Origin of the sequence: Thauera sp. SDU_THAU2, assembly GCF_038260575.1 — a bacterium.
Classification (GTDB): Bacteria; Pseudomonadota; Gammaproteobacteria; order Burkholderiales; family Rhodocyclaceae; genus Thauera.
The window spans coordinates 1704560-1762104 of record NZ_JBBWUN010000003.1 but is presented as its reverse complement, the minus strand read 5'-3'; the positions used below and the strand labels follow the sequence as shown (position 1 = coordinate 1762104).

Here is a 57545-nt window from a genome sequence, read left to right as displayed (position 1 = left end):
TGGTGTTGCGGTCGCCGATCTCGAGCCGGGTGGGCTCGTCGTCGTACTTCTTGTCCTGCGGCTTGGCGCCGAGCGAGCAGAACTGGAAGATTTCGTTGTCGCGGCCGATGCGGGTATGGCCTTCGACGACGACGTGCGGCCCGATCCGGCTGCCGTCGCCGATCTCGACGTGCTCGCCGATGATCGAATAGGCTCCGATCGAGACCTTCTCACCGAGCCTGGCGCCCGGATGGACGATGGCAGTCGGATGGATCATAGGGTCTTCAGCGCGCACATCAGATCGGCTTCGGTCGCCACTTCGCCGTCGACGCGGGCGACCCCCTTGTACTTGTAGATGTTGCGCTTGTTCTGGGTGATCTCGACTTCGAAGATCAACTGGTCGCCCGGCACCACCGGGCGCTTGAAGCGCACGTTGTCGATGCCGGCGAAATACACCACCGAGTTCTCGTCCGGCTTGACGCCCATGCTCTTGAACGACAGCACAGCCGCCGCCTGGGCCATCGCCTCGACGATCAGCACGCCGGGCATCACCGGATGGTGCGGGAAATGGCCGGGAAAGAAAGGCTCGTTCATCGTCACGTTCTTCAGCGCGACGATGCGCTTGCCCTCCTCCATCTCGAGCACGCGGTCGATCAGCAGGAAGGGATAACGATGCGGCAGGTATTCGACGATTTCGCTGATGTTCATCATGGGGATTGTCCGGCCGTCGCGGCCGCCTTCATTGGTTTTCGAGTGAGCGGACGCGCCCGGCCAGCGCATCGAGGTGGCGCAGGTGGGAAAAATTGCGCACCCAGTCGGCATGCGGCTGCACCGGCAGGCTGGCGGTGTGGACGCCGGGCCGGGTGATCGACTTGCTGACCAGCGTACCGGCGGAAACGACGACGTCGTCGCAGATCGTCAGATGGCCGATGATGCCTGCCTGGCCGCCGATCATGCAGCGCGCGCCGATGCTGGTGCTGCCGGCGATGCCGACGCAGCCCGCGATCGCGGTGTTCTCGCCGATGCGCACGTTGTGCGCGATCTGGATCTGGTTGTCGAGCTTGCAGCCGTCGCCGATCACGGTGTCGTCGAGCGCACCGCGATCGATCGTGGTGTTGGCGCCGATCTCGACGTCGTTGCCGATGACGACCCGGCCGACCTGCGGGATCTTGACCCAGCGCCCATCCTTTTCACGGGCGAAGCCGAAGCCGTCGCTGCCGACGACCACGCCGGAATGGAGGATGCAGTTCTCCCCGACCACGCAGCCATGCTGGATCGTGACCCGCGCGGCAAGCCGGGAGCCGCGGCCGATGCGTGCGCCGCGGCCGATGTGGCAGCCTGCGCCGACGACGACGTCCTCGCCGATTTCGACGTCCTCCTCGATCGACGCGCCCGGCCCGATCTCGGCCGACAAGGGCACGCTGGAAGCCAGCGCGGCAAGCGCATGGACGCCGGGGCGCACCGACGGCAGCGGGTTGAAGAGCTGGGCGACGCGCGCGAAGTACAGATAAGGGTCGGCCGTGACGATGGCGCTGCGGCCGTTCAGCAAGGCCTTCGCATCCGGCGCGACGATGAGCGCCGACGCCGCACTTTCGCGCAGCTTCGGCAGGTACTTGCGGTTGGCCAGAAAGGCGAGATCGCCTTCCCCGGCCTGATCGAGCGTGGCCACCCGGCGGACGGCCACGCCGGCGTCGCCGGACACTTCTCCTCCGAGCCGCGCGACCAGTTCGTCGAGACGGAACATGCGGGCGGAAGGCTTATTTGGCGTCGGACAGGGCCTTGATGACCTTGTCGGTGATGTCGATGCGCGGGTTCGCGTACACCGCTTCCTGGAAGATGATGTCGAAGTTTTCCTTCTCGGCGATGTCCTTGACCGAGCGGTTGGCCTTGTCGAGCACCGAAGCCAGTTCCTCGTTGCGGCGCTGGTTCGGATCCTCGCGGAACTCGCGCTGCTTGCGCTGGAAGTCGCGGTTGAGATCGTTCAGCGCGCGCTCCTTGTTGCGGCGGTCGTTCTCGTTCATCGTCGCGCCGTCGCGCTCGAGTTCGTCCTGCATGGCCTTCAGGTCGCGGGCCATGCGCTGGAGTTCCTGGTCGCGCTTCTCGAACTCCTTCTCGAGGCGCTGCTGAGCCCGCACCGCGGGCGTCGCCTCGCGCATCACGCGGTCGGAGTTGACGAAACCGATCTTGGTGTCGGCCACGGCGGCCTGCGACAAGCCGATCAGTGCAGCGCCCACCAGGGACAGGGTACTAACTTTCACTTATGCCTCCGAATGAAACTTGTTTGGCGCAGCGCTCAGAACACGCTGCCGAGCTGGAATTGGAAACGCTGGATCTCGTCGTCCTTCTCTTTCTTCAGCGGATGGCCGAAGCTGAACTTCAGCGGGCCGATCGGCGAACTCCAGGAGAAAGCCAGGCCGGTACTGTAGCGCAGGTCGTCGAACTTCATCTTCTGCTCCTTGCCGGTATCGGGGTCTTCGCCCCAGACATAGCCGGCATCGAAGAAGGCGGAGATGCGGAACGAGCGGTCGGTGCCCGAACCCGGCATCGGGAAGAAGAACTCGGCATTCGTCACCAGCTTGCGGGTACCGCCGGTCGAGGTGATGTCGCCATCGGTATCCCTGAACTTCGGCCCCAGCGTGCCCTGGTCGAAGCCGCGCACCGAGCCGATGCCGCCGACGTAGTAGTTCTTGTAGAAAGGCACTTCCTTGCCGCCGAAACCCTTGGCATAGCCGAGGTCGGCATTGAGCATCAGCGCGTAGTCGCGCCCGATCGGGAACCAGTGCTGATACTGGTAACCCAGCTTGCCGTAGCGCAGGTCGCCCACCGGCACGGTGATTTCGCCATACACGCGCTGGTAGACGCCCTTGCGCGGGTAGATGAAGCTGTCGCGGCTGTCGCGAGACCAGCCGACGGACAGCAGCAAGCTGCTGACGCTGACTTCGCCGACGCCATCGGCCGCCCCGGAGCCGCTGCAGCCGAAATCCTTGCAGAAGTCCTTGTACAGGCGCGGGCTGTCCGAGTAAGTGGTGATCTTGGTGTGGTCCGCCGTCAGGCCGAAGTTGATCTGGTCGTCCTCGGCGATCGGCCAGCCCAGGCGCAGGCCCGCGCCGGTCGACACCGTCTTGTACGGCGACAAGGTGTCGTAGTCGGTCGGGTCGTAGGTGCGGTGGTACAGGTCCCAGCCGAGGCTGACGCCATCCACGGTGTAATAAGGATTGGTGAAGGACAGCGACAGCGTGCGGCTCGACTTGCTGGTGTTCAGGCCCAGGCTCAGCGCGTTGCCGCTGCCGAACAGGTTCTGCTGCGAGATCGAGGCCGACAGCACGATGCTTTCGGAGCTCGAGAAACCCGCCCCCAGCATCAGGTTGCCGGTCGGTCGCTCCTTGACCGCGAAGTTGACGTCCACCTGGTCGGTCGTGCCCGGTACCGGCGGTGTCTCGACGTTGACCTCGTCGAAGTAGCCGAGCCGGTCGATGCGCGTCTTCGAGCGGTTGATCGCCGCGGCGTCGTACCAGCCGCCTTCCATCTGGCGCATCTCGCGACGAACCACTTCGTCGCGCGTCTTGGTGTTGCCGCCGACGTTGATGCGGCGCACGTACACGCGGCGGCCCGGATCGACGAAGATCAGGAACGCGACTTCGCGCTTCTCCTTGTCGACCTCGGGTGCGGCATTGACGTTGGCGAAGGCGTAGCCTTCGTTGCCCAGGCGGTCGGTGATCGCCTTGGTCGTCTCGGTGAGGCGTTCGCGCGAGAAGGTCTCGCCCGGCTTCAGCGTGGTCAGCGCAAGGTACTCGGATTCCGGGATGATGAGGTCGCCGGTGTAGCGCACGCCGGTCACCTTGTACTGCTCGCCCTCGGTGATGTTCACCGTGATGTAGATGTCCTTCTTGTCGGGCGTGATCGACACCTGGGTGGAGTCGATGTTGAAGTCGAGATAGCCCTGGTTCAGGTAGAAGGAGCGCAGGGTCTCGAGGTCGGCCGACAGCTTCTGGCGCGAATACTGGTCGTTCTTGGTGTACCAGGTCAGCCAGCCCGGCGTGGTCAGCTGCATCTGCTCGAGCAGGTCGTCCTCGTCGAAGGCCTGGGCGCCGATGATGCTGATCTGGCGGATCTTGGCGACGTCGCCTTCATCGACGTTGAAGTTGATGCCGACGCGGTTGCGTTCGAGCGGCGTCACCGTGGTCGTGACCTGGGCCGAATACTTGCCGCGCGACAGGTACTGGCGCTTCAGTTCCTGTTCGGCACGCTCGAGCAGCGAGCGGTCGAAGATGCGCGACTCGGCCAGCCCCACTTCGCGCAGGCCGGCCTTCAGTGCGTCCTTGTCGAATTCCTTGACGCCGACGAAGTCGATCTGCGCGATCGCCGGGCGCTCATCGACGGCGACGACGATCACGTCGCCTTCGGTCTCGATGCGGACATCGCTGAAGAAGCCGGTGGCGAACAGCGCGCGGATGGCTTCGGCGGCCTGGGCTTCGTCGAAGCGCTCGCCGACGCGCACGGGCAGGTAGTTGAACACCGTACCGGCTTCGGTACGCTGGATGCCCTCGACCCGGATGTCCTTGACCACGAAAGGTTCGAATGCGAACGCCGGCGCAGCGGCGAATAGGGCCATGATGAGCCCGGGCAGGAGCTTGCGATTCATGCAGGAGTTCAGCCGGAAATGAGTCGGTTGATGTCGTTGTAGAAGGCGAAGGCCATGAGCATCGCCAGGAGAACGAGACCGATCTGCTGACCGATCTCCATGACGCGTTCCGGAATCGGACCGCCCTTGATGATTTCGACCGTATAGTACAACAAGTGCCCGCCATCAAGCACCGGGATCGGCAGCAGGTTCAGCACCCCGAGGCTGATGCTGATCAGCGCCACGAACTTGAGATAGTGGTCCAGCCCGAGCTGCGCGGTCTGGCCCGCGTAGTCGGCGATCGTGACCGGACCGGACAGGTTCTTCCACGACACTTCGCCGGTGAGCATACGGCCGATCATCTTCAGGCTCAGCACGCTGGTTTCCCAGGTCTGGCGCACCGCCTTGACCAGCCCTTCGCCGATGCCGTAGCGCACTTCGGCGAACATCGACAGCCCGTCCTGCAGCGGTTCGGCCACACCCACGCCGATCCGTCCGATGCGCGCTCCGCCCTCGGCCAGTTCGTCCGGCACGATGTCCAGCACGAATCGCTCGCCGCCACGTTGCACTTCGAAACGCAAATCCTGCCCGGCCGCGTCCCTGACTTTGGCAACCAGCTCACCCCAGGAAGCGATCGGCGTGTCGTCGATGGCGAGGACCTCGTCGCCGCTTCGCATGCCGGCACGGGCTGCCGCGCCGTCATCGGCGACCCGCCCGATGACCGCGGGAATCAGCGGGCGCCAGGGCTGCAGGCCGAGGCGAACGATCAGGTCCTGCCGTTCGTCGTCGATCGGCACGCCTCTGAGATCCAGCCGGCGGACGGCCTCCCTGTCATCCAGCGTGCGCACGTGAAGCAGCACCTCGCGGCTGTCGAGCGCATGGCGCAGCAGGACCCAGCGCAAGTCCTGCCACGAGCGCACGGCTTCGTCGTCCACCGCGAGCACGAGGTCGCCGTCCTGCACGCCGGCCGCCTGGGCGATGGCCGGCGTATCCGACAAGGCCAGGCGCGGCCGCAGCTCGTTGCTGCCGGTGACGAACAAGCCCCAGTACAGCGCCACCGCCAGCAGCAGATTCGCCAGCGGACCGGCGGCGACGATCGCGAAGCGGCGCCAGACGCTCTGGCGGTTGAAAGCCCGGTGCAGTTCCTCCGGCGCGACGGGGCCTTCGCGCTCGTCGAGCATCTTGACGTAGCCGCCCAGCGGAAAGGCCGCAAGCGCCCATTCGGTGCGGTCGCGACCGGCCTTGCACGACAGCAGCGGCTTGCCGAAACCGATCGAGAAACGCAGCACCTTGACGCCGCACCAGCGCGCGACGAGGTAGTGGCCCAGCTCGTGGATCAGGATCAGCAGGCCCAGCGCAAGCGCGAAAGGCACGAGGTAGTCGAACAGATTCATCAGGCTGCCGCCAGCTTGTTTATTTCCAGCCGTGCCCGCTCCCTCGCCTGTGCGTCGGCGGCCAGCACGGCCTCCAGCGAATCGACAGCGAAGTCGCCGGCGCGTTCCAGGCAGGGTTCGATGACGCGGGCGATGTCGAGAAAGCCGATGCGACGGCCGAGGAAGGCCTCGACCGCCTCCTCGTTGGCCGCGTTGAGCATCGCCGGCGCCGCGCCGCCGGCCCGCAGTGCCGCGAATGCCAGCGCCAGACAAGGGAAGCGGGCCAGATCCGGGCGCTCGAAATCGAGCCGGGCGACGTCGAACAGGTCGAGCGCACGCACGCCGGCATCGATGCGCTCGGGCCAGGCCATGGCATGGGCGATCGGCGTGCGCATGTCGGGGTTGCCGAGCTGGGCGATCACCGAACCGTCGACGTACTCCACCATCGAATGGATCACGCTCTGGCGATGGACGACGACTTCGATGATGTCGGCGGACGCGCCGAACAGCCAGTGCGCCTCGATGACCTCGAGGCCCTTGTTCATCATCGTTGCCGAATCCACCGAGATCTTGCGGCCCATCACCCAGTTGGGGTGGGCACAGGCCTGCTCCGGCGTGACGCCGGCCAGCATCTCCAGCGGACTGGCGCGGAAAGGCCCGCCCGAAGCGGTCAGCAGCACCCTGCGCACGCCGGCGCGCCGCGGGTCGCGCGCATAGCCGGCGGGCAAGGCCTGGAAGACGGCGTTGTGTTCGCTGTCGATCGGCAGCAGGGTGGCGCCGTTCGCGGCCACCGCATCCATGAACAACTGCCCCGACAGCACCAGCGCCTCCTTGTTGGCCAGCAGCACCTTCTTGCCGGCGCGCACGGCGGCAAGCGCGGGACGCAGCCCGGCGGCGCCGACGATCGCCGCCATGACCATGTCGGCTTCGGGCGCGGCGGCGATTTCGGCCAGCGCCTCGCTGCCGCACAGCACTTCGGTGCGGCTGCCCGCCGCACGCAGCGCCGTCCGCAGGCGTTCCGCGGCATCGGCATCGACCAGCACGGCGAATTGCGGCGAGAAGCGCAGCACCTGTTCGAACAGCTTGTCGTCCTGGCGGTGCGCACTCAGCGCAAAGACCGAGAATCTGTCCGGGTGGCGGGCAACCACGTCGAGCGTGCTCCGGCCGATCGAACCGGTCGCACCCAGGACGGTGATGCGCTGGATGGCGTATTGGGACATTGAGTGATTCAGCAATGGGACGAGGATGCTGCGGCTGCGCTTCAGCGCGCGAGCAGCACTGCGCCGAGGGCGACCATCGGCAGCGTCGAGGTGAGGCTGTCGATGCGATCGAGGATGCCGCCGTGCCCCGGCAGAATGCTGCCGCTGTCCTTCAGGCCGGCCTGGCGCTTGAGCAGGATTCGTACAGATCGCCGACGATGCTGATCGCCGTCCACAGCACCAGCGCGATCACGACGGCAGGCACATCCCCGGGGAGGCCGCTCTGCCGAAACGCCAGCACGATGAAACCGAAGCACAGTACGGCAAGGACCGCACCTGCCGCGCCCTCCCAGGTCTTGCCCGGGCTGATCGACGGGGCGAGCTTGTGCCGCCCGAAAGCGCGGCCGGAGAAGTAAGCCGCGATGTCCGCGACCCACACCACGGCCATCGTCGCCAGCATGGTCCAGGGGCCGATCGCCCTCAACTGGGCGAGCGCAAGCGCGGTGGGCACCAGCACGACGAAACCGGTGAGCACGGCCAGCACCGGGTCCGACAACTGCCACTTGCGCACCAGCCACGACGGCGCCAGCACCAGCCAGAAGGCCGCGCTGACGACGTAGAGCGGCGTCAGCCCGAGCTCGTATCCGCTCGGGAAAGGCGAGCTCAGGCCGGCGAGATGGCCGAGCAGCAGGCAGACCGCGCCGAAGCCCAGCGTCGTCGCGACCCGCAGCGTGCGCGCGAACCCGGCCAGCGCGCCCCACTCCCAGGCCGCAGCACTGCACAGCAGCGCGCAGAACACCAGCCAGCCCGCCGGGGGAAGGAGGAGGATGGCCGCGAGCAGGCCGACAAGAAGCGCGATCGCGGTGATGATCCGCGCCTTAAGCATGAGGACGCTCGCTCTGCGGAACGCCACGGACGACGAGTTGTTCGCTGGTCCGGCCGAAACGGCGCTCGCGCCCCTGGTAGGAATCGATCGCCTCGTCGAGCGCGGCGGCATCGAAATCCGGCCACAGCGTGTCGGTGAAATACAGTTCGGTATAAGCGAGCTGCCAGAGCATGAAATTGCTGATGCGCTTCTCGCCGCCGGTGCGGATGAAGAGGTCGGGCTCGGGCGCGAAGCTCATCGACAGGGCGCCCGTCAGTTCGTCCTCGCTGAAGCCGTCGCGGCGTTCGGGATGCGCGCGCATCAGCTGCGCCACCGCATTGGCGATATCCCAGCGGCCGCCGTAGTTCGCCGCCACGCACAGATTGAGCTTGGCATTGCCGGCGGTCTTCGCCTCGGATTCGCGGATGACGCGCACCAGCTCCGGGTCGAAGCGGGACATGTCGCCGATGACCCGCAGGCGGATGCCGTTGTGATCGAGGCGCGCCACTTCCTTGTGCAGCGCGCGCATGAAGAGCTGCATCAGGAAGGAAACCTCGTCCGCCGGCCGGCGCCAGTTCTCGGAACTGAAGGCGAACAGGGTCAGGTATTCGACCCCGCGCTCGACGCAGGCCTTGACCACCGTGCGAACGGCTTCGAGCCCCCGCGCATGCCCGGCGACGCGCGGCATGAAGCGCTTGCGCGCCCAGCGCCCGTTGCCGTCCATGATGATCGCGATGTGCCGCGGCACCGCGGGCACCTCGGGGATGTCCCGCGTGGAGCTCGTGAATCGTCTGTCCGTCATTGTCCGCCTCCTGTCCTGCCCATGAGGGAAGAGCCGATCCGGCGGATCAGATCTGCATCAGTTCCTGTTCTTTCGCGGCAAGCAGCTTGTCGACCTCGGCGACGTACTTGTCGGTCAGCTTCTGGACGTCCTCCTCGGCACGGCGCTCGTCGTCCTCGGAGATTTCCTTGTCCTTGACCGCATCCTTGAGCTGCTGGTTGGCGTCGCGGCGCAGGTTGCGGATCGCGATCTTGGCACCCTCGCCTTCCTGCCTGACGATCTTGGTCAGGTCGCGGCGGCGCTCTTCGGTCAGCGCGGGCATCGGCACGCGCAGCATTTCGCCCATGTTCGCCGGGTTCAGGCCGAGGTCGCTGTCGCGGATGGCGCGCTCGACCTTCGGCAACATCGGCTTTTCCCAGGTCTGCACGCCGATCGTGCGGGCATCGATCAGGGTGATGTTGGCCACCTGGTTCACCGGCACCATCGAGCCGTAGTACTCGACCATGACGTGGTCGAGCAGGCCGACGTGGGCGCGGCCGGTACGAATCTTGGCCAGATCGGTCTTCAGCGCCTCGACCGATTTCTGCATCTTCTGTTCAGCGGTCTTCTTCAGTTCGGAAATCATCAGCGCATTCTCCAAGGGCGTCAGGAATGAACCAGCGTGCCTTCGTCCTCGCCCATGACGACGCGCCTGAGCGCACCCGGCTTGAAGATCGAAAACACGTTGATGGGCAGCTTCTGGTCGCGGCACAGCGCGAACGCGGTCGCATCGAGCACCGCCAGGTTGCGGCCGATCGCCTCGTCGAAGCTGATGCGATGGTAGCGCTGGGCATCCGGGTCCTTCTTCGGGTCGGCGGTATAGACGCCGTCCACCTTGGTCGCCTTCAGCACGATCTGGGCACCGATCTCGAGCCGCGCAGCGCCGCTGCGGTGTCGGTGGTGAAGAAGGGGTTGCCGGTACCGGCGGCGAAGATCACCACGCGCCCCTCTTCCAGGTGGCGAATCGCCCGGCCGCGGATGTAGGGTTCGACGACCTGGTCGATGCGCAGCGCCGACTGCACGCGCGCCTCGACGTCGATGCGGCGCATCGCGTCGGCGAGCGCCATCGCGTTCATCACCGTCGCCAGCATGCCCATGTAGTCGGCCGTGGCGCGGTCCATGCCGGATGCCGCGCCTTTCATGCCGCGGAAGATGTTGCCGCCGCCGATCACCACACCCACCTGGACGCCCAGGCGCGAGATCTCGGCGATCTCGGAGACGATGCGGGTCACCACGTCCTCGTTGATGCCATAGGCGTCGTCCCCCATCAGGGCTTCGCCGGACAGTTTCAGCAGGATGCGCTTGTAGGCGGCGGACATGTGCTTCTCCCTTACTGCTTGGCTGCGGCGGCAGCCGCTGCGGCAGCCTGTTGCTCGGCCACTTCGGCGGCGAAGTCGGTCACCTTCTTCTCGATGCCTTCACCGACGATGTACAGCGTGAAGCTGCCGACCGAAGCGCCTCTGGCCTTCAGCAGTTGCTCGATGGTCTGCTTGCCGTCCTCGGCCTTGACGAAGACCTGGGCCAGCAGCGTGACTTCCTTCAGGAACTTCTGCACCGTGCCGTCGGCGATCTTCTCCAGCATCGCTTCGGGCTTGTTGTCGGCGCGCGCCTTTTCGATGGCGATGCGGCGCTCGGCGTCGATCAGCTCCTGCGCGACCCCCGAGGCATCCAGCGCCTTCGGCTTGGACGCGGCGATGTGCATCGCGATGTCGCGGCCCAGTTGCTCGTCGCCGCCGACCAGATCCAGCAGCACGCCGATCTTGGCGCCGCCGTGGATGTAGCTGAACAGCTGGCCCTTGGCTTCGGCGCGGACGAAGCGGCGGATCGACATGTTCTCGCCGATCTTGCCGACCAGCGCGGCGCGCACGGATTCGACCGTGCCGTCGGCCAGCGGCAGCGCCGACAGCGCGGCGACGTCGGCCGGGTTCTTGTCGGCGACCAGCTTGGCGCTGTTCTGCACCAGGGCGAGGAATTCGTCGTTCTTGGCGACGAAGTCGGTTTCGCAGTTGACTTCGACGATGGCGCCCAGCTTGCCGTCGGCCGAGATCTCGATGCCGACCACGCCTTCGGCCGCCACGCGGGTTGCCGCCTTGGTTGCCTTGTTGCCGAGCTTGACGCGCAGGATCTCTTCGGCCTTGCCCATGTCGCCGGCCGCTTCGGTCAGCGCCTTCTTGCACTCCATCATCGGCGCGTCGGTCTTCTCGCGCAGTTCCTTGACCATGCTCGCGGTGATTTCCGCCATGCTAACTCCTCGAATTTCGGCTATCGCCCGCATCGGCCCCGGCCAATGCGGAACGGGTATTCATGATGACAAAAAAGGGCCCCTCGAGGCCCTCGCAAGCCGCAGATCAGGCCTGCTCTTGGGTGTTCTCTTCCTCGACCTCGACGAACTCGTCGCCGCCGGCATCGACGATTTCCTGCAGCACCTGGCTGCGGCCCTGCAGCACGGCATCGGCCACGCCGCGGGCGTACAGGCGGATCGCGCGCGAGGAGTCGTCGTTGCCCGGGATCACGTAATCCACGCCTTCGGGCGAGTGGTTGGTATCGACCACGGCGACGACCGGGATGCCCAGCTTCTGGGCTTCGGTGATGGCGATCTTGTGGTAGCCGACGTCGATGACGAACAGCGCATCGGGCAGGCCGCCCATGTCCTTGATGCCGCCGATCGACTTCTGCAGCTTCTCCATTTCGCGGCGCACGGTCAGCGCTTCACGCTTCGACAGGCGCTCGATCGAGCCGTCTTCGACCATCGCTTCGACTTCCTTCAGACGCTTGATCGACTGCTTGACGGTCTTGAAGTTGGTCAGCATGCCACCGAGCCAGCGCTCATCGACGAAAGGCATGCCTGCGCGGGTCGCTTCCTCGGCGATGATCTCGCGCGCCTGGCGCTTGGTGCTGACGAACAGGATGTTGCCGCGGTTGGCCGCCAGCTTGCGCACGAAGTCCATCGCTTCGTTGTACTTCACCATCGTCTTCTCGAGGTTGACGATGTGGATCTTGTTGCGCTGGCCGAAGATGTAGGGGGCCATGCGCGGATTCCAGAAACGGGTCTGGTGGCCAAAGTGGACGCCCGCTTCGAGCATCTGACGCATCGTGACTGACATGTGAAACTCCAGATTTGAAAGGGTTGGACCTCCGCCCCGGGAGTGCTCCGCCACGCGCACCGGCCATCACCATGGCCCGCACGCGCCCTTTGCACCTTGCCGGCCTGCGCACCTTCGGTACGCGCGCCGGACCCCATTCCGCAGGACGTGTGGATTTTTGCCTGCCCAGGCAGACAAGCCTGCGATCTTAGCATGCGGGCGTTACCCTGCTCAAGGGTGAGCACGCTTCACGTTTGCCCGCCGCCGCCCGCTTGCGATACCTTTAAGCCCTTTCCAGCCCCAGCAGACAGAAACCGACATGAGCATCGTCCTCAAGACCCCGGAAGAGATCGAAAAGATGCGCGTGGCCTGCCGCCTCGCCGCCGAGGTTCTCGACTACATCGCCCCCTTCGTCAAGCCGGGGGTCACCACCGGCGAACTCGACCGCCTGTGCCACGATTACATGGTCGATGTGCAGCAGACGATTCCGGCGCCGCTGAACTACGCGCCGCCGGGCTACACGCCCTTCCCCAAGTCGATCTGTACCTCGATCAACCACCAGGTCTGCCACGGCATCCCGGGTGACAAGGCGCTGAAGAAAGGCGACAGCCTCAACATCGACATCACCGTGATCAAGGACGGCTTCCACGGCGACACCAGCCGCATGTTCCTGGTCGGCGGCGAGGCCGCGGCCAGCATCGCTTCGCGCCGGCTGACCCAGATCACTTATGAATGCATGTGGCTGGGCATCGCCGCGGTGAAGCCGGGCGGCCACCTGGGCGACATCGGCGCGGTGATCCAGAAGCACGCCGAAGGCAGCGGCTACTCGGTGGTGCGCGAATTCTGCGGCCACGGCATCGGCCGCAAGTTCCACGAGGAGCCGCAGGTGCTGCACTACGGCAAGGCCGGCACCGGGCCGGAATTCCTGCCGGGCATGATCTTCACCGTCGAGCCGATGATCAACGCCGGCAAGGCCGCCATTTCCGAACTGCCCGACGGCTGGACCATCGTCACCAAGGATCGCAGCCTGTCGGCGCAGTGGGAGCACACCGTGCTGGTCACCGAGACCGGCGTCGAAGTCCTGACCCTGTCCGAGCACTGCCCGCCCCCGCCGGCCATCGTCGCCTCGCGCTTCGCCTGAACCCGCTTTTCGCACAAGGCCCGGACCATCATGCAAGACGCCCTCAACGCCCGCCTTCAACCCCTGATCGCGGAAGCCCGGCAGCGGCTGGCCGATGGTTCGGCCGGACTGCGTGCCGCCTATGAAACCCATCCCCGCACCTCGACGGTGCTGAAGGGGCGCACGCGGCTCGTCGACGCCGAGGTCATCGGCCTCTGGCAGGCTTGCGGCATGCCGGCCAACGCGGCGCTGGTGGCGGTCGGCGGCTACGGGCGCGGCGAGCTGTTTCCCGCTTCGGACGTCGATCTGCTAGTCCTTTTACCGGGCGCGGCGGACGTGGAGACAGGCATCCGGCTGTGCGCGATGGTCGGCGCGCTGTGGGACGTCGGGCTCGAAATCGGCCATGCCGCGCGCACCGTCGATGAATGCATCGAAGCCGCGGACGACGACATCACCGTGCAGACCAGCCTGCTCGAAGCCCGTTTCCTCGCCGGCGATACGCGGCTCTTCGCCGAGCTGGAACAGCGCTACCGGGCGGCGCTGGACGTCAGCGCCTTCTACAAGGCCAAGCTGCTCGAACAGGAGCAGCGCTATGCGCGCTTCGACGACAGCCCCTATTCGCTCGAGCCGAACTGCAAGGACAGCCCCGGCGGCCTGCGCGACCTGCAGATGCTCGGCTGGATCGCGCAGGCCACCGGGCTCGGCCGCAACTGGCGCGACCTGGCCCGCCGCCGCCTGATCACCGGCGGCGAAGCCAGCGAATTGCGCAGCGTGGAGCGCTTCCTGCAGCACCTGCGGATCCGCCTGCATTACCTGGCCGGACGCGCCGAGGACCGCCTGCTGTTCGACCACCAGGAAAAGCTGGCGCGCATCATGGGCATCGAGGCCAGTGCCAATCGGCGCGCTTCCGAAGTGCTGATGCAGCGCTACTACGTCAATGCCAAGATGGTCACGCAGCTCAACACCATCCTGCTGCAGAACTACGGCACGGTGATCTTCCCCGGGCGCGGCGCGGCCATCGTCATCAACCCGCGCTTCCAGGCCGTGCGCGAACTGCTCGACGTCCGCCACGAGGACCTCTTCGAGCGCCAGCCCTCGGCGCTGCTGGAATGCTTCCTGCTGCTGCAGCAGCGCTCGGAACTCAAGGGCATGACCGCGCGCACGCTACGGGCGCTGTGGATCAACCGCAACCGCATCAACGCCGCCTTCCGCGCCGACCCCGCGCACCGCGCCCTGTTCCTGCAGATCCTGCAGCAGAAGCGCGGCATCGTCCATGCGTTCCGGCGCCTGAACGAATACGGGATCCTGTCGCGCTACCTGCCGGCCTGGCGGCGGATCGTCGGCCAGATGCAGCACGACCTGTTCCATGCCTACACGGTCGACCAGCACACCCTGACGGTGCTGCGCAACATCCGGCGCTTCACGATGGGCGAGCACGCACACGAATATCCGCTGATGACGCGCCTGATCCAGGTCTTCGACCGCCATTGGCTGCTCTACGTCGCGGCGCTGTTCCACGACATCGCCAAGGGCCGCGGCGGCGACCACTCCAGGCTGGGCATGATCGACGCACGCGATTTCTGCGTGCTGCACGGCCTGGACGACGAGGACACCGAACTCGTCGTCTGGCTGGTCGGACAGCACCTGACCATGTCCCACTTCGCCCAGAAGGAGGACATCTCCGACCCCGAGGTGATCCAGCGCTTCACCGCCATCGTCGGCAGCGAGCGCCGCCTCGTCGCCCTCTACCTGCTCACCCATGCCGACATCCGCGGCACCGGCCCCAAGGTCTGGAACGGCTGGAAAGGCAGGCTGCTCGAGGATCTCTTCTTCGCCGCCCAGCGCCTGCTGCGCGGCGCCACCCCCCAGCAGGCGCTGGGCATGGACGACCGTCTCGAGGATGCGCGCCGGCTGCTGCGCTACCACGGCCTGCGTCCCGGCATCGAGGAGCGGCTGTGGTCCGAGCTGGACGCGGTGTATTTCATGCGCCATTCGGCCGAGGAGATCGCCTGGCACACGCGCGTGCTGTATTTCCGCCCGGATTCCGATGAACCGGTGGTCAAGGCACGGGTGACCGAGGACGAGGACGGCGTGCAGGTGATGGTGTTCACCCCCGACCAGCGGGAGCTTTTCGTCCGCCTGACCGGCTTCTTCAGCCGCCTCGGCTTCACCATCCTCGACGCCAAGGTGCACACCACCCGCCACGGCCATGCGCTCGACAGCTTCATCCTGCAGGATCCGGGCGGCGAAGCCCGCTACCGCGACGTGATCACGCTGATCGAGCACGAGCTCACCGCCTACCTGGCCCGCCCGGATGCGCTCGACCGCCCGTCGCGCGGCCGCATGTCGCGCCACGTCAAGCACTTCCCGATCACGCCGCAGGTCAGCATCCGCGCCGACGAGGCGGGCCGGCACTACATCCTGTCGCTGACCGCGGCCGACCGGCCGGGACTGCTGTTCGACGTCGCCGAAACACTCGCCAACCACGGCATCCGCCTGCTCACGGCGAAGATCGCCACGCTCGGCGAACGCGTCGAGGATACTTTCCTGCTCAGCGGCGCCGCGCTTGCACAGGACGCCCAGTTGCTGCGCATCGAGCGCGAGCTGCTGCAGCGCCTGCAGGTCTGAGGCGCGCCACCGACGGCCAGGCTCCCGGTCCGGCCGTCAATGGCCCTTGCCGCCGAGGCGGTCCATCAGCGCATAGAGCACGCCGGAACACAGGAAGGTGATGTGGATGCCGACCATCCAGGCCAGATGGCGGTCGCTGAGGTTGTCCACGTTCATGAAGGCCTTCAGCAGCTCGATACCCGAGATCGCCACGATCGAGCCGATCAGCTTGATCTTGAGGTCGGAGAAGCCGATGTGCCCCATCCACTCCGGCCGATCCTGGTGGCTGTGCAGGTCGTCCATCTTGGAGACGAAGTTCTCGTAGCCGCTGAACATGATGATGATCAGCAGGTTCATGATCAGCGCGATGTCGACCAGCGACAGCACGCCGATGATCAGTTCGCCGCCGGTCGCGGTCATGATGTGGGCGAACAGGCCCCACACCTCCTTGGCGAACTTGACCAGCAGCACCACCATCGCCAGCACCAGGCCGAAATAGACCGGCGCCATCAGCCAGCGGCTGGAGAACAGCAGGTGCTCGAAATTGTTTTCCAGGCGTTTCATGTCGCGTGCTTCCTGTTTCATCATACTTGGCAGATCATTTCGAGAATGGCGCGCACCCGGGCCATCGCCGTCTGCAGCGTGGCCTCGATGTCGTCGAAGACGATGCCCTGGGCGCTGTCCGAGCGCCCCGCGGCGTGGTTGACGACGACGTTGAGCGCCGCGTACGGCAGCTCCAGTTCGCGCGCCAGCACCGCTTCGGGCATGCCGGTCATGCCGACGACGTCGGCGCCGTCGCGCTCCAGCCGGTCGACTTCCGCCGCCGTCTCCAGCCGCGGCCCCTGGGTGGCGGCATAGACGCCGCCGTCCACCGCGCGCTCGCCGGCCGCCGCCGTCGCCGCCAGCAGCCGCCGGCGCAGCGCCGCGTCGTAGGGATGGGTGAAATCGACGTGCTTGACCGGCAGCTCGCCGCCTTCGAAGAAGCTGCCGTCGCGCCCCCAGGTGTAGTCGATGATCTGGTCCGGCACGACCAGCGTGCCCGGCCCGAGATCGGCACGGATGCCGCCCACCGAGGCCACCGAGATGATGCCCTTGACCTTCGCCTGCTTCAGCGCCCAGATGTTGGCGCGGTAATTGACCCGGTGCGGCGGAATGGTATGGCCATAGCCGTGGCGGGCGAGGAACACCACCGGCTCCGAGCACAGGCTGCCGTAGGTCAGCGCGCCGGACGGCTCGCCGTAGGGGGTGCGCACGACCTCGCGCCGCACGATGGCGAGGGAGGAAAGCTGGGTCAGGCCGCTGCCGCCGATGATCGCGAGCATCCGCTTGCTCCGCTGAAAAAATGGGCGCGGATTTTAGCACGCAGCCTCGACAAAGGATGCTGCGCTGCCGCAACGCATGTTAGAATCCTCGCCCTTTCAAAGACTTCCCGCCTCCATGTCCCGCGCCATCCGCAACATCGCCATCATTGCCCACGTCGACCACGGCAAGACCACCCTCGTCGACCAACTGCTGCGCCAGTCCGGCACCTTCCGTGAAAACCAGCAGGTCGCCGAACGCGTCATGGACTCGGGAGACATCGAGAAGGAACGCGGCATCACCATCCTCGCCAAGAACTGTGCGATCCAGTACGGCGACACCCACATCAACATCGTCGACACCCCGGGCCACGCCGACTTCGGCGGCGAGGTCGAGCGTGTGCTGTCGATGGTCGACAGCGTGCTGCTGCTGGTCGATGCCCAGGAAGGCCCGATGCCGCAGACCCGCTTCGTCACCCGCAAGGCACTGGCGCTGGGGCTGAAGCCGATCGTCGTCATCAACAAGATCGACCGCCCGGGCGCCCGTCCGGACTGGGTCATCAACCACACTTTCGACCTGTTCGACAAGCTCGGCGCCACCGAGGAACAGCTCGACTTCCCGGTCATCTACGCTTCCGGCCTCAACGGCTTCGCGGTCGAGAGTCTCGACGACGAGCGCAAGGACATGCGGCCGCTGTTCGAGGCCATCCTCAAGTACGTGCCCTCGCCCGACATCGACGTCGACGGCCCGCTGCGCATGCAGGTCTGCTCGCTCGACTACTCCACCTACATGGGCCAGCTCGGCATCGGCCGCATCCAGCGCGGCCGCATCCGCCCCAACCAGGAACTGGTCGTGATGTATGGCGACGAGAACCGCGGCAAGGGCAAGGTCAGCCAGGTACTGACCTTCAAGGGCCTGGAGCGCTCGCCCGCCGATGTCGCCGAAGCCGGCGACATCGTGCTGATCGCCGGCATCGACCAGGTCAACATCGGCGTCACGCTGTGCGACCCCGACAAGCTCGACCCGCTGCCGCCGATCGCCGTCGATGAGCCGACGCTGACGATGAACTTCATGGTCAACACCTCGCCGCTGGCCGGCCGCGAAGGCAAGTTCGTCACCAGCCGCCAGATCCGCGAGCGCCTGGAGAAGGAACTGCTGAAGAACGTCGCCCTGCGCGTCAACTACACCCAGGATGCCGACGTGTTCGAGGTCTCGGGCCGCGGCGAACTGCACCTGACCATCCTGCTGGAAAACATGCGCCGCGAAGGCTACGAGCTGGCCGTCGGCCGCCCGCGCGTGGTGTTCAAGGAAATCGACGGCGTCAAGTGCGAGCCCTACGAACTGCTGACCGTCGACGTCGAGGAAGAGCACCAGGGCGGCGTCATGGAAGAACTCGGCCGCCGCCGCGGCGAGCTGCAGGACATGCAGCCGGACGGCAAGGGCCGCGTGCGCCTCGAATACCGCATCCCGGCCCGCGGCCTGATCGGCTTCCAGGGCGAATTCCTGACCCTGACCCGCGGCACCGGCTTGGCCAGCCACGTCTTCGACGACTACGGCCCGCTGGCCGGTGCCATGGCCGAACGCCGCAACGGCGTGCTGATCTCGCAGAACAACGGCGACGCCGTCGCCTACGCGCTGTGGAACCTGCAGGACCGCGGCCGCATGTTCGTCAGCCCCGGCGATGCGCTGTACGAAGGCATGATCATCGGCGTGCATTCGCGCGACAACGACCTCGTCGTCAACCCGATCAAGGGCAAGCAGCTCACCAACGTGCGCGCCTCGGGCAAGGACGAAGCGGTCAACCTGACGCCGCCGATCCAGCTCACGCTCGAATCGGCGATCGAGTTCATCGCCGACGACGAACTGGTCGAGATCACGCCGAAGTCGATCCGCCTGCGCAAGCGCCACCTGCAGGAACACGAGCGCAAGCGCGCGGCGAAAGCCGCCGACGCCTGAGCCGCCACCGTCACATGAACGCCCTTCCCGATCGCCGCGAAGGGCGTTTTTCCTTTTTCGGCATGAACTACGGCAATCCTGCCGTTGTCAGGAAGAGTCGAACATCGCCTGTCAGAATATGTAACAAGCGACCGGACATCGAGACCCGCCCATGACGAAAGACTCCCGCCCCGCGCATCCCGGCGACCTCTCTCCTTCCCTGCTCCAGTCATCCACCGACTGGCACACGCTGAGCCGCACGCAGGTGGAAGAGGTCCTGGACACCGGAAAGCATGGACTGAGCGAAGCCGAAGCCGCCAGGCGCCTGGATGTCTACGGCCCGAACCGCCTGGCGCCGCCCAAGCGGCGCGGCCCGCTGCTGCGCCTGCTGATGCAGTTCCACAACATCCTGCTGTACGTGATGATGGGCGCCGCCCTGATCACCGCCTTGCTCGGCCACTGGGTCGACACCGGCGTGCTGATGGCGGCGGTGATCATCAACGCCATCATCGGCTTCATCCAGGAAGGCAAGGCCGAATCCGCGCTCGACGCCATCCGCGGCATGCTCTCGCCCCATGCGATGGTCGTGCGCGACGGCGTGCGGCGGGAAATCGACGCCGGCGAGCTGGTGCCCGGCGATCTCGTCGTGCTGGCCTCCGGCGACCGCGTGCCGGCCGATCTGCGCCTGGTCGCGGTAAAGGAGCTGCGGATCGAGGAAGCCGCGCTGACCGGCGAATCCCTGCCGGTGGAAAAGAGCAGCGCCACCGTCGCCGCCGATGCGCCGCTGGGCGACCGCCACGGCATGGCCTACTCCGGCACCCTGGTGGTATACGGCCAGGCCAGCGGCGTCGTGGTCAGGACCGGCGCGGCCACCGAACTCGGCAAGATCAACCAGATGCTGGCCGACATCCGCAGCCTGACGACGCCGCTGCTGCGCCAGGTCGACCGCTTCGGCCATGCCCTTGCGCTGACCATCCTGGCGCTGTCGGCAGCGACCTTCGTGCTCGGCACGCTGTGGCGCGGCCACGCGCCGGCGGACATGTTCATGATGGTGGTGGCGCTGGCCGCTTCCGCGATTCCCGAAGGCCTGCCGGCGATCATGACCGTCACGCTGGCCCTCGGCGTGCAGCGCATGGCGCGGCGCAACGCGATCATCCGCCGCCTGCCGGCGGTCGAGACGCTGGGCTCGGTGACGGTGATCTGCTCCGACAAGACCGGCACGCTGACGCGCAACGAAATGACGGTGCAGAAAGTGGTCTGCGCCGGCCACGTCTTCGACGTCGGCGGCGTCGGCTACGCACCGGTGGGCGACCTGAGCCTGGACGGCCGCATCATCGACCCCGAGCACTACCCCGCACTGGCGATGGCAATCCGCGCCGGCGTGCTGTGCAACGACGCCCGCCTGTGCGAGGAGGACGATCTGTGGCGGGTCGAAGGCGACCCCACCGAAGGCGCGCTGCTGGTGCTGGGCGGCAAGACCGGCTTCTCGCAGCACCTCGGCGACGAAGCCTGGCCCCGCCTCGATTCGATCCCCTTCGAGTCCCAGCACCGCTTCATGGCCACCTGGCATCGCGACAGCGACGACATGCCGTGGATCTTCACCAAGGGCGCGCCGGAGCGCATCTTCGACATGTGCAGCGCGCAATGGGGTGCCGACGGCGAGGAGCCGCTGGACATCGACACCTGGCGGCGCATGGCGACCAATGTCGCCGCGCAGGGGCTGCGGCTGCTGGCGCTGGCCTGCAAGCGCGCCGCGCCGCAGGGCGAGTCGCTGGATTTCGCCGACGTGGACGCCGGCTTCGTGCTGCTGGCCCTGGTCGGCATCATCGATCCGCCGCGCGAGGAAGCCATCCGCGCGGTGGGCGAATGCCACCATGCCGGCATCCGCGTCAAGATGATCACCGGCGACCATGCCGAGACGGCGCGCGCGATCGGCGCCCAGCTCGCCATCGGCGTCGGCAAGCCGGCCGTGACCGGTGCCGAGGTGGCACTGATGGACGACGCCACGCTGCGCGAGGTGGCGATGGACGTGGACGTCTTCGCCCGCGCCAGCCCCGAGCACAAGCTGCGCCTCGTGCAGGCACTGCAGGAGCACGGCCAGGTGGTGGCGATGACCGGCGACGGCGTCAATGACGCCCCGGCGCTGAAGCGCGCCGACGTCGGCGTGGCGATGGGCATGAAAGGCACCGAAGCCGCCAAGGAGGCGAGCGACATGGTGCTGGCCGACGACAACTTCGCCACCATCGCCACCGCTGTGCGCGAAGGCCGGGCGGTCTACGACAACCTCAAGAAGTTCATCCTGTTCATGCTGCCGACCAACGGCGGCGAGGCGCTGGTGGTGATCGCCGCGATCCTGTTCGAGCTGATCCTGCCGCTGACGGCGGCCCAGGTGCTGTGGATCAACATGGTGACTTCGAGCACGCTGGGCCTCGCGCTGGCCTTCGAGCCGGCCGAGCGAGGCATCATGAACCGGCCGCCGCGGCCGCCCGGCGAAGCGCTGCTGTCGGGCTTCTTCGTCTGGCGCGTGCTGATGGTGTCGGTGCTGATGATGACCGGGGCGCTCGGCCTGTTCCTGTACGAACTGGACCAGGGCACCAGCATCGAGACCGCACGCACGATGGCGGTGAACGCAGTGGTCGCGGCGGAAATGTTCTACCTGGTCAACAGCCGCTTCATCTTCGCCCCCGCTCGCCTGAGCGGCAACCGCTACGTACTGCTGGCGATCGCCGCCTGCATTCCGCTGCAACTGGCCTTCACCCATCTGCCGGTGATGCAGGGCATCTTCGGCTCGGACGACCTGACGCTGCTGGAGTGGGCCAAGGTGCTGGCTGCCGGCCTGCTGGTGTTCTGCGTCGCGGAGATCGAGAAGTTCATCATCCGCCGCACGCCGCTGGCAAAGCGGCTGCACCACGCCTGAAATACGACGCGGGGCGGAGAGGAAGCCTGCCGGCTTCTCTCCGCCCCGCACCGGATCGACGGCTTCCTACTTGGCGGCCTTGGTGCTCTTCTGCTGCGCACCGAAGCGCTCGCCGAGATAGTCGGCGAATTCGGCGCCGGTTTCCGGGTGGCGCAGGCCGAACTCGATGGTGGCCTTCAGATAGCCGAGCTTGGAGCCGCAGTCGTAGCGCACGCCGTCGAACTGGTAGGCCAGCACCGCCTCTTCCTTCAGCAGCGAGGCAATGGCGTCGGTGAGCTGGTATTCGCCGCCGGCGCCGGGTTTGAGGGCGCGGATGTGGTCGAAGATGCGCGGCGTCAGGATGTAGCGGCCGACGACCGCCTGGGTGGTGGGCGCTTCCTCGGGCTTGGGCTTTTCGACGATGCCGGTCATGCGCTGCACCTTGCCCGACTCGCTTTCGGTGCTGACGATGCCGTAGCTGCGCGTTTCCGAGCGCGGCACGTTCATCGTGCCCAGCACCGAACAGCGGTGATAGCTGAAGACGTCGACCATCTGCTTGAGCACCGGCGTGCCATCCTTGTTGTCGAGCAGGTCGTCGGCGAGGATCACCGCGAAAGCTTCGTCATTGATAATGTTGTCGGCGCACAGCACGGCATGGCCCAGGCCCAGCGCTTCGGACTGGCGGGTGTAGATGCAGTTGACGCCCTTCGGCACCGTCTTGCGCACGATCTCGAGCAGTTCCTTCTTGCCGCGGGCTTCCAGCTCGGTCTCGAGTTCGTAGGCCTTGTCGAAGTGATCCTCGATCGAACGCTTGGTGCGGCCGGTGATGAAGATCATGTCGGTGATGCCCGCCGCCACCGCTTCTTCGACTGCGTACTGGATCAGGGGCTTGTCGACGATCGGCAGCATTTCCTTGGGACTGGCCTTGGTCGCCGGCAGGAAGCGCGTACCCATGCCTGCGACCGGAAATATTGCCTTGGTGATCTTCTTCATGCCTGCTTCACTCCTTGTTCGATCGTTCGAGAAAACCGTCCATGCCCGGCCCGGACGGCGCGCCCGGCATGATGCGCGAAGCCGCAGCCGCCTGCATCAGGCATTTGTATCCGTTTTGCGCAGCAGTTCACGCAAGCCCTCCTCGTCGAGGATGTCCACACCCAGCTCCTGCGCCTTGACCAGCTTGGAGCCGGCTTCGGCGCCGGCGACCAGCCAGGTGGTCTTCTTCGACACCGAGCCCGCGACCTTGCCGCCCCGAGCCTCGATCAGCGCCTTGGCCTCGTCGCGCGTCAGCGTGGGCAGGGTGCCGGTGAGCACGAAGGTCTGCCCTGCCAGCCCGCCCAGGGGCGTTCGCAGCGGTTCGCTCTCCGGCCAATGCACGCCGGCGGCACGCAGTTGCTCGATGACTTCGCGGTTGTGGGGTTCGCCGAAGAATTCGACGATGGAGCGGGCGACGATCGGGCCGACGTCCGGCACCAGTTGCAAGGCCTCGGCGTCGGCGTCCATCAGCGCATCGAGCTTGCCGAAATGGCGCGCGAGATCGCGCGCGGTGGCTTCGCCGACGTTGCGGATGCCGAGTCCGAAGACGAAGCGCGCCAGCGTCGTCGACCGGCTCTTCTCGATCGCGGCGAGCAGGTTCTGCGCCGACTTCTCGCCCATGCGCTCGAGGTTCGCCAGCGCGAGGATGCCGAGCCGGTAGATGTCGACCGGCGTCTTGACGATGGCGGCATCGACCAGTTGCTCGACCAGCTTGTCGCCCAGGCCTTCGATGTCCATCGCTCGCCGGCCGGCGAAATGCAGCAGCGCCTGCTTGCGCTGGGCCGGGCAGAACAGGCCGCCGGTGCAGCGCGCCACCGCTTCGTCCTCGCCGCGCACAACATGCGAGCCGCACACCGGACAGGCGGGGAAACGTTCGAGCAGATTGAAACGCGGCAGCTCGCCCTGGCGCCGTTCGGCGACCGGCGCGACGACTTCGGGAATGACGTCGCCGGCGCGGCGCACGATCACCCAGTCGCCGATGCGCACGTCCTTGCGGTCGATCTCGTCCTGGTTGTGCAGCGTGGCATTGGTGACGGTGACGCCGCCGACGAACACCGGCTCCAGCCGTGCCACCGGCGTCAGCGCGCCGGTGCGGCCGACCTGCACTTCGATGCCGCGCAGCAGCGTCACCGCCTCCTGCGCCGGGTACTTGTGCGCCACCGCCCAACGCGGCTCGCGTGTGACGAAGCCGAGCTGGCGCTGCAGTTCGAGCGAATTGACCTTGTACACCACGCCGTCGATGTCGAAGGGCAGCGTCTCGCGCAGGCCGGCGATGCGCGCGTGGAAAGCCGCCAGCCCGGCCGCGCCCTGCACCACCGCGCGGTGCTGACACACCGGCAGGCCGAAGGCGGCGATGGCATCGAGCACCTCGGCGTGGGTCGCCGGCAGCGCCCAGCCTTCGGTTTCGCCCAGGCCATAGGCGAAGAAAGACAGCGGCCGGCGCGCGGCAATCGCCGGGTCGAGCTGGCGGATGCTGCCGGCCGCGGCGTTGCGCGGATTGACGAAGCTCTTTTCGCCGGCCTCGGCCTGGCGCAGGTTCAGCGCCTCGAAGTCGTCGCGGCGCATATAGACTTCGCCGCGGATCTCCAGCACCGCGGGCGCCTCGCCGCGCAGGCGCAGCGGTACCGCGCGCATCGTGCGGATATTGCTGCTGACGTCCTCGCCGGTCTCGCCGTCGCCGCGGGTGGCGGCCTGCACCAGCAGACCATGCTCGTAGCGCAGGCTGATGGCGAGGCCGTCGAACTTCAGCTCGGCAAGGTACTCGACTTCGGCATCGCCTTCGCCCAGCCCGAGCTCGCGCCGCACGCGGGCATCGAAGGTGTGGGCGCCGCTGGCCTCGGTGTCGGTCTCGGTGCGGATCGACAGCATCGGCACCCGGTGGCGCACCGGCGGGAACTGCTCGAGCGGCCTGCCGCCGACGCGCCGGGTCGGCGAATCGGGGGTGCAGAGCTCGGGATGCGCCTCTTCCAGCGCCTGCAGTTCACGGAACAGGCGGTCGTATTCGGCGTCCGGCACCGTCGGCGCGTCGAGGACGTAGTAGGCGTGGTCGTGGCGAGCGATCTCGTCGCGCAGCGCCTGCGCGCGCTGCGCCGCAAAAACGGGCGAATCCATCACAGCGCGAACAGGCGTCTTGCCAGCGGGCCGCCCGCGGGGATGCCGCTTTCGGCCATGCGATCCTGGAACTGGCGGATCTGGCCGCGGATCATCCCGGCCGCCTCGGCGCCGAAAGGCGCACGATTGTCATCCACCACCGTGCCCCTGCTCTGCTGCGCCAGCGCGTTGGCGAGCTCCATCATGCGATCGAAGGCCGCAACGCCGTCGCGTACGCAGGGAACGTCGATGACCAGCGTGACCCCCATGGTCGCCAGCGAAGCCATGTCGTCGGAAAACGCACCCGCTTCCAGGTTGGCCAGCGTGAACAGCGTGCTGCCGTCGTCGGCCAACGCATGAAAGCTGCCGTCCCCCGCCAGGCTCAGATCGTAGCGCCCGGCGAACTGGGCGATTTCCCTGCCGTCGAGGGGGCGCTCGCCGGCGATCACGTTGACGCCGATCTGCACATCCACATCGGCGCAGAAGCCGTCGAGCTGGGCCGCGCCGTGCAAGGTCTCGGCCCGCGCCGGCAGGCCCGGCGGCAAGGCCATGACGAGGTCGGCGACGCGCTGCACGCCGCCCGAAAAACGCATGAAGTCCGACTCGCCGATCGAACCGCGGCGATCGACCAGCTGCAGCGCGGCGCAGAACCAGTGGCAGGCACCGCCGACTTCGGGACCGAGCGGGAACCACAGGTTCTCGGCATCGTTGAAGCCGAACCAGCGGACAGGCTTGGACAGGCCTTCCAGCTGCCCCAGCTGCGCCTGCCAGACACGCTGCACGTCGAGCGGCTCGATCGCCTCGAGACGGATCACGCAGTCGGTGCGGACATCGAGCAGCGCCGGCAGCTCGGGTGCCGAACGCTTGAGCGACGCTTCACTCACCGGGCGCGGCCCGGCTTCGTCATCGCCGTTGCCGAAGCCCGGTTCGCGCCGCTCGAAACGTTCGCCGGCCTCCTCGTTCTGCCCGCCGCCGCGCGGCTCGAGCAGCACGTCGCGGTGCTCGGATTTGAAAACCTTTTCGGCCTTGCTGCGGTGCTTGCGTTCCTGCCACTTGTTGTAGGCAAAAATCAGTACCACGACGCCGAGACCCGCACCGATGAGGGCGATCTGAAGTTCGCTGTCCATATATAAGAGAGGTTCCCGAATTCCTTGCTGTTCTTCAGGCTGCCGCCGGCTCGGCCAGGCGCAGCGCTTCTTCCATGTCCACTTCCACCACGCGCGACACGCCCTGCTCCTGCATCGTCACCCCCACCAGCTGCTGCGCGAACTCCATCGTGATCTTGCTGTGGCTGATGAAGATGAACTGGGTTTGCGAGGACATGCGCTTGACCATGTTGGCGTAGCGTTCGGTGTTCGTATCGTCCAGCGGTGCATCCACCTCGTCAAGCATGCAGAACGGCGCCGGATTGAGCTGGAACATCGAAAAGACCAGCGCAATCGCGGTTAGTGCCTTCTCGCCGCCGGACAGCAGGTGGATGGAGGTGTTCTTCTTGCCCGGCGGCTGGGCGACGATCTGGACGCCGGCATCCAGGATCTCCTCGCCGGTCAGCACCAGTTCCGCCCGGCCGCCGCCGAACAACTGCGGGAACAGGCTGCCGAACTGGCGGTTGACGGTGTCGTAGGTCTCCTGCAACTGCTCGCGCGTCTCGCGGTCGATGCGGCGGATCGCGTCTTCCAGCGTGTCGATCGCCTGCAGCAGGTCCTCGGTCTGGGCATCGAGATAACCCTTGCGCTCGGACGCGCTGCGCAGCTCGTCGAGCGCGGCGAGGTTGACCGCGCCCAGTTCGGCGATCTCCCGCGCCAGCCGGGAAACTTCGCGCTGCAAGGTGCTTTCCTTGACGTCGGCGCCCAGCAAAGGCTGCAGCGTGGCTTCGTCGGCCTCGACTTCGAGCAGGCGCTCGGCGAACTGGTTGACCGCCAGTTCGCTGGCCTGCACCGCCAGCCGCAGCTCGGCGACGCGGTTGCGCATCGGCGCGGCTTCCTGTTCGGTGCGCAGCCGCGTTTCCTCGGCCTGGCGAAGCCGGGCCGCGGCATCTTCGAGCGCATCGCGGCAGGCGGCCAGCGCAGCCTCGCGGCTGGAACGCAAGGTCAGCGCGGACTGCAAGGCATCGAAGCTGCGGCTGTCGTCGGTCGCCTCCAGCTCGGCCGCCCGCGTCTGCGTCTCGGCGACGGCGCGCTCGAACTGCTCGGCGGCCAGCTGCAGGTTGCGGCCGATGTCGTCGAGCTTGCCCGCGCATTCGCGCTCGGAGAACTTCGCTTCCTGCAGTTCGCGCACCGCCGCCTGTTCCAGCGCCCGCGCTTCCTGCAAGGCCTGCTCGCGCTCGCGCAGCACGTCCATGCCGGCATCGAGGCGCTCGCGCTGCAGCTCGGCAAGCTCTTCCGCCCGTGCCAGGTCGCGCTCGGCGCGGGCCAGATGCTCGTGCTCGGTCTGTTCGAGATGGACCAGGTCTTCCAGATCGCGCGCCAGTTGGCCATGGCGCTCTTCCGCGCGGCTGCGCGCCTGCGCGAGCTTGAGCACTTCGACCTGCTCGGCATGAACCTGCGCCTGCATGCCCTGGCCGTCGCGCCGCAGGCCGTTGATCCGCTCCTGCAAGGCCGTCGCCGCCGCTTCGGCGGCCTGTAAGGCCTCGTGGGCGATGGCGGCTTCGTCCTCAAGCACACCCTGCTCGTCGGCGAGATGGTCGATTTCGCGCTGGCGCTCGATGACGCCATGGGTGCGGCTGTCGGGCACCGCGTGCGACAGCAGCCCCCTGCCCAGCATCTGGCCATGGGCGCCGACCAGCAGCACCTCCGCCGGCAGCTCGCGGTGGCGCGGCAGCCAGTCGTCGAGGCGCTCGACGCAATGGACCCCGCGCAGGAAGCCGGCCAGCAGCGGACGCAGGCCGGCGTCGAGCACTTCGATTTTCGCCAGCAGTGGTTCCAGCCCGGCATAGCCATCCCCGGCGGCAGCCGCCGCTGGCGCAGCGTGCTCGGTGCCGAGCACGACCGCGAGCGATTCCGGCGGCGCTTCATCCAGCAAGGCGCACGCGGACGCTGCGTCGGGCGCCAGCAGCGCGGCAAGGCGCTCGCGCAGCACCGCCTGCACCGCCGCATCCCAGCCTTCGGCGACGCGCAGGCTGCGCCACAGCGGCGGCAGGCTGTCCAGTCCGTGGCGCTTGAGCCAGTCGCCGAGCTTGCCCTGCGACTGCACCTTGGCCTGCAACTGCACCAGCGCGTCGCGGCGCGCACGCAGTTCGGTCAGGCGGCGCTGTACCGCGCGTTCGTGCTCCAGTGCCGCCTTCAGCGCCGCCTGCGCGTCCGGCATCCCCTGCTGCAACTCGGCCAGGGTCTGCTGCTGTTCGTCGAGCGAAGCCTGCAGGGCTTCGAGACGGGCTTCGCGTTCGGCCAGCTCGCGCTCGTCGGGGCCGACGATCGCGGCGCGTTCACCGTCGATGCGGCCGCGGCGCTGCTGCAAGGCATCGAGCGCCCGCATCGCGCTGGCGCGGTTGGCCTCCTCGACCCGTAACTGCTGTTCGGTCTGCGCCAGTTCGCGCCGCGCCGATACGACGGTGGTGTCCGCCGCCTGGCGGTCCGCTTCCAGCTCCGGCACGCGCCCGGCGATCTCGCTGTGCCGCGCCTCGGCCTGCTCGGCACGCATCGCGGCGTTGTCCGCCAGCCCCAGCCAGCGCTCGCAGTCTTCGACCAGCGCCTCGCGCCGCGCCTGCCAGTGGCCGCGGTCGAGATCGAGCTGTGCCAGGCGGGCCTCCAGGCGCTTGCGCGCTTCGCCGAGGTGCTGCAGCTCGGTTTCCAGCCGGGCCACTTCGGCACTGGCGGCGAACAGGTCGCTCTGCGCCACGTGCACCGATTCGGACGCTTCGAAATGCGCTTCGCGCGCGGTCTCGACGGCGGCTTCGAGCTCCTGCAGGCGCGCGCTGTCGGACTCGATGCGCAAGGTGGCGGCGTTCAGCTCCTCGCTCAGGCGAGCCTGCTCGGCCTGGGCCTCGTTGCGCTTGAGCAGCCACAGCAGTTGCTGCTTCTGCACATGGGCCGCGCTCAGGCTGTTGAAGCGCGCCGCGACTTCGGCCTGGGCTTCGAGATGGCCGATGCGCTCGCCCAGCTCCATGCGGATGTCGTCGAGACGGGCGAGGTTGTCGCGCGCGTCGCGCAGCCGGCCTTCGGTCTCCTTGCGCCGCTCGCGATACTTGGTGACGCCGGCGGCTTCTTCGAGAAAGCCGCGGATCTCTTCGGGCCTGGCCTCGATGATGCGCGAGATCATGCCCTGCTCGATGATCGCGTAGGCGCGCGGCCCCAGCCCGGTGCCGAGGAACAGGTCGATGACGTCCTTGCGCCGGACGTGCACGTTGTTGATGTAGTAGGTGGACTCGCCCGAACGGTCGAGCACGCGCTTGACCGAGATCTCGTTGTAGCGCGACCACTGCCCGGCAGCACGGCCTTCGGCGTTGTCGAAGACCAGTTCGACGCTGGCGCGCGACACCGGCTTGCGCGTGGTCGAACCGTTGAAGATCACGTCCTGCATCGACTCGCCGCGCAAGGCCGAGGCGCGCGTCTCGCCCAGCACCCAGCGCACGGCGTCGATGATGTTGGACTTGCCGCAGCCGTTGGGGCCGACCACACCGACCAGATTGCCCGGTGTCTGTACCGTGGTCGGATCGACGAAAGTCTTGAAACCGGCAAGTTTGAGCTTGGACAGACGCACGTCGGAAGGAGAGGATCGATGCCTGGGAGCAGGAAGCCGGGCCGCAGCCGTCGCCAGCATGGCGGCAAGCGGTACGAGGCGGCGGATTGAACGGAACGAAAACGGCTACGGAGCCGGGATGGACCATCCCGGCGAAGTGCCGGAAAGGCCCGCCATGATACCATTTCCGGCCTTTCCGACTCAGTTGCGGCAAGCTGCTGCCGCGTGGATTTTGTGCCAAAGTGAATCCTTACCTCACCCGCCTGCAGACCTATCCTTTCGAGAAGCTGCGCACGCTGTTCGCCGGCATCACGCCGCCTGCGGACTTGAACCCGATCCGCCTGTCGATCGGCGAACCCCAGCATCCGACGCCTGATTTCATCCGCCGGACTCTGGCCGACAGCCTGGACGGCCTGTCCAGCTATCCGCTGACGCTGGGCAGCGATGCGCTGCGCGGCGCCATCGCCCACTGGCTCGAGCGTCGCTACGGCTTGCCGAAGATCGACCCCGCCACCCAGGTGGTGCCGGTCAATGGCACGCGTGAAGCCCTGTTCGCCTTCGGCCAGTGCGTGGTCGACGGCACCCGGCCGGGCGCCAAGGTGCTGTGCCCGAATCCCTTCTACCAGATCTACGAAGGCGCGGCCTACCTGGCCGGCGCCGAACCGGTGTTCCTGAATCACCTGCCGGAGAACGGCTTCGGCTCCGATTTCGATGCGATCGAAGAGGCCGTCTGGCGCGACGTGCAACTGGTCTATGTCTGCTCGCCGGGCAACCCGACCGGCCGCGTGCTGTCGCTGGACGAATGGAAGCAGCTGTTCGAGCTGTCCGACCGCCACGGCTTCGTCATCGCCGCCGACGAATGCTATTCCGAAATCTACTTCGACGACGAAGCCAAGCCGATCGGCGGGCTGGAAGCCGCCTGGCAGTTGGGGCGCACCGATTTCCGCAACATCGTGATGTTCTCCAGCCTGTCCAAGCGCTCCAACGTGCCGGGCCTGCGCTCGGGTTTCGTCGCCGGCGACGCGAGGATCCTGAAGGACTTCGTGCTCTACCGCACCTATCACGGCTGCCAGATGAGCCCGGCGGTGCAGGCGGCCTCGGTCGTGGCCTGGAACGACGAGCAGCACGTCGCCGAGAACCGCCGCCTGTACCGCGACAAGTTCGCCCGCATCACGCCGATGCTGGCGCCCTGGCTGCCCGTGCGGCTGCCGGATGCGGGCTTCTACTACTGGGTGCGCACGCCGCTGCCGGACACCGAGTTCGCCCGCCGTCTGCAGGCTGAATATAATGTGACGGTTCTGCCGGGCAGCTATCTCGCCCGGGAGTCGGGCGGCGTCAACCCGGGCGCCGGATTCATCCGCATCGCGCTGGTTGCCGACACTCACGAGTGTGTCGAAGCGGCCGAGCGCATCATCGACTTCTGCCGAAGTCTCTGAAACTCCAAGAGAGAAAACCACATATGCAAGCACTGCAAAAGATCATCGACGACGCCTTCGAGAACCGCGCCAGCCTGTCGCCCAGCTCCGCACCCGCCGAAATCCGCGATGCGGTCGAGGCCGTCATCGCCGGGCTGGACGCCGGCACGCTGCGCGTGGCCGAGAAGAAGGACGGCCAGTGGGTGGTCAACCAGTGGATCAAGAAGGCCGTGCTGATCTCCTTCCGCCTGCGCGACAACGAAATCGTGTCGGCCGGCGGCCTCAACTTCTACGACAAGGTCGACACCAAGTTCGGCGACTACACGCCCGAGCAGTTCCGCGAAGGCGGCTTCCGCGTCGTGCCGCCGGCGGTTGCCCGCAAGGGCAGTTTCATCGGCAGGAACGTGGTGCTGATGCCGTCCTATGTGAACATCGGCGCCTACGTCGATGAAGGCTCGATGGTGGACACCTGGGCCACGGTTGGCTCCTGCGCCCAGATCGGCAAGAACGTGCATCTGTCCGGCGGCGTCGGCATCGGCGGCGTGCTCGAGCCAGTGCAGGCCGGTCCGGTGATCATCGAGGACAACGTCTTCGTCGGCGCCCGCTCCGAAGTCGTCGAAGGCGTCGTCATCGAGGAGAACGCCGTGCTGTCGATGGGCGTGTATATCGGCCAGAGCACCAAGATCTACGACCGCGAGACCGGCGAGGTCACCTACGGCCGCGTGCCTGCCGGCGCCGTCGTGGTGCCGGGCAGCCTGCCCTCGGCCTGCGGCAAGTACAGCCTGTACTGCGCGGTGATCGTGAAGAAGGTCGATGCGCAGACCCGCGCCAAGACCGGCATCAACGAGCTGCTGCGCGGCGCCTGAGCCGATGGACCGAAACCCTAGTTGATGGAGCATGACCGAGGCATGATTTTCGACAGCCTTTTTCAGTTGATGGCAGACAAGAAAGCCTCGGACATCTTCATCACCGCCGGCGCCCCGATCCACATCAAGATCCAGGGCAACACGATGCCGATCAACCAGCAGGTCATGGAGCCGGCCATGATCCGCAGGATCGTCGAGGAAGCGGTGCCGGCCGAGAAGCTCGCCCAGCTCGAGCGCGAGCGCGAGCTGAACCTGTCCTTCGGCCGCCGCGACCTGGGCAACTTCCGCGTCAATGTCTTCTGGCAGCGCAACTCGATCGCGGTCGTCGCCCGCTACATCCAGAGCAACATCCCCTCCATCCACGACCTCGGCCTGCCCGAGGTGCTGGCGGAGGTGGTGATGGAAAAGCGCGGGCTGGTGCTGGTGGTCGGTGCCACCGGCTCGGGCAAATCCACCACGCTGGCATCGATGCTCGACCATCGCAACCGCAACCGCAGCGGCCACATCCTGACGGTGGAAGATCCGATCGAATACCTGTTCACCCACCGCAAGTCGGTGGTCAACCAGCGTGAAGTCGGCATCGATACGCTGAGTTGGAGCGAAGCCCTGCGCAACGCGATGCGCCAGGCGCCCGACTGCATCCTGATCGGCGAGATCCGCGACCGGGAAACCATGCAGGCCGCGGTTTCGTACGCGCAGTCGGGCCACCTGTGCCTGGCCACGCTGCATGCCAACAACGCCTATCACGCCCTCAACCGCATCATCAACTTCTTCCCGCTCGAGAACCGGCAACTGCTGTATCTCGATCTGGCCGTCGCCCTGCGCAGCATCGTCTCCCAGCGGCTGGTGCGCAAACCGGACGGCAGCCGCGTACCCGCGGTCGAGATCCTGATGAACACCCGCCACATCGCCGAACTGATCGAGCGCGGCGAAATCAACGAGATCAAGCAGGCCATGGAGCAGAGCCTGGCACCGGGCTGCCAGACTTTCGAGCAATGCCTGTACGAGCTGTACAACGACAAGATCGTCTCGCTCGAGGAGGCGCTGGCCAATGCCGACTCCCCGACCAACCTGCACTGGCTGATCAACAACGCGCAGATCGACGCTGCGCCCGCCGCCTCACCACCGCCCGACTCGCCGAGCCTGCTCGATTTCGACCCGGATGGCGGCGGCGCATCGTTCCAGGAATTCACGCTGCACGCCGACCGGGACTGAGCGCGATTTTCCACCCTACTCCAAGAACACGCCGAATGCCTCACGCCGACTCCCCCACGCTGGCCCTCGCCTGCGAACTCATCGCCCGCCCCTCGGTCACCCCCGACGACGCGGGCTGCCTGGATCTCCTCGCCGCACGGTTGCGCACCGCCGGCTTCGACTGCGAGCGCATCGACACCGGCGGCGTCTCCAACCTGTGGGCTCGCCGCGGCAAGGCGCAGCCGGTGCTGTGCTTCGCCGGCCACACCGACGTCGTCCCGCCCGGGCCGGCGGAGGCCTGGAAGACCCCGCCGTTCGAGCCGACCATCATCGACGGCATGCTCCACGGCCGCGGCGCAGCCGACATGAAATCCTCGCTCGCCGCCTTCGTCACCGCGATCGAGCGCTTCGTCGCGACCCATCCGGACCACGACGGCAGCATCGCCCTGTTGCTGACTTCGGACGAGGAAGGCATCGCCACGCATGGCACGGTCAAGGTGGTCGAAGCCCTGGCGGCACGCGGTGAACGGCTCGACTACTGCATCGTCGGCGAACCGACCTCGGTGCGCACGCTCGGCGACATGATCAAGAACGGCCGCCGCGGCTCGCTGTCCGGTACGCTGAAGGTCAAGGGCCGGCAGGGCCACGTCGCCTACCCCCATCTCGCGCGCAATCCGATCCATGCCTTCGCCCCGGCGCTGGCGGAGCTGGCAGCGATCGAATGGGACCGGGGCAACGAGTTCTTCCCGCCGACCACCTGGCAGGTGTCCAACATCCATGCCGGCACCGGCGCCAACAACGTCATCCCGGGCGTCTGCGAAGTGATGTTCAACTTCCGCTTCGGCTCAGTGTCCTCGGCCGACGGCCTCAGGGCGCGCACGCATGAAGTGCTCGACCGCCACGGCCTGGACTACGAGATCGACTGGCACCTGTCGGGCAAGCCTTTCATCACCGGCCGCGGCAAGCTGGTCGCCGCGCTGTCCGGCGCCATCGCCGACACCCTGGGCATCGAAACCGAGCTCTCCACCACCGGCGGCACCTCGGACGGGCGCTTCATTGCCGACATCTGTGCGGAAGTCGTCGAGTTCGGCCCGGTCAACGCCACCATCCACCAGGTCGACGAACGCATCGACGCCGCGGCGATCGAACCGCTGTCCCAGGTCTACGAACGCACCCTGCGTGCCTTGCTGGCGGCATGAAGCCGCCTAGCGACGAAAACAAGGAATCGACACGTCCATGAACCAACATTCGACCGATCACGCGCATTGCGATCACGAGCAGTGCGATTGCGACCATGATCATGAACACGATCATGGCCCGCTGGCCGAGCTGGTCACGGTGCGCGACTGGCTGCGCTATGCCGTCACCCGCTTCAACCGTACCGGCATCTTCTGCGGCCATGGCACCAACGACAGCTACGACGAAGCCGTCTGGCTGCTGCTGGGTTCGCTGGCGCTGCCGCTGGAGCGGCTCGAGCCTTTCCTCGATGCCTGCATTCCGGCCGAGGAGCGCATCGCCCTGTTCGAAGCGATCGAACGCCGTGCCGACGAGCGCGTGCCGACCGCCTACATCCTCGGCGAAGCCTGGCTGGGCGACTTCCGCTTCACCGTCGATGAGCGCGTCATCGTGCCGCGCTCCTTCTTCGCCGAACTGCTGGAAGACGGCCTCGCCGGCTGGATCGACGAACCCGAAGCAGTCACCAGCGCGCTGGACATGTGCACCGGCTCGGGCTGTCTCGCCGTGCTGATGGCGCACGCTTTCCCCGGTGCCGAAATCACGGCCGCGGACCTGTCCGAAGACGCGCTCGACGTCGCGCTGCAGAACGTGACGGACTACGGCCTGGATGCGCGCATCGAACTGGTGCAGTCGGACGTGTTCTCGGCCCTCGACGGGCGCCGCTACGACCTGATCCTGAGCAATCCGCCCTATGTCACCGGCGACGCGATGGACACCCTGCCGCCCGAATACCTGCACGAGCCGCGCATGGCACTCGCTGCCGGCGACGACGGGCTGGACGTCGTGCGGCGGCTGATCGCCGAAGGCGCCGCGCACTTGAACCCGGACGGCCTGCTGGCGGTCGAGGTCGGCCACAATCGCGGCATCGTCGAAGAGGCTTTTCCCGACCTGCCCTTCACCTGGCTCTCCACCCGCGGTGGCGACGACATGGTGTTCGTGCTGAGAAGGAAGATCTTCCCGGCGGCCAGCCCTGAGCACCACGAGACCGATCCAGGAGGGCTCAGAGCGATGAGCAACAACCGTCCGATCCTGCTCGTCGAGGACAATCCCGACGACGAAGCGCTCGCACTTCACGCCTTCAGCAAGAACCAGATCACCAACCCGGTGATCGTCGTGCATGACGGCGCCGAAGCGCTGGACTACCTGTTCGGCACCGGCAGCTATGCCGGCAACAACGGCCCGCTGCCCGCCGTGGTGATGCTGGACCTGAAGCTGCCGCGCATCGACGGCCTGGAAGTGCTGCGCCACATCCGCGCCGATTCGCGCACCACGCTGCTACCGGTGGTGGTGCTGACCACCTCGCGCGAATCGCTCGATTTGCAGCAGGCCTACAATCTCGGCGCGAACAGCTACGTGCGCAAGCCGGTGGACTTCGAGCGCTTCGTGCAGGTCATCGGCCTGCTCGGCCGCTACTGGCTGGAAGTCAACGAAAGCAGCGACGCCAGCACCCGCAACGGCTATTGAGCCGAGCCGGAGAGGCGGAGCTTGCAGCAACCGGGCGCCGCGCCGACGCCCGGAGCAGCCACGAATTCAGTCGACCTCGTCGATCCAGGCCTGCTGGATGCCTTCCAGGATGCGCTCGCCGCAGCGCTTGGGGTCGTCGTCGAATTCGGGCAGCGCGATCACCCAGTTCATCAGGTCGACGAAATTCACCCTGGTCGGGTCGACGTCCGGCCGGGCTTCCGACAACTGGATGGCGATTTCCTGCACGTCGGTCCATTTCATTTCAGTGCTTTCCTTCGCGGGCCATGTTGATCGTGTAGCGCGGGATTTCCACCACCAGCGGCGTGTCGCCGACCTGGACCTGGCACGACAGCCGGGACTGCGGTTCCAGCCCCCAGGCCTTGTCGAGCAGGTCCTCTTCCTCTTCCTCGGCGGGCGGCAGCGCATCGAAACCCTCGCGCACGATGACATGGCAGGTCGTGCACGCGCAGGACATCTCACAGGCATGTTCGATGTAGATGTCGTTCTCGATCAGGCTCTCGCAGACCGACTGGCCCGGTTTGGCTTCGATCACGCTGCCGTCGGGGCAGAGTTCGACATGGGGGAGGACAATGATCTGGGTCATGATGGGTCAGAGTTCCAACTCGTCCACCTTGTGGCCGGCCAGCGCGCTGCGGATGCTGTTGTCCATGCGGCGGGCGGCGAATTCGTCGGTGGCACGCGCGAAGGCGTCGATGCCGGTCTTGATGGCACGATGGTCGCTGCCGGCGCGCAGCGTGCGCAGATGTTCGATCGCGGCGTCGATCGCGGCGCGCTCGCCGGCGTCGAGCAGATGGCCGTCCTTGGCCAGCGCCTGCTCGGTGGCCTCGATCACGCGCTCGGCTTCGACCTGCTGTTCGCGCAGCGCGCGCAGCATCATGTCGTCGCCGGCGTGCTCGACGCCGGATTTCAGCATTTCGGCGATCTCGTCGTCGGACAGGCCGTAGGACGGCTTCACCAGCACGCTCGCTTCGACGCCCGAGGACATCTCGCGCGCCGACACCGACAACAAGCCGTCGGCATCGACCTGGAAGCTCACGCGGATGCGTGCCGCGCCCGCCACCATCGGCGGGATGCCGCGCAGTTCGAAGCGCGCCAGCGAGCGGCAGTCCGCCACCAGCTCGCGCTCGCCCTGGACGACGTGGACAGCCATCGCCGTCTGGCCGTCCTTGAAGGTGGTGAATTCCTGCGCGCGCGCGATCGGCAGCGTGGAGTTGCGCGGCACGACCTTCTCCACCAGCCCGCCCATGGTCTCCAGGCCGAGCGACAGCGGGATGACGTCGAGCAGCAGCCAGTCGTCCTGTTCGGCGCGGTTGCCGGCCAGCACGTTGGCCTGCATCGCGGCGCCGAGCGCGACCACCTTGTCGGGATCGAGGTTGGTCAGCGGCTCCTGGCCGAAGAAGGCGGCGACCGCGCGCTGGATGTGGGGCATCCGCGTGGCGCCGCCGACCATCACCACGCCCTTGATTTCGTCGGGCGTCAGTCCGGCGTCGCGCAAGGCCTTGCGCACCGGGGTCAGCGTCTTCTGCACCAGGTGGCGGGTCATGTCGGCGAATTCGTCGCGGGTGACGACGAGATCGACCAGTTCGCCCGAGCCCAGGCGCAGGTGGACCGGCGCTTCCTCGCAGGAAGTCAGCAGTTCCTTGGCCTCGCGCGCCTTCATCTGCAGGCGGCGGGCGTCCTCGAGCGAAGGCGGCGCGATCGCGGCGCGTTCGAGGATGGCGCAGAACAGGCGGTGGTCGAAGTCGTCGCCGCCCAATGCAGCATCGCCGTTGGTCGACAGCACTTCGAACACGCCGCGCGACAGCTTCAGGATCGACAGGTCGAAAGTGCCGCCGCCGAGGTCATAGACGGCATAGACGCCTTCGGCGGCGTTGTCGAGGCCATAGGCGACCGCCGCCGCGGTGGGTTCGTTGAGCAGGCGCAGCACGTCCAGCCCGGCCAGGCGCGCCGCATCCTTGGTCGCCTGGCGCTGGGCGTCGTCGAAATAGGCCGGCACCGTGATGACCGCGCCCACCAGCGCACCGCCCAGGCTGGCTTCGGCACGCAGGCGCAGCTCGCGCAGGATCTCGGCCGACACTTCGACCGGGCTCTTGACGCCTTGCACGGTGCGCAGCCGCAGCATGCCCGGACCGTCCTCGAAGTCGTAGGGCATGGTCTCGACATGGGCGACGTCCTTCAGGCCGCGGCCCATGAAGCGCTTGACCGAAACGATGGCATTGCGCGGATCGGTCGCCTGCGCCTTCAACGCGCCCTGCCCGACTTCGACGCTGCCATCGGCGTGGTAGCGCACCACGGACGGCAGCATGCTGCGGCCGGATTCGTCCGGCAGGCACACGGCGATGCCGTTGCGCACGCTGGCGACGAGCGAATTGGTGGTTCCCAGGTCGATGCCCACCGCAAGCCGGTGCTTGTGCGGCTCGGTGGACATGCCGGGTTCGGCGATCTGCAACAGGGCCATCAGGGAATCCGTGCCTCTTGTTTTCAGCCTTCGAGTGCGAGCAGCGCTTCGTCGATCTCGTGCTGGAGTTTTTCGATGAACATCAGCCGGCGCACGGTGTCGGCTGCCTGGGAGTAGTCGTGGTCGGTGTCGAGCTGGCGCGCCAGTTCGCCGCGCACGTCGCGCGCATGGCGCAGCAGGCGCATGTGCAAGTGTTCCAGCGCCTCGACTTCGCCTGCGTCACGCGCCTCCTCGACCGCTTCGCGCCACTCCATCTGTTCCATCAGGAACTCGGGCGACATCGCGGTATTGGTTTCGGCGCCGACATCCACTCCGGCCAGCTCCAGCAGGTAGCGGGCGCGGGCGAGCGGCTTCTTCAGCGTCTGGAAACCTTCGTTGACGCGTGTTGCCCACTGCATCGCCCGCCGCCTGTCGACGTCCGGCAGATGGGCATGGCGATCGGGATGGACCTGCGACTGCAGGCCATGCCAGGCGGCCTCGAGCGCCGCCTCGTCCAAGGCATAGCGGCGCGGCAGGCCGAACAGGCTGAAATGATCCTGCTTGAGATCGATGCTCATGCCGTCAGACGTTGAAGCTCTCGCCGCAGCCGCACTGATCCTTGACGTTCGGGTTGTTGAACCTGAAACCTTCGTTCAGCCCTTCCTTGACGAAATCCAGCTCGGTGCCGTCGAGATAGGCCAAGCTCTTCGGATCGACCACGACCTTGACGCCATGGCTGTCGAACACCAGATCTTCCTCGTGGGTGTCGTCGACGAATTCGAGCTTGTAGGCCATGCCGGAACATCCCGAGGTCTTCACCCCGAGGCGGATGCCGAAGCCCTTGCCGCGCTTGGCGATGAAATTCGACACATGACGCGCAGCGTTTTCGGACAGAGTCACGCTCATGATCTTGCCTCCTGTTCGCGGCCGCTCAGGCCGGATGCTTCTTGCGATAGTCGGCCACTGCGGCCTTGATCGCATCCTCGGCCAGGATCGAGCAGTGGATCTTGACCGGCGGCAGCGCCAGCTCCTCGGCGATCTGGGTGTTCTTGATGTCCAGCGCCTGGTCGATCGTCTTGCCCTTGACCCATTCGGTCACCAGCGAGCTCGACGCGATCGCCGAGCCGCAGCCGTAGGTCTTGAATTTCGCGTCCTCGATCACGCCGTCCTTACCGACCTTGATCTGCAGCTTCATGACGTCGCCACAGGCGGGCGCGCCGACCATGCCGGTGGCCACGCCTTCCTCGTCCTTGCCGAAGGAGCCGACGTTGCGGGGGTTTTCGTAGTGGTCCAGGACCTTGTCGCTGTAAGCCATGTGTTTCTCCAGGGATTTTCGTCTTTGTTCGTTGGCGCTCAGTGCGCGGCCCACTGCACCGTGTCGAGGTCGATGCCTTCCTTGTACATCTCCCACAGCGGCGACAGTTCGCGCAGCTTGCCGATCTTGTTCCGCAGCAGATCGATGGTGAAATCGACTTCTTCCTCGGTGGTGAAGCGGCCGATCGAGAAGCGGATCGAGCTGTGCGCCAGTTCGTCGTTGCGGCCCAGGGCACGCAGCACGTAGGACGGCTCCAGGCTGGCCGAGGTGCAGGCCGAGCCGCTGGATACCGCGATGTCCTTGATCGCCATGATCAGCGACTCGCCTTCGACGTAGGCGAAGGAAATGTTCAGGTTGTGCGGCACGCGCTGCTCGAGGTCGCCATTGACGTAGGTCGCCTCGATCCCGGTCAGGCCGTTCATCAGTTTGTCACGCAGCCTGAGGATGCGTTCGTTCTCGCCCGCCATTTCCTCGCGCGCGAGGCGGAAGGCTTCGCCCATGCCGACGATCTGGTGCGTCGCCAGCGTGCCCGAGCGCATGCCGCGCTCGTGACCGCCGCCATGCATCTGCGCCTCGAGGCGCACGCGCGGCTTGCGGCGCACGTACAGCGCACCGACGCCCTTGGGCCCATAGGTCTTGTGCGCGGAGAAGCTCATCAGGTCGACCTTCAGGCTGCCAAGGTCGATGGCGACCTTGCCGGTGGCCTGCGCGGCATCGACGTGGAAGACGATACCCTTGCTGCGACAGATTTCGCCGATTTCGGCGATCGGCTGCACCACGCCGACTTCATTGTTGACGAACATCACCGACACCAGGATGGTGTCCGGACGGATCGCCGCCTTCAGCACCTCGAGGTCGATCAGGCCGTTTTCCTGCACGTCGAGGTAGGTTGCTTCGAAGCCTTCGCGTTCGAGTTCGCGCACGGTGTCGAGCACAGCCTTGTGTTCGGTCTTGACGGTGATGACGTGCTTGCCCTTGCCCTGGTAGAAATGCGCCGCGCCCTTGATCGCAAGGTTGTTCGACTCGGTCGCACCGGAGGTCCAGACGATTTCCTTGGCGTCGGCCCCGACCAGCGCCGCGACCTGTTCGCGCGCTTCCTCGACCGCCTGCTCGGCTTCCCAGCCGTAGGCGTGCGAGCGGCTGGCCGGGTTGCCGAAATGTTCGGTCAGCCACGGGATCATCTTCGCCGCCACGCGCGGATCCACCGGCGTCGTCGCAGAGTAGTCGAGGTAGATCGGGAACTTCAGCATTGCATCTCTCCGCAGAGGGGTTTGTGTTGTTGTCAGGTTTCGAGCGCCGCCGCGGTTCAGCCCGCCACCGACGCCAATTTTCTCAAATCTTCGACCACGCGCGACAGGGTCGCGACGAATCGCGCCACGTCGTCCGCCGTGGTCGTGCGCCCCAGGCTGACGCGCACCGCGCCGCGCGCCACCGCCGGATCGACGCCCATTGCCAGCAGCGTATGCGACGGCTCGGGCTGGGCGCTCGAACACGCCGAACCGCTGGCGCAGGCAAAGCCCGCGCGGTCCAGCTTGCCCACCAGGGTTTCGCCGTCGATGTTGTCGAAGGCGAAAAATACCGTATTCGGCAGGCGCTGCGCTGCCCGTGAAAACACGGTGGCACCGAGCGCGGCCAGACCTGTCTCGATCTCGCCGCGCAGCAGCGTCAGCCGCTGCGCCTCGGCTTCGCGGCGCGCCACCGCCCGTTCGCAGGCGACACCGAAGCCGACGATCGCCGCCACGTTCTCGGTACCGGAACGCAGCCCGCGCTCCTGCCCGCCTCCGGCGATCAGCGGCGCCAGCTCGACACGCTTGTCCACCACCAGCGCGCCCGCACCGAGCGGGCCGCCGACCTTGTGCGCCGACAGCGTCATCGCATTGACGCCCAGCGCACGGAAATCCAGTTCGATCTTGCCCAGCGCCTGCACCGCGTCGGTGTGGAACCAGGCGCCCGGCTTGCGCGCCTCGGCCGCCAGCGCGGCGATGTCCTGCAGCACGCCCGTCTCGTTGTTGGCCAGCATCACCGACACCAGCGCCGGCTTGGTCTGCAGCGTTGCGGCCCAGTCGGCCGCATCGATCACGCCATGCGCGTCGACCGCGATTTCCTTCAGCGTCCAGCCGGTTCGCTGCAACTGCTTCGCCGGTTCGCGCACACAGGGATGCTCGATCGCACTGACGGCGACCGTACCGGGTCTCAGACAGGCCGCCGCGCCCTTCAGGAAGAGGTTGTTCGCTTCCGAGCCGCCGCTGGTGAAGATCACTTCGGTCGCGTGAGCGCCGACTGCCGCAGCCACGCGCGCACGCGCCTCGTCGACGGCCGCACGCGCCTGCCTGCCGTATTCGTGCCGGCTCGACGCATTGCCGAAACGGATCGGTTCGGCTGCGCCCAGCCAGGGCAGCATGGCTTCGCGCACCTGCGGATCGAGCGGCGTCGTGGCGTTCCAGTCGAGATAGACCGGGGCAAAACTCATCCCGGCCCTCAAGCTGCCGCGATTTCGCGCGCCTGCAGCGTGGCACGGCGGCGGATGTTCTTCAGGACCGCCATGTCGGAATCCGGCTTGACCTGGCGCTCGACGAGCGCACGCAAGGTCACGGAGTCGAGGTAGGCATACATGCGCTTGTTCAGGTTGGCCCACAGATCGTGCGTCATGCAGCGCTGCGCGTCATGGCAGTTCTGCTTGCCGCCGCACTGCGTGGCATCCAGCGGCTCGTCCACGGCGATGATGATGTCCGCCACCGTGATCTCGTCCATGCTGCGCACCAGACGATAACCGCCGCCCGGGCCGCGCACGCTGCTGACCAGATCGTGGCGGCGCAACTTGCCGAACAGCTGTTCGAGGTAGGACAGCGAGATCTTCTGCCGCTCGGCGATGCCGGCCAGCGTCACCGGACCGTCGTTCTGGCGCGCCGCCAGATCGATCATCGCCGTCACGGCGAAACGTCCCTTGGTCGTCAATCTCATCGCATCATCTCTCCGAAACCTTGAGTCGCCCGGCAAGGACGCCACGCATCCTGAATACCCGAACGTTTCGGTCAACTATACTTATCCCGACAAAAACGGTCAACTATATAGAGAGAGGCCGATGGCTTCAATCCACCATCCGCGACAGGCGAGAAGCATCGAAATCATCCTTCGCCTCGACCGATGAATCGAGCTGTAGGCCGGCCGCCTCGAGCCGGGCGGCCATCGCCTGCAGGCGGCGGTCGGTTTCGACTGCATGGTCCAGCAAGCCGTGCAGCGCCTTGGACACGGGGTCGTCCATGTCGCGGGTGACGCCATAGGCGCTGAAGCCCATCTGCTCCGCCTTCTGTTCCACGTTGCGCGTCGCGCTCGGCATCGACGATCCGGGCCGGGTTGCCGACAGCCGTCGCACCGGCGGGCACCGGCTTCACGACCACTGCGTTCGAGCCGATCTTGGCGCCGTCGCCGACGGTGAAGCCGCCCAGCACCTTGGCGCCGGCGCCGACCACCACCCCCTTGCCCAGCGTCGGATGCCGCTTGGTGCCGCGGTAGAGCGAGGTACCGCCCAGCGTGACGGCCTGGTAGATCGTGCAGTCGTCGCCGATCTCCGCCGTTTCGCCGATGACCACGCCCATGCCGTGATCGATGAAGACCCGTCGGCCGATGATCGCGCCGGGGTGGATTTCGATCCCGGTCAGGAAACGGCTGATGTGGCTCAGGAAACGGCCCAGCCAGAACCATTGCCGGCGCCACGCCCCATGAGCGAGACGATGGAACATCAGCGCATGCACACCCGGATAACAGGTCAGCACCTCGAACGTGGAGCGGGCTGCAGGATCGCGTTCGCGAACGCTGGCCAGGTCTTCACGCAGGCGGCTGAACATTTTTCGACGGACTCCGGAATGGATTTGACTGAAAGCACGGACAACGGATGCGGGGCCGGAAACGCACATGGGCAGCTGCCGACGCCGAATTCCCGACGATTTTAATCGACTTAGCGGCAAACTTGAAACGGCCGCACCCGAGGCCGCTCACGGGCAACAAAAAGCCCGCTCATGGCGGGCTATATGCTTGAATCAACTGCTATTTATGGAGGCGCGACTCGGAATCGAACCGGGGTACACGGCTTTGCAGGCCGCTGCATAACCACTCTGCCATCGCGCCTTTTGGCTTGTGCGGCAGGTCGTCGATCTGCCACCGGAATGCTTGGAGCGGGAAACGAGTCTCGAACTCGCGACCTCAACCTTGGCAAGGTTGCGCTCTACCAACTGAGCTATTCCCGCTCGGGAAAGAGCGCCATTATAGGCGGCGATTTCAGGCTGTCAAGCACGGAATCGCCTCCCCGAGCTTTGCCGCTACTTGCCGCCCTGCCCGGCAGTCAGCAGCGGAATGGCACGCTGCAGGTAATAGCCCATCGACCACAGGGTCAATGCGGCGGCAACGTAGAGCAGCACGCTGCCCAGCATGCGAATGTCGATCGACAGCAGCGGCGCGTCGTACAGCAGCAGCGGAATCGCCGCCATCTGCGCGGCAGTCTTGAGCTTGCCGACGTAGGCCACGGCCACGCTGGCGGACTTGCCGACCCGCGCCATCCATTCGCGCAGCGCGGAAATGGTGATCTCGCGGCCGATGATGATGACGGCGATGATCGCATCGACGCGCGACAGCTCGACCAGCAGGATCAGTGCCGCCGCCACCATCAGCTTGTCTGCGACCGGATCGAGAAAGGCGCCGAAGGCCGAGGTCTGGCCGAGCGCGCGGGCGAGGTAGCCGTCGAACCAGTCGGTGATCGCCGCGGCGGCAAACAGCGCGGTCGCGACCAGGTTCTTGCTGTGCACGGACAGCAGGCTGTCCGGCAGGTAGAACACGCCGACGAAGATCGGAATGAGTACGATGCGGGCCCAAGTCAGGGAATTGGGAATATTGAGTGGCATGCCGCGGGAAGGTCCGGGTCTGGAACGGAGAATGGCGCGAGTATATCAGTGCCCCCATCGCCCCCGGGCACCGCATCCGGCAGCATCGGCTGCAGTATTGTAAACAACTCGTTACGGCCGCAAATCCGATGCGGGCAGGCCGCGGCACGGCAAAACGGGCACAATGCCGGCTGCTTTCGGACTCTTGCCCGCTCGACTCGCCTCGATGCACCGATGACCATCCACCCGACTCCGCATCTTGCCTCCTCTGGCACCTCCTCCGCCCGGTCTCCGGCGTGGCAGGCCCTGCTTGCCCATCGCGACGGGATCGGCGAATGCCATCTCAAGCAGCTGTTCGCTGCCGATCCCGCGCGCGCCGCGCGCATGCAGGCCGAGGCCTGTGGCCTGTTCCTCGATTATTCGAAGAACCGCGTCAACGATGAAACCCTGGCGCTGCTTTTCGCCCTGGCGCGCGAGGCGCGGCTGGCCGAACGACGCACCGCGATGTTCGACGGCGAGCACATCAACCTCACCGAGAACCGTGCCGTGCTGCACACGGCCTTGCGCCGGCCGGCAGACCAGCCCTTGATCGTGGACGGACGCGACATCGTCGCCGACATCGCCGCAGTGCGCGAACGCATCCATCGTTTCGCCGAAGCCGTGCGCGACGGCAGCTGGCACGGATACGACGGGCGCGCCATCACCGACGTCGTCAACATCGGCATCGGCGGCTCCGATCTCGGTCCGCTGATGGCCTGCGAAGCGCTGAAATGCAATGCTCACCCGCGTCTGCGGATGCATTTCGTCTCGAACGTGGACGGCGTGCAGATCGGCGACGTGCTGCGTACCGCCGACCCCGGCACCACGCTGTTCATCGTCGCCTCCAAGACCTTCACCACCCAGGAAACGCTGACCAACGCCCATACCGCACGCAACTGGCTGATCGAGCGCACCGGCAGCGAAGCCGCGATCCCCCGCCACTTCGTCGCCGTGTCCACCCATGCCGACGCAGTCGCACGCTTCGGCATCGCCCGCGACAACATGTTCGGCTTCTGGGACTGGGTCGGCGGCCGCTATTCGCTGTGGAGCGCAATCGGCCTGCCCATCGTGCTGCAGATCGGCGTCGCGGCTTTCGACGAACTGCTGGCCGGCGCGCACGCCATGGACCGGCATTTCATCGACACACCGTTCGAGCGCAACCTGCCCGTGATCATGGCGCTGCTGGGCATCTGGAACGTCGATTTCCTCGGCGCGCCCAGCCAGCTCATCGCCCCCTACCACCAGCGCCTGCACCGCCTGCCCGCCTTCCTGCAGCAGCTCGACATGGAGTCGAACGGCAAGTCGGTCAGAAGCGACGGCAGTTCGGTGGACTGCCAGACCAGCCCGGTGATCTGGGGCGAATCCGGCATCAACGGCCAGCATGCCTATTTCCAGATGCTGCACCAGGGCAGCCAGCTCGTCCCGGTCGATTTCATCGGCGTGCTGCAAGCCGAGGCCGGACTGGAGCAGCACCATCGCATCGCTTTCGCCAACATGGTCGCGCAGGCCGAAGCGCTGATGAGCGGCAAGCCGGCGGACGAAGCGGAGGCCGAGATGCGGGCTGCCGACCTGGCCGAAGCGCAGATCCGCGCACTGCTGCCGCATCGCGTCTTTGCCGGCAACCGCCCCAGCAACACCCTGCTGATGGAGCGCCTCAGCCCCTTCGCGCTCGGAGCGCTGGTCGCCCTGTACGAACATCGCACTTTCGTGCAGGGCGTGGTGTGGGGGCTCAACTCCTTCGATCAGTGGGGCGTGGAGCTCGGCAAGCAGCTCGCCGCCCGCGTGCTAGACGACCTCGCCGCCCCCGCCGATCTCCACCCTCACGACGCCAGCACCGCGGGCCTCATCGCCCGTTATCGCGAGCACCTGGCAGGCGAAAAGCCGGCCGCAGAACACACGGAACAGAACCAAGCCCGATGAACAGCACGGTTTCCATCAAGACCCCCGAAGAAATCGCGCTGTCGCGCGCCGCCGGCCAGTTGGCGGCCGAAGTGCTGAGCCTCGTCGCTCCGCACGTCAAGCCGGGTGTCAGCACCGAGGAACTCGACCGCATCTGCCACGACCACATCGTCGGCGTGCAGGGTGCCATTCCGGCCAACATCGGCTACCACGGCTACCCCAAGACCGTCTGCGCCTCGGTCAACCACGTAGTCTGCCACGGCATTCCCTCGCCCGCCAGGATCCTCAGGAAAGGCGACATCATCAACATCGACGTCGCCGTCATCAAGGACGGCTGGTACGGCGACACCAGCCGGATGTATTTCGTCGGCGAACCGGGCCCGCTGGCGCGCCGCTTGGTGCTCACCACCTACGAGGCGATGGTCGCCGGCATCCGCGCGGTGCGCCCGGGCGCCACGCTGGGCGACGTCGGCCACGCGATCCAGACCGTGGCGCACCGCGAACGCTTTTCCGTCGTGCGTGAATACTGCGGCCACGGCATCGGCAAGATCTACCACGACGCCCCGCAGGTCCTGCACTACGGCCGCCGCGGCGAAGGCCTGCGGCTGGAGCCGGGCATGGTGTTCCACGATCGAACCGATGATCAATGCCGGCAAGCGCGAAACCCGGACCCTCGCCGACGGCTGGACGGTCGTCACCAAGGACCATTCGCTGTCGGCCCAGTGGGAACACATGGTGGCCGTCACGCCGGACGGTTTCGAAGTCCTGACCCCCTGGCCCGAAGGCACCGGCAGCTATCCCGCGATCCATCCGGCGGGCTGATACGCCCGGGCGTCCTGATAAGATGCAGCCCCGACGACCGGCGCCGGCCGTGGCGAAAGGCTCAGCCACGCCCGCGCCATCCTGCCGGCCGGCCATGGACGGCTCGCATGCCTGGGCTTGATAGGAAGAAATGCAAAAGACACCGCCGCTCACCGAAGCCGAGATCGCTGCTCATACGCCGATGATGCAGCAGTACATCCGCATCAAACAGCAACACCCCGACACCTTGCTGTTCTACCGCATGGGTGATTTCTACGAGCTGTTCTTCGACGATGCGGAAAAGGCGGCGCGCCTGCTCGACATCACGCTGACCACGCGCGGACAGTCCAATGGCCAGCCGATCAAGATGGCGGGCGTGCCCTTCCACGCCGTCGAGCAATACCTGGCGCGGCTGGTCAAGCTCGGCGAGGCGGTGGTCATTGCCGAGCAGGTCGGCGAACCCGGTGCCACCAAGGGGCCGATGGAACGCGCCGTCAGCCGCATCGTCACCCCCGGTACGCTGACCGACGCCGCGTTGCTCGACGACCGCCGCGATGCATTGCTGCTGGCGGCCAACCTGCACCGGGGCGTGCTCGGCCTGGCCTGGCTGAACCTCGCCAACGGCGATTTCCGCCTGATGCAGTGCCCGACCGAAACCCTGCAGGCGCAGTTCGAACGCCTGCGTCCGGCCGAAGTGCTGATCCCGGACGGCCTGGCTCTGCCCCTGCTCGACACCCTGGCCCCGGCGCTGCGGCGGCTGGCCGACTGGCAGTTCGACGCCGACACCGGCACCCGGCTGCTGACCACGCATTTCGGCACCCGCGACCTGGTCGGCTTCGGCGTCGAAGACCAGCAGGTGGCGCTCGGTGCGGCGGCGGCGCTGTACGACTATGCCCAGGCCACCCAGCGCCAGACGCTCGCCCACGTCACCGGCCTCACCGTCGAGCGCGAATCCGAATACCTGCGGCTGGATGCCGCCACCCGGCGCAACCTGGAGCTGACCGAGACCTTGCGCGGCGAAGCCTCGCCGACGCTGCTGTCGCTGCTCGACACCTGCGTCACCAGCATGGGCTCGCGCTGGCTGCGCCACGCCCTGCACCACCCGCTGCGCGACCGTGCCGTGCCGGCCACACGTCAGGCCGCGGTGGCGGAGCTGGTGGAAGGTTTTTCCACCGGCCTCGGCGACGAGCCCTCCAGCCGCGATGACGATCGCAGCGGACGCAACACCGCCGCCGTGCGCGCCGCGCTGCGCGGCGTGGCCGACGTCGATCGCATCACCGCCCGCATCGCGCTGCGCAGCGCCAGGCCGCGCGACCTGTCGGCGCTGCGCGAAAGCCTGGCCCGGCTGCCGGAACTGGGCGCCGCGCTGCACGGCTGCGGCACGCCGCTGCTGGGCGAGATCCGCGATGCGCTGGAGATCGCCCCCGACGCGCCCGAGCTGCTGCAACGCGCGATCGCCGCCGAACCCGCCGCGATGGTGCGCGACGGCGGCGTGATCGCCGCCGGCTACGATGCCGAGCTGGACGAGCTGCGCGACATCCAGAGCAACTGCGGCGAATTCCTGCTGGCGCTCGAAGCGCGCGAGCGCGAACGCAGCGGCATCCCCAACCTGAAGGTGGAGTTCAATCGCGTGCATGGCTTCTACATCGAAGTCAGCCGCGCCAACAGCGAAAAGGTGCCGGACGACTACCGCCGCCGCCAGACGCTGAAGAACGCCGAGCGCTACATCACGCCCGAGCTGAAGGCTTTCGAGGACAAGGCCTTGTCGGCGCAGGAGCGCGCGCTGGCGCGCGAGAAGCTGCTGTACGAAGCGATCCTCGACACCCTGGCCGGCCACATCCCGGTCCTGCAGCGCATCGCCCGCGCGCTGGCGCTGCTCGACGGCCTCGCCGCCTTCGCCGAAGCCGCGCTGCGCTACGGCTACGTCCGTCCGCGTTTCCGCGACACGCCCGGCGTGGACATCGCCGGCGGCCGCCATCCGGTGGTCGAGCGCCAGGTCGAGAACTTCATCCGCAACGACGCGCGCCTGGCGGCCACCCGCCGCATGCTGATGATCACCGGCCCCAACATGGGCGGTAAATCGACCTTCATGCGCCAGGTGGCGCTGATCTGCCTGCTCGCCCACATCGGCAGCTTCGTGCCGGCGGACGCCGCCGAACTCGGCCCGCTGGATGCGATCTTCACCCGCATCGGCGCCTCGGACGACCTCGCCTCGGGGCGTTCGACCTTCATGGTCGAGATGACCGAAGCCGCTGCCATCCTGCATGGCGCCACCGAGCACAGCCTGGTGCTGATGGACGAGATCGGCCGCGGCACCTCGACTTTCGACGGCCTCGCGCTGGCCGCCGCGATCGCCCGCCAGTTGCTGGAGAAGAACCGCAGCCTGACGCTGTTCGCCACCCACTACTTCGAGCTGACCCGGCTCAATACCGACTACCCCGAGTGCGCCAACGTGCACCTCGACGCCGTCGAGCACGGCCACCGCATCGTCTTCCTGCACGCGCTGGAGGAAGGCCCGGCGAGCCAGAGCTACGGGATCGAGGTCGCGGCGCTGGCCGGCATCCCGGCGCCGGTGATCCGCGACGCCCGCCGCCGCCTGCGTACGCTGGAGAACCGCGAGATCCACGCCGGGCCGCAGGCCGATCTCTTCGCCTCGCTGCCCGAGCCGGAAGCCGAACCGCTGTCGCACCCAGTGCTGACCGAACTCGCCGCGCTCGACCCTGATGCGCTGACGCCGCGCGAAGCCCTCGAGCGCCTGTACGCGCTGAAGCGCCTGGCTTCGTGAGCCGAGCATGAACACACCGATCGACATTTCCGAAGAAGCCGGCGTGCGCTACCTGCACTTCGGCTCGGACTGGGTGCAGGGCGCGATGCGCATCCGCAAGCCCAATGCACTGGAGCTGGCCTACACCCGCGAGATGATGGCCGGCCTGCTGCTACGCGACGGCCTTGCAGAAGACGCCGGCCAGTGGCCGAAGAAGGTGCTGATCATCGGCCTCGGCGCGGCCTCGCTGGCGAAGTTCGTCCATCACCACTGTCCGCAGGCGCGGATCAGGGTGGTCGAGATCGCCCCTGCGGTGGTTGCCGCCGCGCGCCAGTTCTTCAAGCTGCCGGCCGAGGATGCACGCTTCTCGATCCACCTCGGCTGCGGCGCGCAATACGTGCTGGAAAAGGACGAGAGCTGGGACTACATCCTGGTCGACGGCTTCGACCGCAACGCCCGCGCCGGTCCGCTGGACACCCTGCCCTTCTACCAGGCCGTACGCTCGCGCCTGTCCGGCCGGGGCCTGATGGCGGTCAACCTGTTCGGCCGCTCGCGCGGCTACAAGGCCAGTCTCGAGCGCCTGCAAAAAGCCTTCGACGACCGCGTCGTCGCCTTTCCTTCCTGCGACAGCGGCAACGTCGTCGCCTTCGCCGCCGACGGCGAGCCGATCGAACGCCCGCTGGCCGAACTGCGCGAGCGCGCCCGCCTGCTGAAGACCGCCACCGGCCTCGACCTCGGGCCGACGATCACCCGCCTGGAACAGTCGGGCAGCGTACCGGGCGGCAGCCTGCGGCTGTAAGCCCGGCGCCCTGCCTCAGGCTGCCGCCGGCTCCTCGGGCGGCAGCCACAGGCACAAGCCCTTGTTGGCCTTGGCGATGTCGGCCAGCACGTTGTCGTGTGCCTGCAGTTCCTCGCCGGAAGCCCGCAGCACCTTCACCGCCACGCGTGCCCTCGGCACGCCGCCGGCATCGGCCGCGTGCATCGCGGGCTCGTCGTCGAGCGCCATGATCAGGCTTTCCTGGCCGCGGGTCATCGCCAGGTAGACTTCGGCCAGCAATTCCGCGTCCAGCAGCGCGCCGTGCAGCTCACGGTGGCCGTTGTCGATCTCGTAGCGGTCGCACAAGGCGTCGAGCGAGGCCTTCTTGCCCGGATTCTGTTCCTTGGCGAGCTTCAGCGTATCGATGACGCCGGCGCACAAGCGCTTGAGCTTGTCGCGCCCGAGCAGGCCCAATTCGTTGTCGAGGAAGCCGACGTCGAAGCTGGCGTTGTGGATGACCAGCTCGGCATCGCGGACGAAATCCTCGAAATCGGCGGCAACGTCGGCGAATTTCGGCTTGTCGGCAAGGAACTCCTCGGTGATGCCGTGCACCGCCACCGCTTCGGCGTCGATGCCGCGCTCCGGGTTCAGGTAGACGTGGAAATGGCGGCCGGTGAGGCTGCGGTTCAGCAGCTCGACGCAGCCGATTTCGATCACACGATCACCGTTGCGCCAGTCCAGGCCGGTGGTTTCGGTATCGAGCACGATCTGTCGCATGTTCTTTCCTCTCCTTCGTCTCAGGGTTCGACCGTGGCGCCGGTCTTGCGCACCTCATCCACGCCGCGGCGGGCCAGTGCATCCGCGCGCTCGTTCTCCACATGGCCGGCATGGCCCTTCACCCACAGCCATTTCACCTGATGTTTTGCCTGCGCGTCGTCCAGCGCGCGCCACAGGTCGGCGTTCTTGACCGGCTCCTTCGAGGCCGTCTTCCAGCCGCGCGCCTTCCAGCCGTGGATCCACTCGGAAATGCCTTTCTGCACGTACTGGCTGTCGGTATGCACCCGAGCACTCACCGGCCGCTTCAGCGCTTCGAGCGCGCGGATCACGGCGAGCAGTTCCATGCGGTTGTTGGTCGTCACCGGTTCGCCGCCCCAGATTTCCTTCTCGTGCGCGCCCGAGCGCAGGATCGCACCCCAGCCGCCGGGCCCCGGATTGCCGCTGCAGGCGCCATCGGTGTAGATATCCACTTCTTCCATCTATGTCGTTTTCCTCGTGCCGCCGTTGCGCTGGACAACGGCGGGAATTCGTTTCGCGGCGGCCTTGCGTTCGCGCCACTTCGGCATGATCAGGCGCATACCCTGCACCCGCTTCACCCCATGCATCAGATACACCCCGCCCAGCAACGGCCACCAGCGCGCGCCGGCGCGATCCATCCAGCGCAGGCGTTCGAACCATGGCGCACTGCTCAGCGCCGGCACATGGCAGCCGGATTCGACCGCCAACACCTCGAAGCCGAGCAGCTTCAGCCAGTCCTTGATGCGCATCACCGACCGGTACTGGCCCCGCCACGGCAGCACGCCGTCCCTACGCGCTGCCAGGCGGCGCAGACCCCACAGGCTGAACGGATTCAGCCCGCTCAGCACCACGCTGCCTTCCGGCACCAGCACACGCTCCACCTCGCGCAGCACCTGGTGCGGATCGGCGGAAAACTCCAGCACGTGCGGCATCAGCACCAGATCGATGCTCGCGCTGGCGAAAGGCAGCTCGAACTCGTTCGCCAGCACCGCCGCCGGTCCCGTACGGGCGCAGACGAAGCGGAAAGGCATGCGATTGGCCGACAGCAGATCCAGGCCGGGCAGGCCGATCTGCACCGCTCTGTAGCCGAAGATGTCCGCCACCATGCGCTCCAGCACGGCTCGCTCCCATTCGAGCAGGTACTGCCCCGGCGGCGTTTCCAGCCACGCGGAGAGATCGGGCATTGACATCGGCGACCAGGCTTCCACAATTCGCGGATGGACATTATCCCTCTTCCCGCCTTCCGCGATAACTACATCTGGCTGATCCGCGACGGCCGCCACGCAGTCGTGGTCGATCCGGGCGATGCCGCACCGGTGCTGGACTACCTGTCGCGCGAAGGGTTGCAGCTCGCCGCAATCCTCGTCACCCACCACCACGCCGACCACGTCGGCGGCCTGGGCGCGCTGCTGTCCCACGCACCGGTGCCGGTGCATGGCCCGTTCAACGAACGCATCGACGGCGTCGATCATGCCGTGGCCGAAGGCGACACGGTGCGCATCGATGCGCTGGATCTCGACTTCGACGTGCTCGACGTCCCTGCCCACACTGCCGGCCACATCGCCTACGTCAGCCGGGGCACGCCGCCCCGCGCGCTGTTCTGTGGCGACACGCTGTTTTCGGCCGGCTGTGGCCGCCTGTTCGAAGGCAATGCGCAGCAGCTTGCCGCTGCGCTGGCCAAGTTCGCCGCCCTGCCCGACGACACCCTGGTGTACTGCACGCACGAATACACCTTGTCCAATCTCGCTTTCGCACATGCAGCCGAACCGCACAACCCCGAACGCGACGCCTACGCCGAGCGCTGCCAGGCGCTGAGGGCTGCGAACCGGCCCACGCTGCCGAGCACGATCGGGCGGGAAAAGGCGATCAACCCCTTCCTGCGCAGCGACCAGGCGCAGATCCGCGACGTGCTTGCCGGCCATTCCGGCCTGCGGCCTGCCGACGCCATCGAGTGCCTGGCCGCACTGCGCGCCTGGAAGGATACGTTCTGAAATTGACGCCCCGTCCCGCCGGTCGATAGACTTGCGGGCCCCATCGTCCGCGGCACAAGGCAGTCGCACGATCATGCCCAGACAGTTCGCCGCCCGCTTCTCCATTTTCCTTGCCAATCTTGCCTGCATCGGGCTGCTCGCCATCGGCAGGCCTGCGCTTGCCCAGCAGGCGGCGCCCGCTCCGCTCGAAATCGACGAAATCGCCGTGCCCGAGCGCGTGCTCACGCTCGACCTGACCCGCGACGCCAACGATATCTGGGACCGCATCCGCCGCGGCTTCGGCATGCCCGACCTCGACAGCGAGCGCGTCGGCGACCAGCAGGCCTTCTACCTGAACCGGCCGGGCTTCCTGAAGCAGGTGTTCTCGCGCGGCGGCCGCTACCTGTACTACATCGTCGACGAACTCGAACGCCGCGGCATGCCCACCGAGCTGGCGCTGCTGCCGATGGTCGAGAGCAGCTACAACCCGCTCGCCTATTCCCGTGCCCATGCGTCCGGCCTGTGGCAGTTCATCCCGTCCACCGGCAAGCAGTACAACCTGACCCAGGACAACTGGGTGGACGAGCGGCGCGACGTCATCGCCTCGACCAATGCCGCACTCGACTACCTGCAGTACATCTACGAGATGCACGGCGACTGGCATCTGGCGCTGGCCTCCTACAACTGGGGCGAAGGCTCGGTGCAGCGTGCGCTGAAGCGCAATGCCGAGGAAGGCCTGCCGCTGGAGTACAGCCATCTGCGCATGCCGGACGAAACGCGCAACTACGTGCCCAAGCTGCAGGCGATCAAGAACATCGTCTCCGAGCCGGAGCTGTTCCATTTCGAACTGCCCTACGTCGCCAACGAGATGCACTTCGTTTCGGTCGATGCGCCGATCGGCGTCGACCTCGCCACCGCGGCGATACTGTCGGGCATGCCGCTCGACGAATTCCTCGCGCTGAATCCCGGCTTCAACCGCCCGGTGACGACGATGCCGGGCCAGGCCTTCATCGTCCCCACCGATCGTGCGCGCCAATTGCGCGAAGGTCTGGACGAATTGAAGCGCAGCGGCAAGGGCTGGAGTCTGCACACCGTCGAAAAGGGCGAGCGGCTGGAGCAGATCGCCGCCCGGCATGATCTGAGCGTGACCGAGCTGCGCCAGATCAACGGTCTCTCCGGCAATGCCGTGAGCGCAGGACACACCCTGCTGGTGCCCAGCGGCATCGATCCGGACGGCGCCTTGCAGGTCAGCAGCATGCTGCCCTTCGCCGCTGCAGCGGCACGCCAGCAGGGCTTGAAGATCGGCGGTTCGGGAGGCGGGCTCAAGGCACCTGCCGCCGTGCGCACAACGGCGGGCGGCTCGAAGAAGGCCGCGGCCCCGGCGAAGCCGGGCGCAAAGAAGGCCGCACCGAAAGCAGCCCCCAAGAAGGCTTCGAAGCCTGCTGCGAAAAAGGCGCCCCAAACCAGCAAGGCGAAGAGCACCGGGAAGACCACCGCCAAGCCGGCGGCGCCGAAGCAGGCAAGCAAACCCGCCGCCAAGGCCCAGACGCCCGCCAGGAACTAGGTGTGGATGGGTCGGGCCGCGGAGGTCGAGCCGCGGAGGTCGAGCCGCGTAGGTCGGGCCGCGCAGCTAGCGCAGCAAACCCGACATCGCTGCGCTCCTTCTCGAGGTGGCGGATTTCGCCTTCGGCATCGACCGATGCGGCCTGCCTCATCTCGCCGCCAGCCTGCCCCGCTCAATCCCCCAGGCGCGGCCAGTGGCAGCGGAAACGGTGGCCCTGGCCGAACTCGGTCTCCGGCGGGTAGCTGATGCGGCAGACCTCGGTCGCGTGCGGGCAGCGCGGATGGAAGTGGCAGCCCGCCGGCGGGTTCAGCGGCGAAGGCAGGTCGCTCGCAAGCGGCGCAGCATCGCCACCCTTGCCGCTCATTTCCCTGTATTCCTCTCCGATCCTCGGCACCGCGGCGAGCAAGGCCCGCGTATAGGGATGGGCCGGCGCGCGCAGCACCTTGTCGGCCGGCCCCTGCTCGACGATGCGGCCCAGGTACATCACCGCCACGTCGTCGGCCAGGTATTCGACCACCGCGAGGTTGTGGGTGATGAACAGGTAGGCCAGGCCGCGCTCGGCCTGCAGCTCGCGCATCAGGTTCAGCAGTTGCGCCTGCACCGAGACGTCGAGCGCGCTGGTCGGCTCGTCGCAGATGATCACCTCGGGGGATACCGCGAGCGCGCGGGCCACCGCGATGCGCTGGCGCTGGCCGCCGGAAAACTCGTGGGGATAGCGCCAGCGCATGTCGGCCGACAGGCCGACGCGTTCGAGCAGTTCATCGACGCGTGCGCGGCGGGCGTTCGGGTCGGCTTCGACGCCGAGGCTGACCATGCCTTCCTCGATGATGTCGCCGACGCGCATGCGCGGATTGAGCGAGGCGAACGGATCCTGGAACACCATCTGCACCACCCGGCGCATGGCCCTCAGCGCTTCGCCGCGGTGCGCGGTGATGTTCTCGCCGCCGAGGAAAAGCTCGCCGGCGGTCGGCTCGATCAGCTTCAGCGCCGCCTTGCCGACCGTGGTCTTGCCACAGCCCGATTCGCCGACCAGCGCCAGCGTGCGTCCGGGCGCGAGACTCAGGCTGACGCCATCGACCGCGCGGACATGCCCGACCGTACGCCGCAGCAGGCCTTTGCGCACCGGGAAATGGACGCTGAGATCCTGCACTTCCAGCACCGGCGCAGCCGGGCGCGCCCGCCATGGCGCGGCCTCCGGCTGCGCGCCGCCACGCCGGTGATGCGGCACGGCCACGCCTTCGTACAGATGGCAGCGCACCGCCTGCTCGCCGATGCGGTGCCAGGCCGGCGATTCGTCGTCGCAGCGATCGAAGGCCAGCGCGCAGCGTTCGGCGAAGCGGCAGCCCGGAAAATCCCGGTCCAGCGTCGGCACGGCGCCGCTGGGCGCATCCAGCGGCGCGCCCCGCTTCGCCGCGCCCGGCAAGGCGGCGAACAGCTTGCGCGAGTACGGATGCAGCGGTGCGTGGAAAAAGGCTTCACGCGGCCCGGTCTCGACCAGTTCGCCCGCGTACATCACGCCGACCTGGTGCGCCATGCGCGCCACCACGCCGAGATCGTGCGTGATCAGCAGCATGCCCATGCCGCGCTCGGCCTGGATCTTCACCAGCAGGTCCAGCACCTGGGCCTGGATCGTGACGTCGAGCGCCGTCGTCGGCTCGTCGGCGATCAGCAGTTGCGGCTGCCCGGCGAGCGCCATCGCGATCATCACCCGCTGCTTCATGCCGCCGGAGAACTGGAACGGAAAGTCGCGCAGCCGCCGTGCCGGATCGGGAATGCCGACCGCCTCGAGCAGGCGACAGGCTTCCGCTTCGGCCCGCGCGCCATTCACCCCATGCTGCGTCAGCGCCTCGGCGATCTGGGCGCCGACCGTCATCACCGGATTCAGGCTGGTCGAGGGCTCCTGGAAGATCATGCCGATGCGCCCGCCGCGCACGCTGCGCATCGCCGACTCCGGCAGGCGCAGCAGGTCTTCGCCGCCCAGGCGGATCTCGCCGCGCTCGATGCGGCCGCCGTCGGGCAGCAGCCGCGTCAGCGCGAGCGCGGTCATCGATTTGCCGCAGCCCGACTCGCCGAGCAACGCGAAGGTCTCGCCCGCGGCGATCGCCAGATCCACGCCGTCGACCGGCCGCGCCGCGACGGCGCCACCGCGGTCGATGGCGACGGCGAGCCCGGAGACGGACAGGAGCGGAACGGCGCCGCCGGGAGAAGCCGCGGCTGGCGCGGAAAGGTTCATTGCTGGCGTCCGGCTATGTCCGGAGCTGCGGCAGCCCCGGAGCGCAACAGAAAAGAGGCTGAAAAAAGGCCGCTTGCGCGGCCTGGGCACGATCAGTGGTGATGTCCGCCGGCGCCATGGACGTGGCCGTGGGAGATTTCCTCGGCGGTGGCGGCGCGCACTTCGGCGACGGTGACCTCGAACACCAGCGCAACGCCGGCCAGCGGATGGTTGCCATCGACCACGACCTTGCCGTCGGCGATGTCGGTGATGCGGTAGATGATGTCGTCCTCGCCGTCGTCGGAGGTGCGCTCGAAGCTCATGC

General features: G+C 67.0%; 46 protein-coding genes, 2 tRNA genes and 5 pseudogenes (2 of these 53 running past the window's edge). 16 read left to right on the top strand and 37 right to left on the bottom strand.

The features are described from left to right. From lpxA to rpsB, 13 genes and pseudogenes are all read right to left on the bottom strand, one after another. Nucleotides 1–256 carry the beginning of an acyl-ACP--UDP-N-acetylglucosamine O-acyltransferase gene (gene lpxA, locus AAFL97_RS09585; protein WP_341644703.1) on the bottom strand. Its footprint begins 515 nt before the window's first position, so only the first 256 of its 771 coding nucleotides appear in the window; the start codon lies at nt 254–256; its stop codon lies off the left edge, out of view. Then, nucleotides 253–687: a 3-hydroxyacyl-ACP dehydratase FabZ gene (gene fabZ / locus AAFL97_RS09580; RefSeq protein WP_341647130.1), complete on the bottom strand. Its 435-nt coding sequence runs from the start codon at nt 685–687 to the stop codon at nt 253–255. The genes lpxA and fabZ overlap by 4 nt, the downstream gene beginning before the upstream one ends. A 31-nt stretch (nt 688–718) precedes the next feature. Further along, entirely contained in the window at nt 719–1723 is a 1005-nt protein-coding gene (gene lpxD / locus AAFL97_RS09575; RefSeq protein WP_341644702.1) for a UDP-3-O-(3-hydroxymyristoyl)glucosamine N-acyltransferase, read from the bottom strand. Nucleotides 1724–1736: 13 nt separating this feature from the next. Then, nucleotides 1737–2237: an OmpH family outer membrane protein gene (locus tag AAFL97_RS09570; protein ID WP_341644701.1), complete on the bottom strand. Its 501-nt coding sequence runs from the start codon at nt 2235–2237 to the stop codon at nt 1737–1739. Nucleotides 2238–2272: 35 nt separating this feature from the next. Beyond that, the gene (bamA, locus tag AAFL97_RS09565; RefSeq protein ID WP_341644700.1) at nt 2273–4621 is read right to left on the bottom strand and encodes an outer membrane protein assembly factor BamA; all 2349 of its coding nucleotides are present in this window, start codon (nt 4619–4621) and stop codon (nt 2273–2275) included. Between the two features lie 8 nt (nt 4622–4629). Beyond that, the gene (gene rseP, locus AAFL97_RS09560; RefSeq protein WP_341644699.1) at nt 4630–5994 is read right to left on the bottom strand and encodes an RIP metalloprotease RseP; all 1365 of its coding nucleotides are present in this window, start codon (nt 5992–5994) and stop codon (nt 4630–4632) included. Continuing rightward, complete coding sequence (gene ispC, locus AAFL97_RS09555; protein WP_341644698.1) at nt 5994–7193, bottom strand: 1-deoxy-D-xylulose-5-phosphate reductoisomerase; 1200 nt, start codon at nt 7191–7193, stop codon at nt 5994–5996. Before ispC ends, rseP begins: the two co-directional genes overlap by 1 nt. A 41-nt stretch (nt 7194–7234) precedes the next feature. Next, a pseudogene (locus AAFL97_RS09550) lies at nt 7235–8058 on the bottom strand (phosphatidate cytidylyltransferase). Further along, the gene (uppS, locus tag AAFL97_RS09545; RefSeq protein ID WP_341644697.1) at nt 8051–8839 is read right to left on the bottom strand and encodes a polyprenyl diphosphate synthase; all 789 of its coding nucleotides are present in this window, start codon (nt 8837–8839) and stop codon (nt 8051–8053) included. Before uppS ends, AAFL97_RS09550 begins: the two are co-directional and overlap by 8 nt. 46 nt (nt 8840–8885) lie before the next feature. Then, a complete protein-coding gene (gene frr / locus AAFL97_RS09540; RefSeq protein ID WP_068637315.1) occupies nt 8886–9443 on the bottom strand; it encodes a ribosome recycling factor in 558 nt (185 codons plus the stop codon). Nucleotides 9444–9463: 20 nt separating this feature from the next. Then, a pseudogene (gene pyrH / locus AAFL97_RS09535) lies at nt 9464–10176 on the bottom strand (UMP kinase). An 11-nt stretch (nt 10177–10187) separates the two neighbouring features. Next, nucleotides 10188–11099, bottom strand: coding sequence for a translation elongation factor Ts (gene tsf / locus AAFL97_RS09530; RefSeq protein WP_341644696.1), 912 nt, complete (start codon nt 11097–11099; stop codon nt 10188–10190). Nucleotides 11100–11205: 106 nt separating this feature from the next. Continuing rightward, complete coding sequence (rpsB, locus tag AAFL97_RS09525) at nt 11206–11961, bottom strand: 30S ribosomal protein S2 (protein ID WP_341644695.1); 756 nt, start codon at nt 11959–11961, stop codon at nt 11206–11208. A gap of 298 nt (nt 11962–12259) precedes the next feature. Between rpsB and map (AAFL97_RS09520) the strand changes: the two genes are divergently transcribed. Further along, on the top strand, nt 12260–13081 hold the full coding sequence (gene map, locus AAFL97_RS09520; RefSeq protein WP_341644694.1) for a type I methionyl aminopeptidase: 822 nt from the start codon (nt 12260–12262) through the stop codon (nt 13079–13081). Between the two features lie 30 nt (nt 13082–13111). Next, nucleotides 13112–15688 carry a [protein-PII] uridylyltransferase gene (locus AAFL97_RS09515; RefSeq protein ID WP_341644693.1) on the top strand — a complete coding sequence of 859 codons (2577 nt, stop codon included), beginning with the start codon at nt 13112–13114 and terminating at the stop codon, nt 15686–15688. 36 nt (nt 15689–15724) lie between these two features. Here AAFL97_RS09515 and AAFL97_RS09510 read toward each other — a convergent pair whose 3' ends face one another. Beyond that, nucleotides 15725–16231, bottom strand: coding sequence for a TIGR00645 family protein (locus AAFL97_RS09510; protein ID WP_263459575.1), 507 nt, complete (start codon nt 16229–16231; stop codon nt 15725–15727). Nucleotides 16232–16251: 20 nt separating this feature from the next. After that, a complete protein-coding gene (locus tag AAFL97_RS09505) occupies nt 16252–16989 on the bottom strand; it encodes an S-methyl-5'-thioinosine phosphorylase (protein ID WP_341644692.1) in 738 nt (245 codons plus the stop codon). Nucleotides 16990–17104: 115 nt separating this feature from the next. On the opposite strand from AAFL97_RS09505, the gene typA reads away from it, so the two are divergent. Beyond that, nucleotides 17105–18922 (top strand): translational GTPase TypA, encoded by a 1818-nt coding sequence (typA, locus tag AAFL97_RS09500; RefSeq protein WP_341644691.1) that lies wholly within the window; start codon nt 17105–17107, stop codon nt 18920–18922. A gap of 151 nt (nt 18923–19073) precedes the next feature. Then, complete coding sequence (locus AAFL97_RS09495; protein ID WP_341644690.1) at nt 19074–21818, top strand: cation-transporting P-type ATPase; 2745 nt, start codon at nt 19074–19076, stop codon at nt 21816–21818. Nucleotides 21819–21884: 66 nt separating this feature from the next. Here AAFL97_RS09495 and galU read toward each other — a convergent pair whose 3' ends face one another. From galU to smc, 4 genes are all read right to left on the bottom strand, one after another. After that, entirely contained in the window at nt 21885–22790 is a 906-nt protein-coding gene (gene galU, locus AAFL97_RS09490; protein ID WP_341644689.1) for a UTP--glucose-1-phosphate uridylyltransferase GalU, read from the bottom strand. A gap of 96 nt (nt 22791–22886) precedes the next feature. Then, nucleotides 22887–24941, bottom strand: coding sequence for an NAD-dependent DNA ligase LigA (gene ligA, locus AAFL97_RS09485; protein WP_341644688.1), 2055 nt, complete (start codon nt 24939–24941; stop codon nt 22887–22889). Continuing rightward, on the bottom strand, nt 24941–26047 hold the full coding sequence (locus tag AAFL97_RS09480; protein ID WP_341644687.1) for a cell division protein ZipA C-terminal FtsZ-binding domain-containing protein: 1107 nt from the start codon (nt 26045–26047) through the stop codon (nt 24941–24943). Before AAFL97_RS09480 ends, ligA begins: the two co-directional genes overlap by 1 nt. 34 nt (nt 26048–26081) lie before the next feature. Then, nucleotides 26082–29618 (bottom strand): chromosome segregation protein SMC, encoded by a 3537-nt coding sequence (gene smc, locus AAFL97_RS09475; RefSeq protein ID WP_341644686.1) that lies wholly within the window; start codon nt 29616–29618, stop codon nt 26082–26084. 221 nt (nt 29619–29839) lie between these two features. Between smc and dapC the strand changes: the two genes are divergently transcribed. From dapC to AAFL97_RS09445, 6 genes and pseudogenes are all read left to right on the top strand, one after another. Continuing rightward, complete coding sequence (dapC, locus tag AAFL97_RS09470; RefSeq protein ID WP_341644685.1) at nt 29840–31033, top strand: succinyldiaminopimelate transaminase; 1194 nt, start codon at nt 29840–29842, stop codon at nt 31031–31033. 23 nt (nt 31034–31056) lie between these two features. Next, nucleotides 31057–31878 carry a 2,3,4,5-tetrahydropyridine-2,6-dicarboxylate N-succinyltransferase gene (dapD, locus tag AAFL97_RS09465; RefSeq protein ID WP_263459566.1) on the top strand — a complete coding sequence of 274 codons (822 nt, stop codon included), beginning with the start codon at nt 31057–31059 and terminating at the stop codon, nt 31876–31878. 42 nt (nt 31879–31920) lie between these two features. Continuing rightward, nucleotides 31921–33093 carry a PilT/PilU family type 4a pilus ATPase gene (locus AAFL97_RS09460; protein WP_341644684.1) on the top strand — a complete coding sequence of 391 codons (1173 nt, stop codon included), beginning with the start codon at nt 31921–31923 and terminating at the stop codon, nt 33091–33093. A 35-nt stretch (nt 33094–33128) separates the two neighbouring features. Next, the gene (dapE, locus tag AAFL97_RS09455) at nt 33129–34271 is read left to right on the top strand and encodes a succinyl-diaminopimelate desuccinylase (protein WP_341644683.1); all 1143 of its coding nucleotides are present in this window, start codon (nt 33129–33131) and stop codon (nt 34269–34271) included. 37 nt (nt 34272–34308) lie between these two features. Beyond that, a pseudogene (gene prmB, locus AAFL97_RS09450) lies at nt 34309–35259 on the top strand (50S ribosomal protein L3 N(5)-glutamine methyltransferase); the annotation flags it as partial. A 57-nt stretch (nt 35260–35316) separates the two neighbouring features. Beyond that, nucleotides 35317–35772, top strand: a complete 456-nt coding sequence (locus tag AAFL97_RS09445) for a response regulator (RefSeq protein WP_263459562.1) — start codon at nt 35317–35319, stop codon at nt 35770–35772. A gap of 66 nt (nt 35773–35838) precedes the next feature. Here AAFL97_RS09445 and iscX read toward each other — a convergent pair whose 3' ends face one another. From iscX to pgsA, 13 genes and pseudogenes are all read right to left on the bottom strand, one after another. After that, nucleotides 35839–36033 (bottom strand): Fe-S cluster assembly protein IscX, encoded by a 195-nt coding sequence (gene iscX, locus AAFL97_RS09440; protein WP_341644682.1) that lies wholly within the window; start codon nt 36031–36033, stop codon nt 35839–35841. Between the two features lies 1 nt (nt 36034). Continuing rightward, nucleotides 36035–36376, bottom strand: coding sequence for an ISC system 2Fe-2S type ferredoxin (gene fdx / locus AAFL97_RS09435; protein WP_263459560.1), 342 nt, complete (start codon nt 36374–36376; stop codon nt 36035–36037). Nucleotides 36377–36382: 6 nt separating this feature from the next. Next, entirely contained in the window at nt 36383–38251 is a 1869-nt protein-coding gene (gene hscA / locus AAFL97_RS09430; protein ID WP_341644681.1) for a Fe-S protein assembly chaperone HscA, read from the bottom strand. Between the two features lie 23 nt (nt 38252–38274). Then, entirely contained in the window at nt 38275–38808 is a 534-nt protein-coding gene (gene hscB, locus AAFL97_RS09425) for a Fe-S protein assembly co-chaperone HscB (RefSeq protein WP_341644680.1), read from the bottom strand. A gap of 4 nt (nt 38809–38812) precedes the next feature. Continuing rightward, entirely contained in the window at nt 38813–39136 is a 324-nt protein-coding gene (gene iscA / locus AAFL97_RS09420; RefSeq protein ID WP_341644679.1) for an iron-sulfur cluster assembly protein IscA, read from the bottom strand. A 25-nt stretch (nt 39137–39161) separates the two neighbouring features. Further along, a complete protein-coding gene (gene iscU / locus AAFL97_RS09415; protein ID WP_341644678.1) occupies nt 39162–39545 on the bottom strand; it encodes a Fe-S cluster assembly scaffold IscU in 384 nt (127 codons plus the stop codon). A gap of 38 nt (nt 39546–39583) precedes the next feature. After that, nucleotides 39584–40795, bottom strand: a complete 1212-nt coding sequence (locus AAFL97_RS09410; RefSeq protein WP_445954483.1) for an IscS subfamily cysteine desulfurase — start codon at nt 40793–40795, stop codon at nt 39584–39586. 56 nt (nt 40796–40851) lie between these two features. Beyond that, a complete protein-coding gene (locus AAFL97_RS09405) occupies nt 40852–42015 on the bottom strand; it encodes a cysteine desulfurase family protein (protein ID WP_341644677.1) in 1164 nt (387 codons plus the stop codon). Nucleotides 42016–42023: 8 nt separating this feature from the next. Next, nucleotides 42024–42506 (bottom strand): Fe-S cluster assembly transcriptional regulator IscR, encoded by a 483-nt coding sequence (iscR, locus tag AAFL97_RS09400; RefSeq protein WP_263459554.1) that lies wholly within the window; start codon nt 42504–42506, stop codon nt 42024–42026. A 127-nt stretch (nt 42507–42633) separates the two neighbouring features. Next, nucleotides 42634–43390, bottom strand: a pseudogene (cysE, locus tag AAFL97_RS09395) (serine O-acetyltransferase). A 206-nt stretch (nt 43391–43596) separates the two neighbouring features. Continuing rightward, nucleotides 43597–43670: transfer RNA gene (locus AAFL97_RS09390), tRNA-Cys, on the bottom strand. Nucleotides 43671–43713: 43 nt separating this feature from the next. Further along, nucleotides 43714–43789, bottom strand: a tRNA-Gly gene (locus tag AAFL97_RS09385). A gap of 72 nt (nt 43790–43861) precedes the next feature. Beyond that, nucleotides 43862–44440 (bottom strand): CDP-diacylglycerol--glycerol-3-phosphate 3-phosphatidyltransferase, encoded by a 579-nt coding sequence (gene pgsA / locus AAFL97_RS09380; protein ID WP_263459552.1) that lies wholly within the window; start codon nt 44438–44440, stop codon nt 43862–43864. A gap of 213 nt (nt 44441–44653) precedes the next feature. Here pgsA and pgi point away from each other — a divergent pair, with 213 nt between their 5' ends. The 4 genes and pseudogenes from pgi to AAFL97_RS09360 all read left to right on the top strand — a co-directional run bounded on the left by pgi (nt 44654) and on the right by AAFL97_RS09360 (nt 50721). Then, nucleotides 44654–46378: a glucose-6-phosphate isomerase gene (pgi, locus tag AAFL97_RS09375; protein ID WP_341644676.1), complete on the top strand. Its 1725-nt coding sequence runs from the start codon at nt 44654–44656 to the stop codon at nt 46376–46378. Continuing rightward, a pseudogene (gene map / locus AAFL97_RS09370) lies at nt 46375–47179 on the top strand (type I methionyl aminopeptidase). The gene pgi and the pseudogene map (AAFL97_RS09370) overlap by 4 nt, the downstream one beginning before the upstream one ends. 130 nt (nt 47180–47309) lie before the next feature. Continuing rightward, complete coding sequence (gene mutS / locus AAFL97_RS09365) at nt 47310–49943, top strand: DNA mismatch repair protein MutS (protein WP_341644675.1); 2634 nt, start codon at nt 47310–47312, stop codon at nt 49941–49943. Nucleotides 49944–49950: 7 nt separating this feature from the next. Further along, nucleotides 49951–50721: a spermine/spermidine synthase domain-containing protein gene (locus tag AAFL97_RS09360; RefSeq protein WP_341644674.1), complete on the top strand. Its 771-nt coding sequence runs from the start codon at nt 49951–49953 to the stop codon at nt 50719–50721. A gap of 15 nt (nt 50722–50736) precedes the next feature. Here the strand turns inward: AAFL97_RS09360 and dnaQ are convergent, their stop codons facing one another. From dnaQ to AAFL97_RS09345, 3 genes are read right to left on the bottom strand one after another with little or no spacing between them, the layout of a single operon-like run. Next, nucleotides 50737–51456, bottom strand: a complete 720-nt coding sequence (gene dnaQ, locus AAFL97_RS09355) for a DNA polymerase III subunit epsilon (RefSeq protein WP_341644673.1) — start codon at nt 51454–51456, stop codon at nt 50737–50739. A gap of 20 nt (nt 51457–51476) precedes the next feature. Then, complete coding sequence (rnhA, locus tag AAFL97_RS09350; protein ID WP_341644672.1) at nt 51477–51935, bottom strand: ribonuclease HI; 459 nt, start codon at nt 51933–51935, stop codon at nt 51477–51479. After that, nucleotides 51936–52664 carry a class I SAM-dependent methyltransferase gene (locus AAFL97_RS09345; protein WP_445954482.1) on the bottom strand — a complete coding sequence of 243 codons (729 nt, stop codon included), beginning with the start codon at nt 52662–52664 and terminating at the stop codon, nt 51936–51938. Nucleotides 52665–52691: 27 nt separating this feature from the next. On the opposite strand from AAFL97_RS09345, the gene gloB reads away from it, so the two are divergent. Next, nucleotides 52692–53465, top strand: a complete 774-nt coding sequence (gloB, locus tag AAFL97_RS09340; RefSeq protein WP_341644670.1) for a hydroxyacylglutathione hydrolase — start codon at nt 52692–52694, stop codon at nt 53463–53465. Between the two features lie 73 nt (nt 53466–53538). Further along, nucleotides 53539–55008 (top strand): transglycosylase SLT domain-containing protein, encoded by a 1470-nt coding sequence (locus AAFL97_RS09335; protein ID WP_341644669.1) that lies wholly within the window; start codon nt 53539–53541, stop codon nt 55006–55008. A 172-nt stretch (nt 55009–55180) separates the two neighbouring features. Here the strand turns inward: AAFL97_RS09335 and AAFL97_RS09330 are convergent, their stop codons facing one another. Together AAFL97_RS09330 and AAFL97_RS09325 are read right to left on the bottom strand one after the other, a co-directional pair. Next, nucleotides 55181–57241: an ABC transporter ATP-binding protein gene (locus tag AAFL97_RS09330; RefSeq protein ID WP_341644668.1), complete on the bottom strand. Its 2061-nt coding sequence runs from the start codon at nt 57239–57241 to the stop codon at nt 55181–55183. A gap of 92 nt (nt 57242–57333) precedes the next feature. Beyond that, nucleotides 57334–57545, bottom strand: partial view of an FKBP-type peptidyl-prolyl cis-trans isomerase gene (locus AAFL97_RS09325; RefSeq protein ID WP_341644667.1) — the end only. It continues 274 nt past the right edge of the window; only the last 212 of its 486 coding nucleotides appear in the window; its start codon lies off the right edge, out of view; it ends in the stop codon at nt 57334–57336.

Excerpts from the sequence above, each read along its gene's own strand:
- fabZ (WP_341647130.1), bottom strand. The coding sequence starts at position 687 with ATGAACATCAGCGAAATCGTCGAATACCTGCCGCATCGTTATCCCTTC.
- lpxD (WP_341644702.1), bottom strand. The coding sequence starts at position 1,723 with ATGTTCCGTCTCGACGAACTGGTCGCGCGGCTCGGAGGAGAAGTGTCC.
- bamA (WP_341644700.1), bottom strand. The coding sequence starts at position 4,621 with ATGAATCGCAAGCTCCTGCCCGGGCTCATCATGGCCCTATTCGCCGCT.
- rseP (WP_341644699.1), bottom strand. The coding sequence starts at position 5,994 with ATGAATCTGTTCGACTACCTCGTGCCTTTCGCGCTTGCGCTGGGCCTG.
- ispC (WP_341644698.1), bottom strand. The coding sequence starts at position 7,193 with ATGTCCCAATACGCCATCCAGCGCATCACCGTCCTGGGTGCGACCGGT.
- uppS (WP_341644697.1), bottom strand. The coding sequence starts at position 8,839 with ATGACGGACAGACGATTCACGAGCTCCACGCGGGACATCCCCGAGGTG.
- frr (WP_068637315.1), bottom strand. The coding sequence starts at position 9,443 with ATGATTTCCGAACTGAAGAAGACCGCTGAACAGAAGATGCAGAAATCG.
- tsf (WP_341644696.1), bottom strand. The coding sequence starts at position 11,099 with ATGGCGGAAATCACCGCGAGCATGGTCAAGGAACTGCGCGAGAAGACC.
- rpsB (WP_341644695.1), bottom strand. The coding sequence starts at position 11,961 with ATGTCAGTCACGATGCGTCAGATGCTCGAAGCGGGCGTCCACTTTGGC.
- map (WP_341644694.1), top strand. The coding sequence starts at position 12,260 with ATGAGCATCGTCCTCAAGACCCCGGAAGAGATCGAAAAGATGCGCGTG.
- AAFL97_RS09515 (WP_341644693.1), top strand. The coding sequence starts at position 13,112 with ATGCAAGACGCCCTCAACGCCCGCCTTCAACCCCTGATCGCGGAAGCC.
- AAFL97_RS09510 (WP_263459575.1), bottom strand. The coding sequence starts at position 16,231 with ATGAAACGCCTGGAAAACAATTTCGAGCACCTGCTGTTCTCCAGCCGC.
- AAFL97_RS09505 (WP_341644692.1), bottom strand. The coding sequence starts at position 16,989 with ATGCTCGCGATCATCGGCGGCAGCGGCCTGACCCAGCTTTCCTCCCTC.
- typA (WP_341644691.1), top strand. The coding sequence starts at position 17,105 with ATGTCCCGCGCCATCCGCAACATCGCCATCATTGCCCACGTCGACCAC.
- AAFL97_RS09495 (WP_341644690.1), top strand. The coding sequence starts at position 19,074 with ATGACGAAAGACTCCCGCCCCGCGCATCCCGGCGACCTCTCTCCTTCC.
- galU (WP_341644689.1), bottom strand. The coding sequence starts at position 22,790 with ATGAAGAAGATCACCAAGGCAATATTTCCGGTCGCAGGCATGGGTACG.
- ligA (WP_341644688.1), bottom strand. The coding sequence starts at position 24,941 with ATGGATTCGCCCGTTTTTGCGGCGCAGCGCGCGCAGGCGCTGCGCGAC.
- AAFL97_RS09480 (WP_341644687.1), bottom strand. The coding sequence starts at position 26,047 with ATGGACAGCGAACTTCAGATCGCCCTCATCGGTGCGGGTCTCGGCGTC.
- dapD (WP_263459566.1), top strand. The coding sequence starts at position 31,057 with ATGCAAGCACTGCAAAAGATCATCGACGACGCCTTCGAGAACCGCGCC.
- AAFL97_RS09460 (WP_341644684.1), top strand. The coding sequence starts at position 31,921 with ATGATTTTCGACAGCCTTTTTCAGTTGATGGCAGACAAGAAAGCCTCG.
- dapE (WP_341644683.1), top strand. The coding sequence starts at position 33,129 with ATGCCTCACGCCGACTCCCCCACGCTGGCCCTCGCCTGCGAACTCATC.
- AAFL97_RS09445 (WP_263459562.1), top strand. The coding sequence starts at position 35,317 with ATGAGCAACAACCGTCCGATCCTGCTCGTCGAGGACAATCCCGACGAC.
- iscX (WP_341644682.1), bottom strand. The coding sequence starts at position 36,033 with ATGAAATGGACCGACGTGCAGGAAATCGCCATCCAGTTGTCGGAAGCC.
- fdx (WP_263459560.1), bottom strand. The coding sequence starts at position 36,376 with ATGACCCAGATCATTGTCCTCCCCCATGTCGAACTCTGCCCCGACGGC.
- hscA (WP_341644681.1), bottom strand. The coding sequence starts at position 38,251 with ATGGCCCTGTTGCAGATCGCCGAACCCGGCATGTCCACCGAGCCGCAC.
- hscB (WP_341644680.1), bottom strand. The coding sequence starts at position 38,808 with ATGAGCATCGATCTCAAGCAGGATCATTTCAGCCTGTTCGGCCTGCCG.
- iscA (WP_341644679.1), bottom strand. The coding sequence starts at position 39,136 with ATGAGCGTGACTCTGTCCGAAAACGCTGCGCGTCATGTGTCGAATTTC.
- iscU (WP_341644678.1), bottom strand. The coding sequence starts at position 39,545 with ATGGCTTACAGCGACAAGGTCCTGGACCACTACGAAAACCCCCGCAAC.
- AAFL97_RS09410 (WP_445954483.1), bottom strand. The coding sequence starts at position 40,795 with ATGCTGAAGTTCCCGATCTACCTCGACTACTCTGCGACGACGCCGGTG.
- AAFL97_RS09405 (WP_341644677.1), bottom strand. The coding sequence starts at position 42,015 with ATGAGTTTTGCCCCGGTCTATCTCGACTGGAACGCCACGACGCCGCTC.
- iscR (WP_263459554.1), bottom strand. The coding sequence starts at position 42,506 with ATGAGATTGACGACCAAGGGACGTTTCGCCGTGACGGCGATGATCGAT.
- pgsA (WP_263459552.1), bottom strand. The coding sequence starts at position 44,440 with ATGCCACTCAATATTCCCAATTCCCTGACTTGGGCCCGCATCGTACTC.
- pgi (WP_341644676.1), top strand. The coding sequence starts at position 44,654 with ATGACCATCCACCCGACTCCGCATCTTGCCTCCTCTGGCACCTCCTCC.
- mutS (WP_341644675.1), top strand. The coding sequence starts at position 47,310 with ATGCAAAAGACACCGCCGCTCACCGAAGCCGAGATCGCTGCTCATACG.
- AAFL97_RS09360 (WP_341644674.1), top strand. The coding sequence starts at position 49,951 with ATGAACACACCGATCGACATTTCCGAAGAAGCCGGCGTGCGCTACCTG.
- dnaQ (WP_341644673.1), bottom strand. The coding sequence starts at position 51,456 with ATGCGACAGATCGTGCTCGATACCGAAACCACCGGCCTGGACTGGCGC.
- rnhA (WP_341644672.1), bottom strand. The coding sequence starts at position 51,935 with ATGGAAGAAGTGGATATCTACACCGATGGCGCCTGCAGCGGCAATCCG.
- AAFL97_RS09345 (WP_445954482.1), bottom strand. The coding sequence starts at position 52,664 with ATGTCAATGCCCGATCTCTCCGCGTGGCTGGAAACGCCGCCGGGGCAG.
- gloB (WP_341644670.1), top strand. The coding sequence starts at position 52,692 with ATGGACATTATCCCTCTTCCCGCCTTCCGCGATAACTACATCTGGCTG.
- AAFL97_RS09335 (WP_341644669.1), top strand. The coding sequence starts at position 53,539 with ATGCCCAGACAGTTCGCCGCCCGCTTCTCCATTTTCCTTGCCAATCTT.
- AAFL97_RS09330 (WP_341644668.1), bottom strand. The coding sequence starts at position 57,241 with ATGAACCTTTCCGCGCCAGCCGCGGCTTCTCCCGGCGGCGCCGTTCCG.